General features: G+C 35.8%; 54 protein-coding genes, 1 tRNA gene, 1 pseudogene, 1 riboswitch and 1 other annotated feature (2 of these 58 running past the window's edge). Of the genes and pseudogenes, 43 read left to right on the top strand and 13 right to left on the bottom strand.

Annotated features, from left to right (window positions below):
- The 4 genes from pflA to RV04_RS03365 form a co-directional block, all read left to right on the top strand.
- Nucleotides 1-292 carry the final stretch of a pyruvate formate-lyase-activating protein gene (pflA, locus tag RV04_RS03380; RefSeq protein ID WP_071857061.1) on the top strand. Its footprint begins 488 nt before the window's first position, so the window shows 292 of its 780 coding nt (coding positions 489-780); its start codon lies off the left edge, out of view; its stop codon occupies nt 290-292.
- Nucleotides 293-380: 88 nt separating this feature from the next.
- The gene (locus tag RV04_RS03375) at nt 381-1,310 is read left to right on the top strand and encodes a manganese-dependent inorganic pyrophosphatase (protein WP_071857060.1); all 930 of its coding nucleotides are present in this window, start codon (nt 381-383) and stop codon (nt 1,308-1,310) included.
- A gap of 99 nt (nt 1,311-1,409) precedes the next feature.
- Nucleotides 1,410-2,210 (top strand): DUF1803 domain-containing protein, encoded by an 801-nt coding sequence (locus RV04_RS03370; protein ID WP_071857059.1) that lies wholly within the window; start codon nt 1,410-1,412, stop codon nt 2,208-2,210.
- 3 nt (nt 2,211-2,213) lie between these two features.
- A complete protein-coding gene (locus tag RV04_RS03365) occupies nt 2,214-3,083 on the top strand; it encodes an alpha/beta hydrolase (protein ID WP_071857058.1) in 870 nt (289 codons plus the stop codon).
- Here RV04_RS03365 and RV04_RS03360 read toward each other — a convergent pair.
- The gene (locus RV04_RS03360; protein WP_379952885.1) at nt 3,080-3,619 is read right to left on the bottom strand and encodes a DUF2179 domain-containing protein; all 540 of its coding nucleotides are present in this window, start codon (nt 3,617-3,619) and stop codon (nt 3,080-3,082) included. The genes RV04_RS03365 and RV04_RS03360 overlap by 4 nt on opposite strands.
- 406 nt (nt 3,620-4,025) lie before the next feature.
- Here RV04_RS03360 and glgB point away from each other — a divergent pair, with 406 nt between their 5' ends.
- From glgB to RV04_RS03315, 9 genes are all read left to right on the top strand, one after another.
- Entirely contained in the window at nt 4,026-5,927 is a 1,902-nt protein-coding gene (glgB, locus tag RV04_RS03355) for a 1,4-alpha-glucan branching protein GlgB (protein ID WP_071857057.1), read from the top strand.
- Nucleotides 5,928-5,965: 38 nt separating this feature from the next.
- A complete protein-coding gene (locus RV04_RS03350) occupies nt 5,966-7,111 on the top strand; it encodes a glucose-1-phosphate adenylyltransferase (RefSeq protein WP_071857056.1) in 1,146 nt (381 codons plus the stop codon).
- Nucleotides 7,098-8,246 (top strand): glucose-1-phosphate adenylyltransferase subunit GlgD, encoded by a 1,149-nt coding sequence (gene glgD, locus RV04_RS03345; protein ID WP_071857055.1) that lies wholly within the window; start codon nt 7,098-7,100, stop codon nt 8,244-8,246. Before RV04_RS03350 ends, glgD begins: the two co-directional genes overlap by 14 nt.
- Before the next feature lie 2 nt (nt 8,247-8,248).
- Nucleotides 8,249-9,676: a glycogen synthase GlgA gene (gene glgA / locus RV04_RS03340; protein ID WP_071857054.1), complete on the top strand. Its 1,428-nt coding sequence runs from the start codon at nt 8,249-8,251 to the stop codon at nt 9,674-9,676.
- Between the two features lie 93 nt (nt 9,677-9,769).
- A complete protein-coding gene (locus RV04_RS03335) occupies nt 9,770-12,208 on the top strand; it encodes a glycogen/starch/alpha-glucan phosphorylase (RefSeq protein WP_084405502.1) in 2,439 nt (812 codons plus the stop codon).
- Complete coding sequence (locus RV04_RS03330; protein ID WP_071857052.1) at nt 12,189-14,018, top strand: glycoside hydrolase family 13 protein; 1,830 nt, start codon at nt 12,189-12,191, stop codon at nt 14,016-14,018. Before RV04_RS03335 ends, RV04_RS03330 begins: the two co-directional genes overlap by 20 nt.
- 102 nt (nt 14,019-14,120) lie before the next feature.
- Nucleotides 14,121-14,720, top strand: a complete 600-nt coding sequence (locus tag RV04_RS03325; protein ID WP_071857051.1) for a hypothetical protein — start codon at nt 14,121-14,123, stop codon at nt 14,718-14,720.
- Between the two features lie 82 nt (nt 14,721-14,802).
- Nucleotides 14,803-14,988, top strand: a complete 186-nt coding sequence (locus RV04_RS03320) for a hypothetical protein (protein ID WP_071857050.1) — start codon at nt 14,803-14,805, stop codon at nt 14,986-14,988.
- 14 nt (nt 14,989-15,002) lie between these two features.
- Nucleotides 15,003-15,086: transfer RNA gene (locus RV04_RS03315), tRNA-Leu, on the top strand.
- Nucleotides 15,087-15,153: 67 nt separating this feature from the next.
- Here the strand turns inward: RV04_RS03315 and RV04_RS03310 are convergent.
- Entirely contained in the window at nt 15,154-15,339 is a 186-nt protein-coding gene (locus tag RV04_RS03310) for a hypothetical protein (protein ID WP_071857049.1), read from the bottom strand.
- A 314-nt stretch (nt 15,340-15,653) separates the two neighbouring features.
- On the opposite strand from RV04_RS03310, the gene RV04_RS03305 reads away from it, so the two are divergent.
- Together RV04_RS03305 and nagA are read left to right on the top strand one after the other, a co-directional pair.
- Nucleotides 15,654-16,478: a helix-turn-helix domain-containing protein gene (locus tag RV04_RS03305; RefSeq protein WP_071857048.1), complete on the top strand. Its 825-nt coding sequence runs from the start codon at nt 15,654-15,656 to the stop codon at nt 16,476-16,478.
- Nucleotides 16,479-16,556: 78 nt separating this feature from the next.
- Complete coding sequence (nagA, locus tag RV04_RS03300) at nt 16,557-17,702, top strand: N-acetylglucosamine-6-phosphate deacetylase (protein ID WP_071857047.1); 1,146 nt, start codon at nt 16,557-16,559, stop codon at nt 17,700-17,702.
- 108 nt (nt 17,703-17,810) lie between these two features.
- Here nagA and RV04_RS03295 read toward each other — a convergent pair whose 3' ends face one another.
- Together RV04_RS03295 and RV04_RS03290 are read right to left on the bottom strand one after the other, a co-directional pair.
- Entirely contained in the window at nt 17,811-18,404 is a 594-nt protein-coding gene (locus RV04_RS03295) for an FUSC family protein (RefSeq protein ID WP_071857046.1), read from the bottom strand.
- Between the two features lie 96 nt (nt 18,405-18,500).
- Nucleotides 18,501-19,478, bottom strand: coding sequence for a Gfo/Idh/MocA family protein (locus RV04_RS03290; RefSeq protein ID WP_379952859.1), 978 nt, complete (start codon nt 19,476-19,478; stop codon nt 18,501-18,503).
- 149 nt (nt 19,479-19,627) lie between these two features.
- Here RV04_RS03290 and RV04_RS03285 point away from each other — a divergent pair, with 149 nt between their 5' ends.
- The 5 genes from RV04_RS03285 (at nt 19,628) to RV04_RS03265 (ending at nt 23,192) form a co-directional block, all read left to right on the top strand.
- On the top strand, nt 19,628-20,161 hold the full coding sequence (locus tag RV04_RS03285; protein WP_071857044.1) for a hypothetical protein: 534 nt from the start codon (nt 19,628-19,630) through the stop codon (nt 20,159-20,161).
- A gap of 16 nt (nt 20,162-20,177) precedes the next feature.
- Nucleotides 20,178-20,966: a M15 family metallopeptidase gene (locus RV04_RS03280; RefSeq protein ID WP_071857043.1), complete on the top strand. Its 789-nt coding sequence runs from the start codon at nt 20,178-20,180 to the stop codon at nt 20,964-20,966.
- Between the two features lie 9 nt (nt 20,967-20,975).
- Nucleotides 20,976-21,587 carry a glycoside hydrolase family 73 protein gene (locus tag RV04_RS03275; RefSeq protein WP_071857042.1) on the top strand — a complete coding sequence of 204 codons (612 nt, stop codon included), beginning with the start codon at nt 20,976-20,978 and terminating at the stop codon, nt 21,585-21,587.
- 42 nt (nt 21,588-21,629) lie between these two features.
- Entirely contained in the window at nt 21,630-22,319 is a 690-nt protein-coding gene (locus RV04_RS03270) for a beta/alpha barrel domain-containing protein (RefSeq protein WP_071857041.1), read from the top strand.
- 93 nt (nt 22,320-22,412) lie between these two features.
- Entirely contained in the window at nt 22,413-23,192 is a 780-nt protein-coding gene (locus RV04_RS03265; RefSeq protein ID WP_245791032.1) for a C39 family peptidase, read from the top strand.
- A gap of 45 nt (nt 23,193-23,237) precedes the next feature.
- On the opposite strand, the gene RV04_RS03260 is transcribed toward RV04_RS03265, so the two are convergent.
- Together RV04_RS03260 and RV04_RS03255 are read right to left on the bottom strand one after the other, a co-directional pair.
- On the bottom strand, nt 23,238-23,969 hold the full coding sequence (locus RV04_RS03260) for an HAD family hydrolase (protein WP_084405500.1): 732 nt from the start codon (nt 23,967-23,969) through the stop codon (nt 23,238-23,240).
- 227 nt (nt 23,970-24,196) lie between these two features.
- A pseudogene (locus tag RV04_RS03255) lies at nt 24,197-25,050 on the bottom strand (LysR family transcriptional regulator).
- Nucleotides 25,051-25,168: 118 nt separating this feature from the next.
- On the opposite strand from RV04_RS03255, the gene RV04_RS03250 reads away from it, so the two are divergent.
- The 8 genes from RV04_RS03250 (at nt 25,169) to RV04_RS03215 (ending at nt 32,919) form a co-directional block, all read left to right on the top strand.
- A complete protein-coding gene (locus RV04_RS03250) occupies nt 25,169-26,080 on the top strand; it encodes an ACP S-malonyltransferase (protein WP_071857039.1) in 912 nt (303 codons plus the stop codon).
- A gap of 5 nt (nt 26,081-26,085) precedes the next feature.
- A complete protein-coding gene (gene mdcA, locus RV04_RS03245) occupies nt 26,086-27,732 on the top strand; it encodes a malonate decarboxylase subunit alpha (protein WP_071857038.1) in 1,647 nt (548 codons plus the stop codon).
- A 15-nt stretch (nt 27,733-27,747) separates the two neighbouring features.
- Nucleotides 27,748-28,047, top strand: a complete 300-nt coding sequence (locus RV04_RS03240) for a malonate decarboxylase subunit delta (RefSeq protein WP_071857037.1) — start codon at nt 27,748-27,750, stop codon at nt 28,045-28,047.
- Nucleotides 28,037-29,719, top strand: coding sequence for a biotin-independent malonate decarboxylase subunit beta (gene mdcD, locus RV04_RS03235; protein ID WP_071857036.1), 1,683 nt, complete (start codon nt 28,037-28,039; stop codon nt 29,717-29,719). The genes RV04_RS03240 and mdcD overlap by 11 nt, the downstream gene beginning before the upstream one ends.
- A gap of 3 nt (nt 29,720-29,722) precedes the next feature.
- A complete protein-coding gene (locus tag RV04_RS03230; protein WP_071857035.1) occupies nt 29,723-30,316 on the top strand; it encodes a malonate decarboxylase holo-ACP synthase in 594 nt (197 codons plus the stop codon).
- A gap of 25 nt (nt 30,317-30,341) precedes the next feature.
- Nucleotides 30,342-31,427, top strand: a complete 1,086-nt coding sequence (locus RV04_RS03225; RefSeq protein ID WP_071857034.1) for an acyltransferase family protein — start codon at nt 30,342-30,344, stop codon at nt 31,425-31,427.
- A gap of 17 nt (nt 31,428-31,444) precedes the next feature.
- Nucleotides 31,445-32,305 carry a triphosphoribosyl-dephospho-CoA synthase gene (locus tag RV04_RS03220; protein ID WP_071857033.1) on the top strand — a complete coding sequence of 287 codons (861 nt, stop codon included), beginning with the start codon at nt 31,445-31,447 and terminating at the stop codon, nt 32,303-32,305.
- A gap of 125 nt (nt 32,306-32,430) precedes the next feature.
- A complete protein-coding gene (locus RV04_RS03215; RefSeq protein ID WP_071857032.1) occupies nt 32,431-32,919 on the top strand; it encodes a pyridoxamine 5'-phosphate oxidase family protein in 489 nt (162 codons plus the stop codon).
- 40 nt (nt 32,920-32,959) lie between these two features.
- Here RV04_RS03215 and RV04_RS03210 read toward each other — a convergent pair whose 3' ends face one another.
- The 3 genes from RV04_RS03210 to RV04_RS03200 are packed head-to-tail and all read right to left on the bottom strand — an operon-like array spanning nt 32,960 to nt 35,322.
- On the bottom strand, nt 32,960-33,619 hold the full coding sequence (locus RV04_RS03210) for a DUF2238 domain-containing protein (RefSeq protein ID WP_071857031.1): 660 nt from the start codon (nt 33,617-33,619) through the stop codon (nt 32,960-32,962).
- Entirely contained in the window at nt 33,609-34,118 is a 510-nt protein-coding gene (locus RV04_RS03205) for a nucleoside 2-deoxyribosyltransferase (protein ID WP_071857030.1), read from the bottom strand. Before RV04_RS03205 ends, RV04_RS03210 begins: the two co-directional genes overlap by 11 nt.
- Complete coding sequence (locus RV04_RS03200) at nt 34,105-35,322, bottom strand: GNAT family N-acetyltransferase (protein ID WP_071857029.1); 1,218 nt, start codon at nt 35,320-35,322, stop codon at nt 34,105-34,107. Before RV04_RS03200 ends, RV04_RS03205 begins: the two co-directional genes overlap by 14 nt.
- 246 nt (nt 35,323-35,568) lie before the next feature.
- On the opposite strand from RV04_RS03200, the gene lepA reads away from it, so the two are divergent.
- Nucleotides 35,569-37,407 (top strand): translation elongation factor 4, encoded by a 1,839-nt coding sequence (gene lepA / locus RV04_RS03195; RefSeq protein ID WP_071857028.1) that lies wholly within the window; start codon nt 35,569-35,571, stop codon nt 37,405-37,407.
- 260 nt (nt 37,408-37,667) lie between these two features.
- Here the strand turns inward: lepA and RV04_RS03190 are convergent, their stop codons facing one another.
- Together RV04_RS03190 and RV04_RS03185 are read right to left on the bottom strand one after the other, a co-directional pair.
- Nucleotides 37,668-38,531 carry a patatin-like phospholipase family protein gene (locus tag RV04_RS03190; protein WP_071857027.1) on the bottom strand — a complete coding sequence of 288 codons (864 nt, stop codon included), beginning with the start codon at nt 38,529-38,531 and terminating at the stop codon, nt 37,668-37,670.
- Nucleotides 38,528-39,010 carry a MarR family winged helix-turn-helix transcriptional regulator gene (locus RV04_RS03185; protein ID WP_071857026.1) on the bottom strand — a complete coding sequence of 161 codons (483 nt, stop codon included), beginning with the start codon at nt 39,008-39,010 and terminating at the stop codon, nt 38,528-38,530. The genes RV04_RS03190 and RV04_RS03185 overlap by 4 nt, the downstream gene beginning before the upstream one ends.
- A 506-nt stretch (nt 39,011-39,516) precedes the next feature.
- Between RV04_RS03185 and RV04_RS03180 the strand changes: the two genes are divergently transcribed.
- The 5 genes from RV04_RS03180 (at nt 39,517) to RV04_RS03160 (ending at nt 46,503) form a co-directional block, all read left to right on the top strand.
- Complete coding sequence (locus tag RV04_RS03180; protein WP_071857025.1) at nt 39,517-40,350, top strand: helix-turn-helix transcriptional regulator; 834 nt, start codon at nt 39,517-39,519, stop codon at nt 40,348-40,350.
- 95 nt (nt 40,351-40,445) lie between these two features.
- Nucleotides 40,446-41,723, top strand: a complete 1,278-nt coding sequence (locus RV04_RS03175; RefSeq protein ID WP_071857024.1) for a PTS sugar transporter subunit IIC — start codon at nt 40,446-40,448, stop codon at nt 41,721-41,723.
- Nucleotides 41,723-43,942: a beta-glucosidase BglX gene (gene bglX / locus RV04_RS03170; RefSeq protein WP_071857023.1), complete on the top strand. Its 2,220-nt coding sequence runs from the start codon at nt 41,723-41,725 to the stop codon at nt 43,940-43,942. Before RV04_RS03175 ends, bglX begins: the two co-directional genes overlap by 1 nt.
- Before the next feature lie 343 nt (nt 43,943-44,285).
- Nucleotides 44,286-45,317 (top strand): FUSC family protein, encoded by a 1,032-nt coding sequence (locus RV04_RS03165; RefSeq protein WP_071857022.1) that lies wholly within the window; start codon nt 44,286-44,288, stop codon nt 45,315-45,317.
- Nucleotides 45,318-45,633: 316 nt separating this feature from the next.
- Nucleotides 45,634-46,503, top strand: coding sequence for a LysR family transcriptional regulator (locus RV04_RS03160; protein ID WP_071857021.1), 870 nt, complete (start codon nt 45,634-45,636; stop codon nt 46,501-46,503).
- Between the two features lie 83 nt (nt 46,504-46,586).
- Here the strand turns inward: RV04_RS03160 and RV04_RS03155 are convergent, their stop codons facing one another.
- Entirely contained in the window at nt 46,587-47,711 is a 1,125-nt protein-coding gene (locus RV04_RS03155; protein WP_071857020.1) for an LCP family protein, read from the bottom strand.
- Nucleotides 47,712-48,282: 571 nt separating this feature from the next.
- A riboswitch (M-box (ykoK) riboswitch) is annotated at nt 48,283-48,449 on the top strand.
- Nucleotides 48,450-48,505: 56 nt separating this feature from the next.
- Between RV04_RS03155 and RV04_RS03150 the strand changes: the two genes are divergently transcribed.
- From RV04_RS03150 to RV04_RS03130, 5 genes are all read left to right on the top strand, one after another.
- Nucleotides 48,506-50,263, top strand: coding sequence for an ABC transporter permease subunit (locus RV04_RS03150; protein WP_071857019.1), 1,758 nt, complete (start codon nt 48,506-48,508; stop codon nt 50,261-50,263).
- Between the two features lie 12 nt (nt 50,264-50,275).
- Nucleotides 50,276-51,055: an ABC transporter ATP-binding protein gene (locus RV04_RS03145; RefSeq protein ID WP_071857018.1), complete on the top strand. Its 780-nt coding sequence runs from the start codon at nt 50,276-50,278 to the stop codon at nt 51,053-51,055.
- Between the two features lie 94 nt (nt 51,056-51,149).
- Nucleotides 51,150-51,383, top strand: a binding site (T-box leader).
- A 72-nt stretch (nt 51,384-51,455) separates the two neighbouring features.
- On the top strand, nt 51,456-52,274 hold the full coding sequence (locus RV04_RS03140) for a MetQ/NlpA family ABC transporter substrate-binding protein (protein WP_071857017.1): 819 nt from the start codon (nt 51,456-51,458) through the stop codon (nt 52,272-52,274).
- A gap of 32 nt (nt 52,275-52,306) precedes the next feature.
- On the top strand, nt 52,307-52,816 hold the full coding sequence (gene msrA, locus RV04_RS03135) for a peptide-methionine (S)-S-oxide reductase MsrA (protein WP_071857016.1): 510 nt from the start codon (nt 52,307-52,309) through the stop codon (nt 52,814-52,816).
- 103 nt (nt 52,817-52,919) lie between these two features.
- The gene (locus tag RV04_RS03130; protein WP_071857015.1) at nt 52,920-53,099 is read left to right on the top strand and encodes a hypothetical protein; all 180 of its coding nucleotides are present in this window, start codon (nt 52,920-52,922) and stop codon (nt 53,097-53,099) included.
- Nucleotides 53,100-53,130: 31 nt separating this feature from the next.
- Here the strand turns inward: RV04_RS03130 and RV04_RS03125 are convergent, their stop codons facing one another.
- Nucleotides 53,131-53,787: a Crp/Fnr family transcriptional regulator gene (locus tag RV04_RS03125; protein WP_071857014.1), complete on the bottom strand. Its 657-nt coding sequence runs from the start codon at nt 53,785-53,787 to the stop codon at nt 53,131-53,133.
- A gap of 709 nt (nt 53,788-54,496) precedes the next feature.
- Here RV04_RS03125 and RV04_RS03120 point away from each other — a divergent pair.
- The 4 genes from RV04_RS03120 to RV04_RS03100 all read left to right on the top strand — a co-directional run.
- Nucleotides 54,497-55,528, top strand: a complete 1,032-nt coding sequence (locus RV04_RS03120; protein WP_071857013.1) for a sulfurtransferase — start codon at nt 54,497-54,499, stop codon at nt 55,526-55,528.
- Between the two features lie 371 nt (nt 55,529-55,899).
- On the top strand, nt 55,900-56,262 hold the full coding sequence (locus RV04_RS03110) for a 4Fe-4S dicluster domain-containing protein (RefSeq protein WP_071857011.1): 363 nt from the start codon (nt 55,900-55,902) through the stop codon (nt 56,260-56,262).
- Between the two features lies 1 nt (nt 56,263).
- On the top strand, nt 56,264-57,019 hold the full coding sequence (locus RV04_RS03105; RefSeq protein WP_071857010.1) for a heterodisulfide reductase-related iron-sulfur binding cluster: 756 nt from the start codon (nt 56,264-56,266) through the stop codon (nt 57,017-57,019).
- 10 nt (nt 57,020-57,029) lie between these two features.
- Nucleotides 57,030-57,671, top strand: partial view of an ABC transporter substrate-binding protein gene (locus RV04_RS03100; protein WP_071857009.1) — the 5' portion only. 606 nt of this gene lie beyond the right edge of the window; only the first 642 of its 1,248 coding nucleotides appear in the window; it begins with the start codon at nt 57,030-57,032; the stop codon falls past the right edge of the window.

Below are 57,671 nucleotides of genomic sequence, written 5' to 3'. Positions count from 1 at the left end.
ATTGGCGAAATATCTTTCTGATATCAATAAACCAGTTTGGATTCGCCACGTATTGGTACCTTTTAGAAGCGACTATGACGAATTTTTAATTCGATTAGATAAATTTATCAAATCCTTGAACAATGTTGATAAAGTAGAAATTTTGCCTTATCACACAATGGGGAAATATAAATGGGAAGAGATGGGGTTGAAGTATCCATTAGAAGGAATTGAACCTCCGACAGATGATCGCGTTGAAAATGCAAAAAAACTTTTGCATACGGAAGATTATAAAGGCTATTTAAAACGTTAAAACTTTAAGGAAAAGAGTAGCATCTGGTTGCTCTTTTCCTTTTTTTTGATATGATAAAGAAGAACTTATTTAAAGGAGCGAATCAACTATGGGAAAAGTTTTAGTTTTTGGACACCAAAATCCTGATACAGATGCGATCGGAGCGGCGATTGCTTTTGCTAATTTACAAAAAGAGCTAGGTGTAGACGCTGAAGCAGTTGCACTTGGTACACCTAATGAAGAAACACAATTTGCATTAGACCACTTTGGTTTGACAGCTCCCCGTGTAGTCACTGCTATTGCGGATGAAACAAATGATATCATGTTAGTGGATCACAATGAATTCCAACAAAGTGTCTCAGATATTGAAAAATTAAATATTCTAGCGGTAGTTGATCATCATCGGATCGCAAACTTCCAAACAGCAAATCCTTTATACTATCGTGCGGAACCAGTAGGTTGTACGTCAACGATCATCTTGAAACTGTATAAAGAAAATAATATCACTGTTCCTGCTAAAATTGCAGGTATGATGTTATCAGCAATCGTTTCTGATACACTATTATTCAAATCACCAACGTGTACCCAAGAAGATATCGATGCAGCAAATGAGTTGGCGACACTTGCAAGTGTTGATTTGAATAGTTATGGCTTAGATTTATTAAAAGCTGGAACGAATCTAGGGACAAAAACCGAAGCAGAATTATTGGATTTGGATGCAAAATCATTTCCAATGGCTGACAAAACAGTCCGAATCGCACAAGTAAATACAGTCGATTTAGACGAAGTGTTTGCTCGACAAGAAGCATTACGTGATGCAATGTTATCAGCAAACGTTGAAAATGGGTACGACTTATTCTTATTATTGGTAACAAATGTTTTAGATTCAGATTCTGAATTATTAGTTGCTGGTGAACCAAGAGATAAAGTAACAGAAGCTTTTGGTGTCCAATTGACAAATGACCGTGCATTCTTACCAGGTGTAGTATCACGTAAGAAACAAATCGTTCCTCAATTGACTGAAGCGTTTGGAAAATAATTTTTAGTTAATCAAAGTGGACTTTTTAAGTCCACTTTTTTCAATTATTGAAGCGATATAATAATTTTTTTATGTTACCTATTTGGAAAGGCGAAATACATGCAAATATATACAGAGAATAAAAAATTATCACAGGAATTAAAAAAGACAGAAGTTCAAGCGTTGTTAACCTACTTTTTGGATTTAGATGAACCAGTGATCTTACGAACGATTCGCCAAGAATTTCCTAAAAATCATCATCTGGATAAACAACTAGAGCTTTTAATTTCTAGTAAGATCATTTCAAGAGAAGATCGACGCTATCAATTAAATCAGACAGTTGTTCAAGCATATCCTACGACTCAAATGGTTATAGATTTTATGGAAAATCAATCAAAAAATTATTCGGATGACGAAGTATTAATTTGGTTAGCTGAAGGAATATTGTCAAATGCTATTTCTGATACGTTGTTTGTTGGATTTCCACTACCGTTTTGTACACGGTTAGAAAATCCACAGTTTGATATTGTGACAATCAATAAACGAGAAAGTTCAGCAAAAACATTACCTAATTATTTCGCTGAAATCGATCAACCCCAAAAATTTCCTGAATTAGCTCATTTGTTAGGCGATGTAAATCGTGAATTTTTTACCAATCAACTGACATTGATTATTGAACGGATCGCAAAAGGTAAAGCGCCAAGCCGGGCTTCGATTTTTTTAGAAAGTTTAGTGATCAGCGGTGTAATCACGAATGAACCGGAGTGGGGTATGAATATTCCAATCGTCGAACAGATAGCTGAAATAGAAATGCAAGAATTGGTAGATGAGAAAGTTGCTTTCTTTTTTGCGCATGAATTGACCGAAAAGTTGTTGGCTGAACGTGAAAGTTTTACTTATTTGATTAAAAAGAAGGCGTAGAAGATGCGAAGATTTATCAAAGGGTTGTTTTTGATCATCGTTTTTTTGGCGGCATGTGTAGGGATCTACTATACTCGTTTACGCTATTTTAGTCCGGGGACGTTAACTGAGCGCAAAGATATTCACTATTCAAATGTACCAACTGTTTTTATCCATGGTTATGAAGGAAGTTCTTTTTCTTTCGGTCCGCTTTTGGTGCGATTAGAAAAGGAAAATATAGCAAAACGTGAGATGACGATCGTTGTCCAGGCAGATGGTACGCTAAAAGTAGAGGGAAAATTAAAGAATACCAATGATAACCCAACTATTATGGTACTTTTTGCAAAAGACGTTACGGATGAAGTGACTCAAAGTGAGTGGATCGATAAAGTGATGCATTATCTGTATCAACAGCAAATCCGACATGTAAACTTGGTAAGTCATTCGATGGGGGGCGTTTCGACCTTGAGATATTTACTTGAATATGCAGATGATCAAACGCCGATCGCTGATCGGTTTGTTGCGATCGCTGCACCATTCAATGATTTGGAGATCGCAGAAGAAACGGATGAAGTGTTTGCTTCTGAATTAACAGCAGAGGGGCCTAGTGAAGAAACGCCGATCTATCAATATTTTGACCGTGCAATGAATCAATTGCCACCTAACCTAAAAGTCTTAGCTGTTGCTGGGGACTTAAAGGACGATACTCAAAGTGACGGCTCTGTTTCTATCTATAGTGCTTTTGCTTTGCGCAATCTGTTTCAAAAGCATGCCCATAGTTATCAAGAGCTGACGATCACTGGAAAAAGTGGCGGACACTCTGCAATTACTAAAAGTGCTAAATTACGCAATGAATTAATCCGATTTATGTGGAAAAAAACAGCTCGAAGCTAACCCTTCGAGCTGTTTTTTTGTCTTTTACGCACTTTTTTTGTCCAAAAGCCACCAGAAATATATTTTGGTTCATAAGAAATGATAAACGCACGCGGCTCAACTTCTTTAATCAAAGCATAAAGCGTTCGTTCCGTTTTTCTAGGAGATAAAATTTCTAATACCATTCGATCACCCTCGAGCCCTTCACCGTAAGACTGCGTTACACCATATCCCTTATCACGTAGAACACGAGGTAAGCTACCTTCTTTATTAGTATTCGTAGGTAGGATGACTGTTACCATGATATAACCTAAGGCCAATTTATCTTCGATTTTGATTCCGATACTAATTCCGATCGCATATCCTAATGCATAGGTAAAGAGGTTAATCGGGTTGTCTAAACGATTTAATACTAGCGAAAGCCCCAAAATATAAATCGTAATCTCGACCATACTTAAAATTGGAGCTAATACACGATAGCCTTTGATCGTTAGCATAAAACGGATCGTATTAAGTGTTACATATGCTAAGTTGATGAAAAAAATCATTGCCAACATTTTTAAATCAATCAACAAAATTCCTCCTAACGTATAAAATAGTAATTCAATAAAAATAGTTAATCTAAGCCTATCGATTATTTTAAAAAAAGGCAACTAGAACGAAAATACTAAATGAATAACACACATATTAATATGTTCTGATAATAATAATATTAGTTATTTATATAGTGACAATAAAATTATTTTTAATATAATATAATTTACGCTTCTATTTTAAATCTTATTATATTATAATGTTATAGAGAGCTTTTAATAATAATTGAAAAAGGATATAAATGGCTTGATTAATTGTTTTCAAGGTGTTTGTGTTGTTATAATAAAACAAAACGAATAAAATAAATTAGAGTTAGCACATTTTATTTTAATTTAAAGCGCTTGAATATTTTTGCAAAAGGTGGTTCTCATGAAAAAAAATATACAAAATGTAATTGAGATATCTAATGAAGCTAGTAAAATTTTTTTGTCAGGCGAGAACTTCTATGTTCAACAATTATTAGGAGCGCATAGAATAGCGGAAGGCTATATTTTTCGCGTCTGGGCACCAAATGCACAAAAGGTTTCCTTAGTCGGAGATTTTAATGATTGGCAAGGGATTCCAATGGAGAAAGATGAAACTAGTGGCATTTGGGAAGTTTATTGTGAACACGCAAAAGAAAAGGATCTCTATAAATTCAAAGTTCAACAAGCAGATGGACGTGAAGTCTATAAAATTGATCCCTTTGCAATTCGATTTGAAAAAAGACCGGGTGTTGCTGCGGAACTTTATGAATTTCCAGCCAAAAAATGGAAAGATGGCTTGTGGATTGGTCGAAACAAACGATCCAATAAATTTAAACGACCGATGAATATCTATGAGGTCCACGCTAGCTCGTGGAAGGAACACGAAAATGGAGAGCCGTATAGTTTTTCAGATTTAAAGGCAGAATTGATTCCATATTTAGTTGAGATGAACTATACCCATATTGAGTTCATGCCGTTAATGGAGCATCCATTAGGTCGATCTTGGGGCTATCAGTTGATTGGTTATTTTGCTTTGAGTTCTTATTACGGAACACCAGCCGAATTTCAAGATTTTGTGGAAGCTTGCCATTTAAATAATATCGGGGTCTTCGTCGATTGGGTCCCAGGGCATTATTGCATCAATGATGACACACTGCCCTATTATGATGGCACACCGCAATTTGAATATTCTGATCCAGATCGAGCAAAGAACAATCGTTGGGGATCAATCAATTTTGATCTTGGCAAACCACAAGTCCAAAGTTTCCTGATTTCTAGTGCGATGTTTTGGATCGAGATGTTCCATATTGATGGGATTCGTGTCGATGCAGTTTCTAATATGATCTATCGTGATTATGATGAAGGTCCGTGGACACCAAATCACGAAGGTGGAAATCGTAATCTTGAAGGCTTCTACTTTTTACAAAAATTAAATGCTGTAATTAAGCTTGCCCATCCGAACGTCTTGATGATCGCAGAAGAAAGCTCATCTGAAACACCGGTGACAGGCTTGATTGAAAATGGCTCATTAGGCTTTGATTTTAAATGGAACATGGGTTGGATGAATGATATTTTACGCTTTTATGAAATGGATCCTGTATTGCGAAAAGATCATTTTACGTTGCTTACGTTCTCTTTTATGTACATGATGCGAGAAAATTTTATTTTGCCACTTTCACATGATGAAGTTGTGCATGGTAAGAAGAGTTTGATGCATAAAATGTGGGGCGATCGTTATAAACAATTTGCTCAATTACGTAATCTATATACGTACCTCATCACACATCCTGGAAAAAAATTACTATTCATGGGAAGTGAGTGGGGGCAATTTTTAGAATGGAAATTCGATGAAGAGCTTGAATGGGGGGATTTAAATGATTCTTTAAACCATTCAATGCAAAAATTTACATCAGAGCTCAATTATTTTTATAAAGAACAAACTGCTCTTTGGGAACTTGAAGATTCAGCTGAAACTGTTGAGATTATCGATGCAGACAACACTTCAGAATCAGTCTTAACATTTATGCGTAAAGGAAAACGTAAAAAAGACTTTTTAATTGTTGCTTTAAATATGACACCAGTAGAACGTCGAGAGTTTACCATAGGTGTTCCTTATCCAGGAACATACAAAGAAGTTTGGAATACTGAAATGCAGGAATTTGGGGGAACTTGGACACAACATAATGATATTTGTCAAAGTGAATCCATTCAATTCAAAGAGTATGACCAGTTAATTAGAACGACTGTTCCTGCTTTAGGAGCCATTATTTTAAAACCAGAATCAATCAACATACGTAAGAAATAGAGAGGAGGTCGATGAAGGAATAGCCTTCATCAATTAAAATGAAAACAGAAATATTAGCAATGATTTTAGCCGGCGGGAAAGGTTCTCGACTGGGCAAACTGACACAAAAAATTGCAAAACCTGCTGTTCCTTTTGGCGGTCGTTATCGGATTATTGATTTTACTTTAAGCAATTGTATCAATTCAGGGATCAATAATGTAGGAGTTGTTACGCAATATCAGCCATTGGCACTGAATAATCATATTGGCAATGGCTCTAGTTGGGGTTTTGACGGATTAAATTCCGGGGTAACGATTTTACAACCTTATTCAAGTAATGATGGAAGTAAATGGTTCGAAGGAACTGCTCACGCCATTTATCAAAATATGGATTATATTGATCAAATGGATCCTGAATATGTCTTGGTTTTATCAGGTGACCATATTTATAAAATGGATTATGAAGCGATGTTGGAAGACCATCTCAAAAACGATGCTTCGTTAACAGTCGCTGTAATCGAAGTTCCAATCGAAGAAGCTTCACGTTTTGGAATTATGAATACCGATGAGCACGATCGTATCATTGAATTTGATGAAAAACCTGAACAGCCAAAAAGTAATTTAGCTTCAATGGGAATCTACATTTTTAACTGGGGTCGTCTACGGAGCATGCTTTTAAATAGTTACAAAAAAGATGATCAAATGTTGGACTTTGGGCAACATGTTATCCCCGCATATATCGAGAGCGGTGAAAATGTTTTTGCTTATCGCTTCGAAGGCTATTGGAAAGATGTCGGTACGATTGATTCACTTTGGGAAGCCAATATGGAATTTATTGATCCTAACCACAGTTTGAATATTCGTGACAAAGCTTGGCGCGTGTCTGCTAAAAATACTGTTTCACCGCCGCATTTCTTTACCGAAACAGCACAAGTAAAAGATTCGTTAGTTGTCGATGGTGTTTATGTGGCTGGAGAAGTTGAACATAGTATTTTATCTAGCGATGTTCAAATCAAAGAAGGTGCGAAGGTGGTTGATAGTGTTATCATGCCAGGCGCAACTATTGGAAAAAATGTTCAAATCAAGAAAGCGATTATTGGCGAAAATGCAATTATTGGTGACGGAGCCGTAGTTGAAGGAACTGATGAAATCGCTGTAGTGGGTTATTCAGAAGTGATTGGAGTGTTGAGAAGTGAGAGCGAATAAACTTTGTGCGATCTTAGGAAATGTATATGAATGTCCTGAATTATTACCATTGACTGAAAAAAGACCATGGGCAACGTTGCCTTTTGATTGTAAGTATCGATTGATCGATTTCAATTTGTCAAATACGATCAATGCTAATGTAAAATCTGTCTATATGCTTTTCAACCAAGGAAAAACAAAATCTGTTTTTGACCACATTGGCGGCGGCCGTGAGTGGCATTTAGATAGTGTTGATAGTCGCTACTTCATTCACTTTTATCAAGATTTCTTGCAAAGAAAAGCAGAAGGCCGTCCTTACTTTGAATCAGTAATTGATTATCTTAATAAATCGAAATCCGAATATACTGTCTTTATGGGCAATCGGATGTTATGCAATATCGATTTGGCGGCAGTATTAAAAATTCATGAGCAAAGTGATAACGAGTTGACGGTGGTCTATAAAAAAATGCCAAGAAATCAAATCTATCATCAAGATGAGATTTTAGAAGTTGATGAACGGGGTAATGTGACTGGCAATCATAATTCATTAGACGATCGCTCAGACAATGAATTGTTGAATCTTTCAATGAAGATCTTTATTTGTCGAACCGATCGTTTGATGACAGCCTTACAAGAAGGTCAAAACGCTGGAGCCCCTGTGGCATTATTGGACTTTTTCAATCAAATGATGGGACAAGTTAAAACACAAGCATACGAATACACTGGTTTTTTAAGTAATATTTTTGATATCAAATCTTATTACGATGCAAATATGGCCATGCTTGATCCGAAAAAATTTGCTTCACTATTGTATTCTAAACATAAAGTTTATACGAAGTTAAAAAATGAAGTGGCTACTTATTATTCAGCTACTTCGGATGTTAAAAATAGTCAATTTGCGACGGGTTGCTTAGTTGATGGAAAAGCACATAACTCATTATTTTCTCGGAGTGTTGTGATTGAAAATGGTGCAGAGATTGAAAGTTCAATCGTTATGGCTAACTGTAAAATTCAAGAAGATGCGATCGTTAAATATGCGATTCTAGATAAAAATGTCGTCGTTGAGCCAGGTGTTAAAATCATTGGTTCTGCCGAGCATCCTTTAGTGGTCAAGAAAAATACCCATGTATTGAGTGACGTTTACGGAGGCGAGTAAAAGTGAAGACATTATTTGTTGCAGCAGAATGCGCTCCTTTCTTTAAAACGGGTGGGTTAGGCGATGTTGCGGGCGCTTTGCCAAAAGCGTTGAAGGAAAAAGGAACTGATATCAAAGTTGTTTTGCCATATTTTACAAAAATCGCTGACCAATACAAGGAACAAATCCAAGATTTGTTTTCCTATGAGGTCAGCGTGGGTTGGCGAAAACAATATTGTGGCGTGAAGTATTTATCTTTAAAAGGGATTGATTACTACTTCTTAGACAACATGTATTATTTTGATCGTCCGGATTTATATGGGTATTATGATGATGGGGAACGCTTTGCTTTCTTCCAATTAGCAGTGATTGAGCTAATGGAAAAAATTGATTTCATTCCCGATGTAATGCATCTGAATGATTACCACACTTCCTTTATTCCGTTTTTATTAAAAGAAAAATATCGTTGGATAAAAGCCTTTGATTCAATTCACACAGTATTGACGATTCATAATATTGAATTTCAAGGTCAATATGATCAGGGAATATTAGGTGATTTATTCGGTGTGGGTAATGAGCGTTATGAAGATGGGACGATTCGCCTTAATGATTGTGTCAACTTCATGAAGGCTGGAATTCTTTATGCTGATCGTGTAACGACTGTTAGTCCTTCTTATGCGGAAGAAATTAAAACTCCGGAATTTGGTGCTGGACTAGATGTGATTCTTCGAATGGAGAGTGGCAAATTAAGTGGAATCGTAAACGGAATCGATTACGAAATGTTTGATCCTGCGACCGATCCAGCTCTTTTTGAAAATTATGATGTCACACATTTGGCAAAAAAAATTGAAAACAAAGTTCAGCTTCAAAAGCAATTAGGGCTGCCTGTAAGACCAGAGGTTCCACTAATCGGAATTGTCAGCCGCTTGACGTATCAAAAAGGATTTCATTTATTATTAGAAGAAATGGAAAACTTGATGCAATTCGATGTGCAGTTAGTAGTGATTGGAACCGGTGATCCCAACTTTGAAAATCAATTCCGTTATTTTGGTGAGCAGTATCCAGAAAAAACGAGTATCCAGATTGCGTTTGATGTGTGCTTAGCTCAAAAAGTTTATGCGGGAGTCGATATGTTCTTGATGCCGTCAGCATTTGAGCCTTGTGGACTATCACAAATGATTTCAATGCGTTATGGAACGTTACCGATCGTTCATGAGATCGGTGGATTAAAAGACACGGTTGAACCATATAATCCCATCACCAATCAAGGAACGGGATTTGGCTTTGATAATTTCCAGCCGTTTTATTTGATGAATGTATTAAAGCAAGCGATTGAGTTGCATCAAAATCAGCCGGCTATCTGGCAAAAACTAATGCAACAAGCAATGGCTAAAGACTTTAGTTGGAATGAATCTAGTCAACAATATTTAGCGCTGTATCAACAATTGTAAGGTTCTAATTGTCAGAATCTAGGGCTTTCAGCCGTGGGTTCTGACTTTTTTTAAAATAGATAGAACTAAAAACGTAGGTTGGAGATGAAAAAAATGAACAAAAAAGAATTTAAACAATGTTTCAGTCGTCGATTGGCTGAAAAATTTGCGATGGAAGTTTCAGATGCTTCGCCAAGCGAGCTATACCAAACGTTGGGTTCATTAATGACTTCAGCATACTCACAAGATTGGCGACAAACATGGCAAGATTATCGGGACGCCGAACAAAAACAGAGTTATTATTTTTCTATTGAATTTTTACCAGGAAAAATGTTAAAAAGTAATTTATTAAATATGGGCTGGCTAGAGACTGTTGAAGCAGGTCTTTTGGAATTAGGAATCCAACTAGATGATTTAGCTGAAATAGAGCCTGATATGGCGTTAGGAAATGGCGGTTTGGGTCGTTTAGCCTCATGTTTTATGGATTCGATTGCATCTACTGGATTACCTGGAAATGGAAATGGCATTCGTTATGAATATGGGTTATTCAAACAGCGTTTTGTTGATAATTATCAAGTTGAGTTGCCAGATGAATGGCTGCAAAAAGGTAATTTATGGGAAGTTAGAAAAGAAAGTAAAGCCGTCAATGTCCGTTTAGGTGGAAATGTTTATTTATCATCGGATGAGATGGGAAATTTAACACCACATTATCAAGATGGAATGGTCGTAAGAGCTGTTCCTTACGATACTGGAATGGTGGGCTATCAAAATAATATCGTCAATACTATGCGACTTTGGTCAGTGGAGATCCCAGCCGAGGAAGAAGGCAATTATCGAAGTGTCGAAGCTCGGCGGACAGTGGAAGATTTGACCTCCGTCTTATACCCAGATGATTCTAATGAAGCTGGAAGACGGTTACGTCTATCGCAAGAATATTTCTTTGTTTCGGCAGGTGTTCAAAGTATTCTTCGCTACTATAAAGAGTTGAAACAGCCGATCGATAAAATTAGTCAGTATGTGGCAATCCATATTAATGATACCCATCCGGCGATGTGTGTAGCTGAATTCATGCGTCTATTAATCGATGAAGAAAATGTTTCTTGGGAGCGCGCATGGAATTTAACACAAAAAGTAATGAGTTATACGAATCATACGATCATGGCAGAAGCACTAGAAAAGTGGTCGATTCCAATGATGAAAAGTGTTTGCCCGCGCATCTATCAAATCATTGAGGAGATCGATCGGCGTTTTGTTGCTGAAATGACCGGCGTTCAAAGTTTTGATTTGATCCAACGGACACGTATTATTCAAAATGACCAAGTTCATATGGCTCATTTAGCAATTATCGGCTCTCATTCAACTAATGGTGTAGCAAAATTACATTCTGACTTATTGAAATCAGTCGTTTTGCATGATTTTTATGAGTTGTATCCAGCGAGATTTAATAATAAAACAAATGGAATTGCGATGCGTCGCTGGACACAATTAGCCAATCCATCAATGAGTAAAGTTCTAGATGAAACGATCGGAAAAACTTGGCGTAAAACACCAGGTGATTTAAGATTGTTATTGAATTATGAAAATGACGATCAAGTATTAAACAACTTAGCCGCTGCTAAGTTGACCAATAAAAAACGTCTAGCTGCTTATATTCAAGAAAATTGTGGTGTAGAAGTAAATCCACATGCAATATTTGATGTTCAAATCAAGCGACTCCATGCGTACAAACGACAATTATTGAATCTATTGCACATCATCAAGCTCTATTTAGAGTTAAAAGAAAATCCTGATTTACCAATTGAACCTCGCGTCTTTATTTTTGGAGCCAAAGCAGCCCCCAGTTACCATTACGCCAAATCAATCATCAAGGTAATCAATGAAACTGCTAGTTTGATCAATAATGACGACTCCATCCATAATAAATTGAAAATCGTCTTTTTAGAAAACTATAATGTCAGTTTGGCTGAACGAATCATTCCAGCAGCAGATGTCAGTGAACAAATTTCTTTAGCCTCAAAAGAAGCTTCTGGAACTTCGAATATGAAATTGATGCTAAACGGAGCAGTAACGATTGCCACTTTAGATGGTGCAAATGTTGAGATTCGAGATGCTGTCGGTGACGACAATATCGCTATTTTTGGTTTAACAGAGGAAGAAGTTTATCAATACTATGAAAATAAAACGTATCACGCAGCTGCTATCTATGAACAAGATAACGTTGTGCGACGAGTTATAGATACATTGATCGATGGAACGATTCCTAATATCCATTCAGAAGGACAAGAGATCTTTGATTCTTTGATTAAGTATAATGATGAATATTTTGTTCTACGTGACTTTGAAGCCTATTGCATTGCTCAAATGAGTATTGATAAAGCCTATAAATATCAACGCCGTTGGCTCCAAATTAGTTTGCGGAATATAGCAAATGCGGGTCGTTTTTCTTCAGACCATACGGTACAGCGCTATGCTGAAGATATTTGGCAAATTGAACCAGTTTTCGCACATAAGGATGATCGAGGAGTGACGAAACATGAAGCATATTTACTTTAATCCCTGGCTCGAGCGATATAAGCAGCCATTCGGAGCAGTTCAGGAGCAAACGACAGTCAAAATTTGGCTGTCGGTACCTGAGCAAGAAACAACTAAAGCGTATTTAGTTGTTCATAAAGAAGGTAGTAGTGTCGGTCAAAAAGTATTTCCGATGAAAGTTGCCACCGAAGATCGTTTCTATTTTGAAACACCGATGGATCAAGGCTGGGGACTGTACTTTTATTATTTTAAAATCGTTCACCAATCAGCAGGTTGTGAAACGATTCAATTTTATGGTTTTGATGGCCAAGGTGGAGAAGGAAAAGTATATGGTTCAGAACATGATGTAGTCCCTTATCAATTAACGTGTTACCAAAAATCAGAAGTGGCACCTAAATGGTATCGCGAGGCAGTTTTTTATCAAATTTTTCCCGATCGTTTTGCGAATGGTAATCCAGCAAAACAAATCAATGAACCGAAAAAAAATTCATTTATTTATGCGACCGAGGAGGACGATCCCTTCTATATTCGGAATAAAGCAGATGAAATCGTACGTTGGGATTTTTATGGCGGTAATTTGAAAGGAATCAAAAATAAAATCCCTTATTTCAAAGAATTAGGGATCACAGCAATCTATTTGAATCCTATTTTTGAGGCTACTTCCAATCATCGCTATGATACCAATGATTATTTTAAAATCGATGGTATTTTAGGTAGTGAAGATGACTTTAGAGAATTAATAGAAGCGTTGCATGCTGAAAAAATCGCGGTAGTTCTAGATGGCGTCTTCTCGCATGTAGGAAAAGACAGCCGTTATTTCAATATTTCGGGACTTTACGGAGAAAGTACGGGAGCTGCTCGCGATCAAACGAGCGAGTACTATGATTGGTTTACCTTCAATCATTATCCAGATGATTACAAAGCTTGGTGGGGTGTCGCTGATTTACCAGAAGTTCGTAAAGAAAACCCCAAATACCAAGAATTTATTTATGGTGATTTAGATAGTGTGTTGACTAAATGGACATCTTTAGGTGTTGATGGTTGGCGTTTAGATGTTGCAGATGAATTGACGGATGAGTTTATTGCCGGAATCCGAAAAAACCTTTCAGCTTATCCGGATAAAATATTAATTGGTGAGGTTTGGGAAGATGCATCGAATAAAGTAGCCTATGATACACGTAGAAAATACGTCTTTGGCGATCATTTGCAAGGGGTCATGAACTATCCATTGCGCCAACAAATCTTGGATCTAATGAATGACGAACGCTCGTTAAAAGAAATCTGTGAAGAAATGATTCGCTACCAAGAAAATTATCCGTCAGACTTTTATTATAATCAGTTAAATAATATTGGGACCCATGACACCGAGCGGATTTTATCGATGGTAGGCAATTCAATGGAAGCATTGGACCAAGCTTGGGGTTTGATGTTTATGATGCCAGGAATCCCTTGTGTTTATTATGGAGATGAGGCAGGATTGACTGGTGGTAAAGATCCTGAAAATCGGAAAATTTTCCCATGGAAGACCATCGATCCAGGTATTTTTGAAAATTGTCAGAAGTGGATTCGCCGGCGTAAAGAGTATGACGTATTAAGCTACGGGGATTTTTTCCCATTTTATTCGGAGACACAAAAAATCTTTGGTGTGATTCGTTATACAGAAGATGCATATGCTATTTATGCAATCAATCAGTCCGATGAAGAACAGCAAATAAAAGTCAGTGAACTTTCAAGCCCGCGTGCCTTTCAAGGAGACTATGCCATTCTTGATAACATTTTTGAAGATGAAATCCTTGCGCCTAAAGGTAGTTTATTTGTATATAATGCGTAATTTTTTCTGATTAAGTTTTGAAATCGTCCATCGGAAATCGAAAGCATTTTCTCGGTTTTTGTGCTAAACTAAGTGATATCAGAGAACAATAAGGATGATTGGATGCAAACATACACTAGAGAAAAATGTCGTTTTCCGGCTTTTGATGATAATCAAGGAGTAAAATTAACTACTTCGAGTCAACGAGTTTTATTTGATGGAAATGATGACTTGATTACCACTCATCGATTAGAAGCGAAAGATGTTTTTGGCCGTGAACTTCCAAAACCTAAACGCAGTCGACGAGTCGTGCTAGATGATGAACCACAAAGAGGGCTACATCAGCATAAAGCGAATCTACCGATGTATCATAGCGAGCGGACTGAAGCGAAAAAAGTAAAATTATTTGAAGAACACAAGCCGAAAGAAGGAACCAAAACGACTTTCAGTGCAAATCCTGGGCGAAGTGCCACACCATTCGCACCTACTTTTGTTCCTTCTTCTTTGATTCCGGATCAAGACCCGAATGCTATCTCACCACGTGAGTTGATGCAACGAATGGAGAAACAACGGAATTCGTATATTTTATTTGCTTCAGAAAAGAAAGAAGAAAAACCTGCGATCGAGAGAAAACATTCTCGGCAACGTTTAGATCGTTCATTGCGTGGAATTATGGAAGAAGATAATTCAAAAATAGAAAATAGTAAGTATTTTCAAGAATAGTTAGTAATCAATCGTTTAAGGATGCCTGAGTCGATTGGGCATCCTTGACTATTGTTTTAATGATAAGAGGAGTTAAACAGTCATGAATCCATTTGAAGAAAAAATCAGCCAGTTGCGAGATCATAAAATTGAAAAAATTGAAGTGACGAGAGAAGAATTTTTTTCATTTCGAGAAATTTGGAGCAAACAAGAAGATAAAAAATTCTTTCGTGGCATCGCAGGCTTAAATGGCGATATCGTCTATGTTTACGATACAACGATTGTCTAAATAGTTTATATAAAGCGGCGGTGTTGGAATTGGTAGACAAGCATGATTGAGGGTCATGTGGGAGAGCTCTCGTGTGGGTTCGAGTCCCATTCGCCGTATAAAAAAGGACAACCTTTTAAAAGGTTGTCCTTTTTTATACATCCTTGCGTTACAGTTAGATCAAGACTAAGGTAGGACTTTTAAAATGATCGCAATAACACCAGTAAAGAGTAATCCTAAACCACAAAATAATTCTAAATAATAATTGTCGTGCGTCTTTTTCCATTGAAAAAATGTCCAGACAATCAGTCCGATGCCATATATGATCAATAAAGATCCTAGAACAATTCTGATACTATAATATTGATACATAGGATTCCTCCATAGGTTAATGTCGGATAATTTTTAAGAAACGATCAAAATGATATTCTTCAATAAATTAATTATAAATGGAAGAAAGTTTTTTTAAAAGAAATAGCCCACGAAATTAAATAATTGATAAATATTTAATTCTAATTATACGGGTGAAAGATTGTTAGTTTCCAATTAAATTTAAGATGATTTAAGAACGCTCAAATTTATTCAATCGTTTTCGTTATTTCGATTGCAAGAGTTGCTTGTCAAACAATCATCGGATAAAATTAAGATATTAAAATGTGAATATGCATATTTTGGAGGATGTAATCATGGAAGCGATCGGTCAAGTCTTGAAAGAGTTCAGAAAAGAACACGGCATGACACAAAAAGATCTTTCACAAGGAATTTGTTCTCAAAGTGTGTTGAGTCGGATCGAGAATAATGAAGAAATTCCCAATATTTTTGTGATTCAACAGCTTTGTCATCGTTTAGGAATTACGATCGATCAATTGATGGTAGATTTTTTGCCGGAAGAAATGTTTTTACGAAAATATTTCAATAAAATGTTTATGTATTTAAGAATGACCAAGTATCTTGAAATTCGAGCGACGCTTGAGTATTTAGAAGAACGACAAATGACGCATTTAGACAAAGACCGACAACAAATGTATTTTTTTAAAGGGGTTTGTTCTTATTTTATTGATGAAGACCCTGAAACGGCCTTAGAGCAAATTGTCGACGGCTTGGGTATTTGTGTGTCTAAGAAATATCATGGTTACTTTGATAGTCGCATCTTGCTGCTTAGTTTTGCTGGAAAAATGTCCTTTGTTTTGGGACGCTTTACGGATGCACAAAATTATTATAGTCAAAGTTATGAGATTTTCCGTTCAATGATGGCAGATTATTCCGAACGTAGTGAATTAAGCAATCTATTTGTTAATTACGGAACTTTTTTGGTCAATCAAGAGCGTTTAGACTTGGCTGAGAAAGTGATCGATATGGGAATCAAATGGAATCGACAACAGTGTAGCTATTACAAATTAAGAGAATTGATTGAGTTGAAAATCAGAATGTTGGAAGCGCGTGAAGAACTGCATTCTGTGATCAGTTATAGAAAAATGTTAAGAGCACTAGAAAAAATTAAAGATTTATAGAAATGGTCTACACCATTCTTGACTTATTTTTAAATCAGGAGTAACTTTAAAGCATTAAGAATAAAGGGAGAGCTCAAAATGAAAACATTTATTTATGCTGATAAGTTCTTTTTAAACTCTGGAGTTAAAGGAGCCGGCTATCTAGATGTCACAGACGGCATTTTTGGAACATACACGAAAGAAAAACCTGAAAGTGCAGAAATCATCGATCAATCGGGTAAATGGATTGCTCCTGGTTTAGTTGACACTCATATTCACGGCTATAAAAACCATGATGTAATGGATAACGATGCTGAAGGTATCAAAGCAATGTCAGAAGGATTATTATCATGTGGCGTAACTAGCTTTTTACCAACGACTTTGACGTCATCAAAAGAGCGCTTGAAGGACGTAGCCGAAACGATCGGAAAGGTTTATCAAGAAGTTGATGGAGCAAAAATTCAAGGTATCTATTTTGAAGGACCATTCTTTACTGAAGAACATAAAGGAGCGCAAAATCCTAGTTATTTCGGCGATCCTAATTTAGCTACATTCCATGAATGGCAAGAAGCTTCAGGTGGTTTAATCAAAAAAATCGCATTAGCACCTGAACGTAAAGGTGTAAAAGAATTTGTTAAAGCAGTGACCGATGAAGGCGTTGTTGTTTCATTGGGACATTCAAACGCAACGTTAGAAGAAGCTCAAGAAGCAGTAGAAGCTGGAGCAAGCGTCTTTGTTCATGCGTATAACGGTATGCGTGGCTTAAATCACCGCGAACCAGGAATGGTTGGTGCATTATTGTCATTACAACACGTCTTTTCTGAATTGATTTGCGATGGTCACCATGTACATCCACAAGCGGCAGAAATTTTGATGGAAAAAGCGGGACATGATCACGTAGCTTTGATCACTGACTGTATGATGGCCGGTGGAATGCCTGATGGTAACTATAATTTAGGCGAATTCCCAGTCGTTGTAAAAGACGGTACAGCACGTTTGGAATCGGGTAATTTAGCAGGAAGCATCTTAAAATTAAAAGAAGCAATCAAAAATGTGGTTGACTGGGGATTAGCGACACCAGAACAAGCAATTATGATGGCATCTTACGTACCTGCAGTTAGCTGTAAAATCGAAGACACATGCGGTTCGATCACAACTGGTCGCGCAGCTGATTTTATCGTTTTAGACCCTACAATGGATCTAGTCGCAACTTATCTTGATGGTGTAGAACGTTATCATGTTTAATTGAACGATCTTTCGAACTCGACCTTTTTAGGTCGAGTTCTTTTTTGCCTATAATCAGCTATAGTCGGTCAATGCTATCGAGTAGCAAACAAAAATCAAGGATCAAGCTCACTTATGAGCTTGATCCTTGATTTGTTTACGTACAGTGTACAAATTTTTGTTTAACTCTGCTTCCTTTTTTTTCAGTTCAACTAGGTCTTCTTTGAGCTCTTTTTCTTTTTCATCTGTTTGTGGCGTGATAACACCATTCAGCGAGATCGCAATAATCGTTCCGATAAAAGTGTCTAACACACGATTTAAAGCGAAAAGAGCAGATTCTCCTTGTGGGATGCTTAAAGCAATCAACAGCATCGTGGCAATTGCTGAAATGATTCCAGAATTATTATTTAGTCCGTCAGATAAAACAATAACTAAAATAACAAATAATGGCAGAATCAATAGTTCGACAAAGAATTCATTGTTAAAAAAGGCTTGGATATAGTAGTATATCATGGCTAATAGTCCACCTAATGAATTGCCTAATACTCTAGAACGACCAAAAGAAATACTGGTTGTCAGATCTTGTCTTAATGAAAAAACAGTAGCCAAAGCAGCAATCAAGGGAGAACCACGATCTGTAATATGGAATAATAAAATGCAGAGCATGACAGCAAGTGCCGTTTTGATTGTACGCATTCCTAAACGGAAACGACCAATTTGCATAGTAATCCTCCTTTTATTGTCCTTATATTAAATAGTTTAGCCGAAAATTGACAAAAAAACAAAAGGCATCGCCTAAACGATTCCTTTTGTTTAATTTTATACTTGTGATTGCCATTTTTGCTGCATTTGATCCAAAATATCAATGACATCTTTAGTAAAGAAAAGAGATTGATTTGTTTTTTCGCCATTGATTATAGCGACTATATTTTCAATTTCGTAATTCATCGCATTTCCGGTAAAACCAGATTGGATTGTTTCTTTTGTCCCATCATTAAAAAATAGTTCTGCTTGGTCTGCACGAGGATAATTATCAATCGTTAGATAGCCATTTTCAAAAGCGACGATTCCCTTTTTAGGCATTTTTGCTTGGAAACTCAAGCTGATTGTCGCTAATTCATCTTTTGAATTACGTAAAATGGAAATCGATTGCTCATCGACCCCTGTTGAAAAAGGAACCATGGTAGAGGCTACGACTGTTGGCTGCTCTGTTAAAAACCAGCGAGCAAAAGAAACGGCGTAGGTTCCGATATCAAGCAACGCACCCCCGGCAAGTTCAGGATTGAAAAACCGATTGCTCGGATCTGGATCTTTATAACTGCCGAAAGGTGCTTGGATCATTTTTAATTTTCCTAAGCGATCAGATGCTATCAATGAATGTAATTCATGGTATAATGGCATATTGAAGATGGTCATTGCTTCAGCAAGAATCAATTGTTTTTGTTCAGCTAATTTCATCGCTGACTGTAATTCAGCTAAATTCATCGTAATGGCCTTTTCGCAAAGAACATGTTTGCCTGCTGCTAAAGCTTGCATGATATGGGTACTATGCTGTCGATTAGGAACCGCAATATAAATAATTGAGATGTTATCATCTGCTAATAATTCCTCATAACTACCATAAGCTTTAGGGATGTTATATTGTTGGGCAAAAGTTTGAGCTTTTTCTAATGAGCGTGAAGCACAGGCACTTAGGCTACTGGTTTCTTGCTCAAAATTTGCCGCAAATTGATGGGCAATTTCACCTAATCCGATAATGCCCCATTGTAATTTAGACATGGTGCTCCTCCTAGTCATACGCCAAAATTTCGTTTTTACTGATATACTTAATAGAATACGAGGCGCTTTCATTAAGTATGCAGTAATTATTAAATTATTTCAATCGATTTGATATAGTACTGTATTTTTTCAGAATATTAGCTAAAATAATAGAGGAGGGATTCTTCGTGAATCAAATTTATTTAGATTTAGTACTCAGTGCAATTTTTGAACAATTTCATTCAGAACAAGATTTTTATCAAGCTTATTTAGGAATCAGTCAAAACCAATGGCAACAATGGAAAGATGGACAAAACAATCTATCGCCAGAAGCCAATCAAAAAGTAAAAAATTTATTTAGTGATTATGAGTGGATGTTGAGCCAAAAAGTTATTCGTCAAACATTACTTTTCCCTGAAAAGCGTCGAATCGCAGTGGCTGAATACCGGGAAATGAAGACAATCGTTGCTCAACGTTGGATCGCTAGTGGGTTGGCACAAGTAGAAATGATTCCATTTAAAAATAAAAATGAAGAAGAAAATAGCGATTTTATCAACCTTCGGGTTACGATCGATTATGACGCGTGGGGGTATAGCGATATTCTAACCTTCCGTTTGCCCGCCCATGTCCAAAATCAAATTGCAAGTTCTCATACTCAAACGGCATTGTTAGATTGGGTCAATGAGAATTTGACAGAAACATATACGTCTTTAGACGATTGACGAAAGGATTTTTTAATTGAAAAAAACAGTAGGGCTGATTTCAGTGATCGTTATGTTTGGTTTGACGGGTTATTCACTCTTTCACGGCTCACAATCAAAGTCTGAGGTAAAGAAAACAACTGCGACAACATACTCATTTGAAAAGAAAACAGCTGCAAGTACGAGCAAGAAAACGGCTGCACAAAAAGCATTACCCGATGCTAAAACAACTGATTGGAACCTTGTTTTAGTGGGACCCAAAAATAAAATCGAAAATGAAGTCGCAGAAAGCCAATTGGCTACATTATCTGACAATAGTCATCAAGTAGATAGCCGAATCGTTAGTGACTATGAAGCACTATCAGAAGCTGCGACAAAAGCGGGCTATCCATTAGTGATTGTTTCAGCTTTCCGTTCAGTCGAAGCGCAAAAAAAAGTATTTGATAATAACGTTAATAGTTTAATCAGTGGCAGTGGAATGACCGAGGCAGATGCGACGACTAAAACAAAAGAAACGATCACTGAGCCTGGCTATAGCGAACATCATACCGGTTTAGCAATGGACATCGTTGATCAGGATTGGTACAACTCATATACTACACAAGTGTTAGATGCTTCCTATGGGGATCAGCCAGGAGCGAAATGGATTGCAGAAAATGCTCCGAAATATGGATTTATTATTCGCTACCCTAAAGATCGTCAAGATATTACAGGCATTACTTATGAACCCTGGCATATTCGTTATGTCGGTAAAGAAAATGCGGAATATATCACTAAAAATAATTTGACACTAGAAGAATTTTTGCAACAGCTATCAGATAAATAAGGAGTTGCTATGCCAAAAAAAATCTTTAAAAAACGAAAGTCTCAAGTTTCTTTGCCTCTAATTTTTGGAGGTCTTTTATTACTTGGGATCGCTTTCGTTTTTTCTTTACATTTATTATCTAATTCAACCACTAGAAGTGATGACCAAACAGAAAAGCTAACACATCAAGAATTTATTGATAAGTTAGCTCCACATGCAAAAGAGCTGCAACAAGGCTATGGCATCTTGCCTAGTATTATTTTGGGGCAAGCCATCTTGGAATCAAATTGGGGACAGTCGCAACTAGCAAGCCAATATAACAATCTTTTTGGTATTAAAGCATCTGAAAATCAGAATAAGGTCAGTCTAGAAACAAAAGAATACGTCAATGAACAATGGATCACGATTCAAGGGGACTTTAGAGTCTATAGTTCTTGGGACGAATCATTAGATGATCATACGATGCTTTTTGTGAATGGAACGAATTGGAATCCACAATTATATGCGGATGTTCTAACAGCTGCAAATTACCAAGCAGCAGCACAAGCTTTACAGACAGCAGGTTATGCTACTGATCCTGACTATGCAAGTAAAATTATCGAGGTTATCAAAACGTATAATTTGGAGCAGTACGACCATTAGTAGTAAAATTGACTTAACAAAAATTTGTTAGGGGCTGGTTGTATGACAGATTCAAAAATACCTGAAATCATGACAGAATTAAGAAAAGATATTGTACGTGTTCCAAAACCAATCAAAAAGGCATCTGGAATCGTCATCTTTGGGAAAAAAATTCGTTCGATTATTTTTACGACGGATATTGCTATTATCCGTAATACCGATGCAGATGCCGTAATTGCAGTCTATCCATTTACACCACATCCAGCGATTACTAAAGGAATTATTGAAGCAGCAGATATTCCTGTCTTTTCTGGAGTTGCAGGCGGCTTAACTCAAGGTCCTCGCTCTGCTTATATGGGAATGTTCGCGGAAGCTCAAGGAAGTATTGGTGTCGTTGTGAATGGGCCAACACCTGTAGAAACGATTCAAGCGATTTATGATGTGGTAGATATCCCCGTGGTTGCAACAGTGACATCAAAATATTCTAAAATCGAAGAAAAATTATCGGCGGGAGTCGATATTATCAACATCAGTGCTGGAAAAGATACTGTGGAAACAGTAAAATATTTTCGTGAGCGATATCCAGAATTACCAATCATTGCTACAGGTGGACCAGATGATGAAACAATTGAAGCTACAATTGCAGCAGGAGCGAATGCAATAACATATACGCCACCTTCTAATGGTGTTTTATTTAGTCGTAAAATGGAGAAATACCGGGAAATGGAGTACAAGGAAGACCAAGAAGAATAAAGAAAAACGAGAATCGGATGCTGATTCTCGTTTTTTACTATATTAAGTTATAGTTAAGCTTCACTTGCAATACTTACAGTGTTGAATAGTGAGGTGAGTAAGATCAAACATTTAATGAATTGGTTGATTTTTCTAATTGTACCAACAGGAATTTGTTTTCTTTTATTTTTTTTCAATGATCGAAAGACCGTTGAAGTAACAAAAGAAACAGAAGGTACAAGCGTTGAATTATTGGCAGAACAGAAGGAAGAAAAAGAAGCTGGAGCAACGATTATCGATGTTCCTTTAGAAAACCAAAATGAGGGAAATCCTCCTTTAGAAAATGGTTGTGAGATTACGGCACTTTCTATGTTACTGAATTACTATGGCTATGAAACGAATAAAAATAAATTAGCAGAGCAGTTAAATTATGTTCCGCTGTATGAAGATGAGAGCCAAGACATCCATGGCAATCCGCATGACGGGTTTGTCGGAAATATTTATGGTGGGTATGATGCAATGGGTGTGGCTGTTGAACCAATTGCTGCAGTTGCGGAGGACTATGTAGAAGGAAACCACTCAGTCGTATCTAGTTCGTCGACCGACTTTTCTGAATTGGCGGCTATTGTTCAAGCAGGTACTCCTGTTTGGGTTGTTACGACGGTCGATTTTCAAGTACCTACAGCAAATGATTTTCAAACTTGGCAAACAACTAGTGGTGAAGTTACCGTATCCCCTTTGTGTCATGCTGTAGTAGTGACCGGTGTAGACAGTCAACATGTCTATGTCAATGATCCTTATGGCTATAAGAATCGAATCGTTGATCGCTCAGAATTTGAAGAAATTTTTCAAGCGATGGGGAATGAGTCACTATATATTGAAACAAATGACTAAAGACGTGCGGCAAAATCGCCGCACGTCTTTTTTTATAAAATCATTTTAGGCAAAGATATGTTGGAAAGTAGGTAATAGTTGTTCAAATGAGGTCAATTCAATATCATGGATTTGAGAAGTTCCTTCAGGTAATTGTCGATTGCGATGGTTTAACCAAAGGGCATGCCAACCAGCTCGAGTGGAACCAAGAACATCATTTTTGAAATTATCGCCTACATATAAGGCCTTTTCAGGATTTAAAGCAAATTGTTTTTTGCCTAATTCAAAAATCTCAACATCGGGTTTTTCATAACCGGTTGCTTGAGAAATAATGATGTTGTCCTCATCGACCCAGTTAAGTAAACCTAACTGTAAGATTTTTTTGTATTGATGATCAGTAGGACCATTGGTGATAATACTAATTGGTACTTGTTTTTCTTTTAAAAAGTCCAAAGTTTTTTCAACTTCTTGATGCATCGAAATCGAATTTAGTTCGTCTTCATAAACACTTTGGAAATGCAAGGATTCTTCATCAGTGATTGATGGATAATTTAAATCTTGCAATGATTGATTGATGCGATGTGCACGCATGTATTCTAATGTCCATTCTTGTGTAATAACTTTGTTAAAATTATTGTCACTATGGACACGGAAACGAGTATATAACGGAAGCATATCAGCTTCACTCACTAGAGGAAATAGTTTTTGGATCGCTTTGCGAAATGGTTCTTGTTGATCGTAGATAGTATCATCGATATCAAATACGACAGTTTCAATCAAATTAGACACGCCTTTCATTTTCAGCAAATTTTCAACTAATTACATTAGGTATTCTAGTATAAAAAAAAGAACAAAAAAAGCAGAAATCGTTGATTAGAAAAGGTTTTTGCTACTAAAAAAGAGAAATCGCAAGCTATCAGTTTTCAGTTCATGTGACTGAAAAAAAGAATTCTTTTTGAATTTTAATTTAACAATCAAAAAAGCACCCGTTAGTCATTTTTACTAGCGAGTGCTTTTTTATTTAGTTAAGGGATAAAAAATTCCTTCAATGTTTTAGCAATCATTTTTGCCATCGGATTTTCTTCAGTGAAACTAGAAGCCAAATAAATCGTCCGTGAAAGTGAAAGCTTTTCTATTTTTCGTAGAACGAAGGGGGCTTTTTTTTCATAACCCCAAGTTATTTTTGGAAAAAAGGTCATTCCTAATCCTTGGTTGATCATTGAACGTAATGTAGCGGGATCATCGGTCGTTGCTCCGATTTTCAAGGCAATTTTTTGTGTTTCAAAAGCTGCATCAAGTGTCCGACGTAAAGGTGAATTTGTGGCAAGCATCAAAAAAGAATGTGTTTGAATATCTGAAATTTCAATCACTTCTTTTGTAGCTAATGGTTGATTTTTAGGAATAGCCAAGAGAATTTCTTCAGTAAAGATAGGTAAATTCGTTAAACCAACTTTAGGTTCAGAAGTAATATAAAACACTTTTTCCTGTGCTTTTTCAGTTGCACCATGTTGTTGGATGGAAAGCTGGATTTCAGGATGTTTTTCACTGAAAGATTTCACTAAATTAGGAATCGAGACTGAAGCGACTTCAGAATAAATAGTAATCGCTGGCAGAATTTCTTCATTAAGAGCTTGAATCGCAGCTAGTCCTCGATCAAATTGAGCGAGTGTTTGAAGTACATAAGGATAAAAACTTTCAGCATACATTGTTAATTCGATGTGACGGCCGGTATGGTAAAACAAAGGCACACCTAATTCTTGCTCTAAATGCTTCATCGCACGACTAAGCGCAGGCTGTGAAATGTATAGTTCTTGCGCGGACTGAGTAATGTTTTTAGACTCTGCTACTTTTTAAAATAGCGTAAATGGTCAAGATTCATAAGACCCTCCTTAATCCATACCTTTTTGTTATGGATCGTTCTGAAATTGGCATTTTTTATTATAGCAAACTTTGGCTAATATAACACACGTAAGAGAAATTGCTTAAGGAGGCTTATCATGAGTACTGGATTCTTATATCCCGGACAAGGCAGTCAAACGAGTGAGATGTTGCAAGATGTCCCTATGAGTTATTTTGATACCTTAGAAAAAGTCACAGGATATCGTTTAAAAGATGCAACGAATATCGAACAAGATACTGTTTATATCCAATTAGCATTACTTCTTAAAGCTGCCTATTATACTGATCAACTGAAAGCATCAGGTATTAAGCCTGATGTAGTTGCTGGTCATTCCATTGGGGCCTTTTGTGCGGCAGTAGCGAGTGGATGTTTAAGCTTTGAAGATGCTGCGAAACTCGTTTATCACCGCGCTGATTTAATGAAAAAGGCTTACCCAAAAGATTATGCAATGGGTGTGATTGTTGGATTAACTAGAAGCGAAGCCGAAACAGTCGTCGCTGAAAGTTTTGATCCAGCTTTTCCAGTGTATTTATCAAATGAAAATTGTCCAATGCAACATACAATTTCTGGTCATATTCATGGATTAAAACAAACATTGGCACTTGCTAAAACATATCACGCACAAACTGCGAAATTATTAGCTGTTCCAGTTCCTTCTCATTGTACCTTGATGGATGCGACAGTGGAACAATTCGCTCCGATTATGGATTCAGTCACTCTTGATGCAACGATATGTCCGTATCTAAAAAACATCGATGGCCGAATTACAACGGATCCAGCTGAAATTCGTAAAGATCTTTTGCATAATATCGCACATCCAGTGCAATGGAATAAGATGATGGATGTAGCTCAAGAAGTAGGAATGGATCTGGCTCTAGAATTTCCTCCCGGTAATACCCTCACAAAATTGATCCATGTCAAGTTCGGGGAAAACAAATCGATCCGAACGATCAATATCGATCAACATGGCATTGATGACACTTTATTCTTATATCAAAAATGGAGATGACAAGAATGGAAAAACCAGCAAGAAATTGGGCGAGCAAACGCGAAAAAAAAGCTCAAAAAATGAAAAAAATTGAACATTTGCTTGATGGAAAATATGTTCCGACAGAAGCCATTATCGAAGTCTTGGAAACATTGATCCAACCCGGCGATAAAGTTGTACTTGAAGGAGATAATCAAAAACAAGCCAGCTTTCTTTCTACAAGTTTAGAACAAGTAAATTCAGACAAAGTAAATCAATTACACATGATCATGTCAAGTATCTCTCGTCCTGAACACTTAACTATTTTTGAAAAAGGGATCGCTGCAAAAATTGATTTTTCTTATGCCGGTGCTCAAAGTACTCGTGTTGCTCAAATGATTGAAGACGGCACAATGAAATTAGGCGATATCCACACATATTTAGAATTATATGGTCGCTTATTCATTGATTTAGTTCCAAACGTTGTCTTAGTTGCGGCTGATAAAGCTGACCGCCAAGGAAATCTTTATACCGGTTTCAATACGGAAGAAACACCAACAATCGTTGAAGCTGCTGCGTTTAAAGATGGTATCGTGATTGTTCAAGTCAATGAAATCGTTGATGAATTACCTCGTGTAGATATTCCAAGCGATTGGATCGATGTTGTTGTATTAGCAGATCAACCGTATCAATTAGAAGCATTATTCACGCGTGATCCACAAAATATCACAGAATTACAAATTTTAATGGCTATGATGGCATTAAAAGGAATCTATGCTGAACATGAAGTACAATCATTGAATCATGGGATTGGTTTCAATACAGCAGCAATTGAATTATTATTACCAACTTATGGTGAAACACTAGGAATCAAAGGGAAAGTTGCTAAAAACTGGGTGTTAAATCCACATCCAACAATGATTCCAGCAATCGAATCTGGTTGGGTTGAAAGTATCCACAGTTTTGGTGGCGAAGTCGGTATGGAAAAATATATTGCCGCTCGTCCAGATGTTTTCTTTGTTGGTAAAGATGGTTCAATGCGTAGCAACCGGACATTATCACAAGTTGCTGGTCAATATGCAGTCGATATGTTTATTGGTTCAACTTTACAATTAGACTATGAAGGAAATTCTTCAACCGTAACCAAAGGACGTTTATCTGGTTTTGGTGGTGCACCAAACATGGGTCATAATCCTGGCGGACGTCGTCACTCAACTCCTGCTTGGCAATCATTACGTGATGAAAGTGATCCATTAGGAAAAGGCCAAAAATTAGTTGTACAAATGGTTGAAACATATGGTTCAAATAAAAAACCTGTATTCGTAGAAAATCTTGATGCACTTGAAGTTCAAAAACAAGCAGGACTAGCAAATGCACCCGTTATGATTTATAGCGAAGATACAACGCATATCGTCACTGAAGAAGGGATTGCTTATCTTTACAAAGCAACTTCAAAAGAACAAAAACAAGCAGCAATTGCTGCCATCGGTGGGGTAACACCAATAGGAATGACAAGTACAAAAGAATCATTAGATGAATTACGTAAAGCTGGAATCGTTAAATTACCAGAAGATCTTGGAATTAAACGTAGCGATGCTAAACGTTCATTACTAGCAGCTCAAACAGTGGATGATTTGATTGAATGGTCAGATGGTTTATACGAACCCCCAATGAAATTCAGAACTTGGTCTTAAAGGAGAGAAGAACAGATGGAACAATTATCATACAGTTATAAAACAACAAAACCAATTGACAAAAAAATTCATGTTGGTGTGGTAGGTTCAGGTGATTTGGAAATTTTACTTTTCCCAACAGAAAAATCTGAAACTTCAGTCCGTGTATGTACCGGTAGTGATGGTTTTGGTGATGTTTGGCAAAATGTATTGACTAGATTCTTTGATCGTTATCCAATTACAGCTGATATCGTAATCAACGATTTTGGTGCTACTCCTGGAGTTGTCTATCTTCGATTAACACAAGCAATGGAGGAACTTTCAGATGAAAAATAGTTTTGTAGAATTAAATGCACGCGAACGTGTTCATGCATTATTAGATGCTAAAACAGGGCATGAATTGATTGATCCGTTTGATCAAATGATCGCTCCCAATCTAGTTGCTCAAAACATCGTTCCACAAAGTGATGACGGTATCGTTGTCAGCCGTGGAGCAATCGACGGAAAAAATGTGATCGTGATTGCAATGGAAGGTAAATTCCAAGGTGGCGGTATCGGTGAAGTATCCGGTGCTAAAATTATTTCAGCTTTAACATTAGCATTGAAAGAAAATGAAGCCGGAAACGAGATCTATCCAGTGATCGTATTAGATACTGGTGGCGTTCGTTTACAAGAAGCCAACTACGGTCTTTTGTCAATTTCTGAAATCGGTAATTTGATCGTAGCATTGAAAAAATATGTTCCAGTGATCGGATTGGTTCCAGGACGTGTGGGTTCTTTTGGTGGGATGTCAATTACTTCAGCGCTTATGAGTCATTTGATCGCAACTAAAAAAGCACGGATTGGCTTGAACGGTCCAGAAGTAATCGAAGTTGAAGCTGGAGTTCGTGAATTTGATTCTAGCGATAAAGACTTGATCTGGAATACGATTGGTGCGCGTCAACGTTTCGAAGCAAACGTCGTTGATGAATTAGTTACGGATAGTGTTGAAACAATCCGTCAAGCTGTGATCGCAGCGATTGTAGAGAAAAAAGATAGCCATCGTAGCGAAAGTGCTGACTTCTATTTATCATTATTGGCAAAACTTGATTTATCAAAACCAATGACAATTGAAGAATATAATAAAGCTTTAGCTGCTCACAAAGTGGAAGCAGTAAAAGAAATTGAAGTAACAGAAGGCAAGGAAGATGCATCTACTAGTGTTGGTTATCAATGGTTTGCAGCATTAACTGGTTTAACGCATCCAATTTCTACCAGTGCGACTGTCTACTCAGCTCCTTCAGAAGTATTTGTTGAAAATGCTGTTGTAACTGCTATCGTACCTAATGGTAACAATCCAATGTATCGAGTACGTAATGGTGAAGTAGGTTTAGTCGAAGGCTTCGAAATGGGTCATTTACTAGAAGCTATTTATCAAGAAGATAAGAACAAAGCAGTAAAACGTCCAGTTATCGCTGTGATTGATGTACCAAGTCAAGCATACGGATATAATGAAGAATTGATTGGTATCCACATCGCTTTAGCGAATAGTGCGGCTGCTTATGCAAAACTTCGTCAAGCTGGTCATCCTGTTATTGGTTTTATTGCTGGAAATGCTATTTCAGGAGCTTTCTTAGCTCATGGGTTACAATCAAGTCGATTAGTTGCTTTGAATAGTAACGATATCATGATCCAAGCAATGTCTAAAGAAAGTGCTAGCCGGATTACAAAACGTTCGATTGCAGACATTGAAGCTGCCGCAGAAAAAGTTCCAAGTATTGCTTATGATGTTCAAAACTATAATAAATTAGGTGCACTGTTTACTTTCTTAGAAACAATCACCGATCAAAGTACATCTGCTGAACACGTTTCTGAAGTAGTTGCAGCTATCAATGCAGCGATTACAGATGTTCGTAATACGAACGACACGATGTTAACAAATCGTTACACCAATTCGATTGCTGTAAATGGTGGTCGTGTGGAAACGAATAAAGTTTTTGATCGCATGAATAAAGAATGGAATGATTAATCAATGATTTGTGCTCACGATATTGTCTTGTTAGATAAAAAGGTATTGAAAAATATTGAACTTCCTGGCTGGTTTGCAGAAACAGATCGATTGTATGCGACTGTCCGTCGAGGGATCCCTCATGATGCTGGCTCAATTTTAGTTGGTTTAAGAGGGAAAGAACGACAACAGCGATTTGGTTTCGAAGCTACTTTAAATAAAGTTGAAGAAGTTATCCATCCATGGGAGCTAGTAACTAAAAATAGCTTTCGTCAAGCTGAGGTTGCGGCTTATCCGGTCTATCATCAATACCGTGAGGCACAATTATTATTGAAAAATTATCATTGGGGTGTCGGCGGCAGTCTAGGATTTGAGTTAGCTACGCAACGAGCAACGATCAAATCAAGTAGTGATCTTGATCTACTGTTGTACGCTGATTCTGCCGCGGAGCTACCAATGAAAGAAATTGAAGAGAATATGGCTTTTTTTGAAAAGTTAGATACTCAAATTATCAGTCAAAAGGGTGGGTTTGCCTTAAAAGAGTATTTAAGCCAGCCATCAAAGAAAATTTTACTTAAAACAAATAAAGGACCAAAACTCACTACTGAGATTTGGTAAATATTAGGAAAAGTGAGCGGAAACAATGTTTGAGAATAAGGAAATCAAGATCAATATCAGCGACTTTCAAAAAGTATTCGCTGTAACAGCTGTAATGTTGCAAACGATTTTGAGCTTTGCGTTAGCAAATACTCATAATGAAACAACAGCTGCGTGTATTGGCACATTATATGTAATGGTCAAATATACCGCCCTTCTATTTATTTTTGCAATTGTTTATAACATGGTTAAGACAAGTCAACATCTTTCTTACTTTGAATTTTTAAAGGAAAAGTTTTTTGAGTTAGTCGTTCCTTATGTTTTATGGACATCTGTCTACCTATGGCTTTTCCCAGCTGTTCAACAAGGAAATCCTTATACAAATACAGCTACATTTTTATTGAAATATATCACTGGTGATGGTGCGCCACATCTATGGTATACAGTGATGATGCTACAAATTCAATTATTGATGCCCTTCTTTGTATGGTTAGGGTATAAAGTATTTACGAATAAAAAGGCTGTTTGGCCGGTATTGATTATTGCAACAGCTATCTATGTAGCTTGGTATATTTTCTATGATACGCAAGTTTTTGCTGGCGCTCACCATGAAAGCTGGTACTTACTAGATCGTTTTGTTGTTAGCTTTATGATTTATGGTATCTACGGTTGTGCGGCTTTGAATTATCATGAAGCTATTTATAATATACTATACAAAGTACGTTATGCATTATTACCAATTGGGCTTGTAGTAGCACTTGTTTCTGCGAATCACTTATTGAACTTTGCTGGCGATTTAACATTTGCTCATGCTCCATATTTAAATACTATTCAAAGCTTATATAGCGTAATCGTTATTTTTGGTGTGTTTATGTTTGGTTCAACAATGATAAAAAACAATGCGCCGCAATTACGTGCATTCAAATGGTTATCCACTTACGCTTATCGTACGTATTTAGCTAATGTCTTTGTCTTCCAAGTATTACTACTGTGCTTCAAAGATTTATTGTTAAGATTACCAACTGGAATCATGATCATCGTAGCATACTTAGCTACAGCAAGCTGTGCCTTTTTATTAAGCTATTTATTGCATGTTATATGGCAAGCAATCAAAGGGACAATCACTAAATAAAAAAGAAGGAATATCTGATGGAAGAACAAACAATTGCTGTCAAATGTCACGAATTCGCTTTGTTAGTCGAACAAGCTTTAATAGATGAAGTAGAATTATCGCCAAAACCAGGATTGGTTGATGCTCTTAATACAGGTACTCACACAGACATGAATCATGAACTATTTCTGATTTCTGCCAAAACATTGACACCTTTTTTTGAAGAAATGGCTCTTGCTTCTTGGAATCATTCGATGACACAAGCAATAAGAGAAAAAATTGGTGACATTGGCCGGCGTGCCGAAACAGCGATGTTTCGCGCAACGGGTGGGGTGAATACCCATAAAGGGGCCATTTGGGCAATGGGGCTTTTTATTACTGCGGTCAGCAGTCAATATAGTCTCACTCAGCAATTGTTTTTACCTAAGATATTTTCTGATATTCAAGTATTAGTAGCTTTTCCAGATCGCTTTGTTAAAAAAAATCTTCCGCTTTCTCATGGAGAAAAGGTAAAGAAAAAATATGGGAATGGGGGAGCTTTTGCAGAAGCCGCTGCAGGTTTTCCGCATGTTCAACTCGCGCTCTCTGATTATTTTAATCGTCCGCAAGGAGATTTGATTGAAAAAAGATTACATATGCTTTTAGCTATTATTGCTTCTTTGGATGATACCTGTATTTTGTACCGAAGCAACCAAGCCGTTTTGGCTCAAGTACAAGTGTTAGCCAAACAAGCAAATGAAAAATCTTTGCCTAATAAAAGTTTCGAGCAACTTCATACATACTGTCAAACACAGGCTGTTTCTCCAGGCGGAAGTGCTGATCTATTAGCGGCTAGTTTCTTTTTATTATCATTAGAACATTTAACGAATAAAACAGTTTTAGTTGCAACCGCAAAATAATCTAAAGAAGCTAAAACAAAAGTAGAAAATACTTTTGTTTTAGCTTCTTTTTTCTTATAGAGTAGTTTTATTATTTGAAGTATTCAGGGTATACTTGAACATAATTAATTATGAAAGGAACAATCATGCGAAGAAAAAAAAGAGAAGTAACAGATTTTGCAACGATCAAAACATTTGTTGAACAGACACAAGTTGTACGTATGGCACTCAATGGTTCGGATTATCCCTATGTCGTCCCAGTAAATTTCGGATATCAATGGAAACAGGAACAATTGATTTTATTCATTCATGGAGCAGCAGAAGGAAAGAAAATCACAATGCTTCAACAAGATCCAAAAGTTGCTGTTGAAATGGATGGTCACCATGAATTGATTCAAGGAAATATGAACGCCGCAACCTATTCGTATGCCTATCAAAGTCTGATTGGTTTTGGGCAAGCCGAATTAATAGAAGATGCTGCTGAAAAACGAGCAGCCCTTCATCGATTAATGGCACACGCCGCAAAAGGAAAATCGTTTGACGAGATTCCTGAAGCGATGTTAAAACGAACAGGAATCATAAAAATAACTCTCGATTCTTATACGATGAAAGAAAATAAACATCCAAATAAATAAAAAGAGTCAAAACCGAGTTAAAATTGGTTTTGACTTTTTTTTATTTAATTTTTTTCAAACGATATTCTTCAAAATAAGCTGCATTTCCTCGACTTTGGACGCTAGCGTAGATTCCCATCAGTAAAGCACCAATCGTGTTAGTCAGCAAATCGCCCATGGTATCCATGAGTGCAGCACGGCCAACAAGCAAAGTCCCTGCTGAAGTGGCATAACGTTGTAAATTCATATCAGCAATCGTATCGCAAAGGAATTCCCAGAATTCCCAAAAAACGCCACAGACACCAGCAAAAGCAAAGCCAAATAATAAGAACAGCCAAGGAGAAGTTTTACTAATATCGGCATCTTTCATTAAAAAACCAATCAGACCGTAGCCTAAGGCGGTTAAAACCATTGGACTAACAGAATGTAAAATCTTATCCCAAAATGAAATGATTGAGATCATGTGTAATGAAGTACCTAAAAAGACAGAGATGATCAAAAAGAACCAGTAAAAATAAATGATTTTTTCAGGTAATACGATTTTAAAAACTTTTTCAATGATTTCTGGAAGAAAAATCAGCGCAATACCAGCTAGACATTCGATCACAAAAATAAAGCCTTGTTTCGTTGAATATTTTGCAATGATCACTTCATAAATATTGTAGAGTAAACAAATGAGTCCAAAAATGACCAAAGCCATCCGGTATTTTTTATAGGTCATTCAACTCACCACTTTCTAAAAATGATTTAATTTGTTCTAACAAGGCCGTTTCGTTAGTTACGATCAAGCCGTTTAATTTGATCAAGCCAACTGTATACAAATTCAAATAATGAAATTGATTTTCAGCAGGTGTTTGTAAGGCAGAAATTTTTTGTTGGTTGTCAGCACCTTGTTGCCGAGAATCGGTATACAAACCGATGACGGGAATTCCTTTGGCGTAGGCTACGCCAATTTCAGAGGCAACCCCTGCATCGATTGTTAAACCGTCTAATAAGGCGATCATTAAATCGCTCTTTAAGACTTCTTCTGTGTCTGCTAAGGCAATCATTTTGCTATCAGCATAAGCACTTTTGTCATTGATGCCTGCATTTTCTTGTGGCACATAAATAGTCAAATTCTGCGCTATTTCTCGAATTTTTTCTGCTAAATACCGATTATAAAGTAAATCACTTCGAGAAAATAAGGGTGCAGCAAAATAAATATGTTTAGAAATAGTCACTAAAATACGCCTCCATATCGGGAATAATTGTTTCTAGTAATTCAATCGCTTCTTTATCCGCATCTAAACGTTCGATTCGTGCGAGATAAGCGGCTCGTCGATAGTTCATCAACATGCAAGTCAATGTTTGAATAGTTAAGGCAATACGTTTTCCTTTGGGTTGATCGGAAACAGATAAATTGCCAGATGAATCCCATTCTAATGCAAAAATACCATTGTTCCATGTTGCCACTGGATCTGCTATCACAAAATAAAAAGGTTCGGCTGTTTTAGCAAATGGGTATTCTAGTAAAAATTCTTTTACATCTACGATGCGAGCCATAAAGAAAGGAGCGATTGTTTCATGAATCTCACTGTCTTCTAATAGGAAAGAGAGCGGTTCGTTTTTGAAAATGTCGCCTTTGACCCAATACACCATCGAAAAATGGGCACTGATAAAATTCCATAAGCCGTTACGAGCTTCTTGATTCAAATAAAACATTTCTTTGATATGAAAAACTTCCTCAGAAATCCAATAAAACAAAACACCAGTTGGTTTCTTCTCTGCGTCATAATAGATAGCAGCGATTCGTTCTTCTTCATTTTCAAATCGCCAATATTCTTCCCAATTTAATTCTTTACGAATCATCGCTCCATGGTTTTTTAAGGCAAATTCATGATAGACCTGATAAACATCGGGGTCATCGACTTCTTTTCGTTCAACGATACCTGGCAAATCAACTTGTTTTGGTAATTGCGTATCTTTGATTTTAAAACTCAATTTATCAGACATGATTTCCCAGCCTTTACGGCGGTAATACGGGATGCTATAAGGATAGAGATAGGAAATCCACTGCTGATCGTTGCGCATCTCTTGCAGAGCTTTCTCAATCAATTCTTTCATTAATCCATGATTGGCATATTCTGGATAAGTCCCGACACCGGTAATTCCACCCATTTGAAACACTTTTCCATGAATGTTTACTTCACATGGATAGATGGCAATCTGGGAGATTAAGTTATCTTCATTGAACCAACCAAATACTTTCGATTGTTCTAATACAGGCTTTTTTGCTCGGACCATTTCCCGTTTATTTTCGTAACCACTATTTTCGATATCACTTTCAGTTACTTGAAAGACGTAACTCAATAACTCATCGTATTGAGCCAAATGTTCTTCACCGACAGGCTTCAAGACTAATCTTTTCTTAAAGTCGCTTTCCATTTTTTCATCTCCTATTTTTTGTAGTACATACTATCAATCACTAGAATTGAGTTTAAAAGAGAATGTTTATTAAAAGTAGCTTATAAAGGGCACTGAATAAACAATCGCTTTGATTTACAATTTTAGTATAGCAAAAGGAATCGTATATTTCTCTTATCAGCATTGGGAAATAAGGGAAAAGACTTTTTTTCTCTCTGAAACGTTGGTATAATTGAAAGTGCTGATTAAAAGAAATGAGGAACTTTAATGAATATAGAAGATATGAAGAAACGCCAAGAGATGATCCGTAATTTCTCGATCATCGCGCATATTGACCACGGAAAGTCGACATTGGCTGACCGAATTTTAGAACAGACTAATACTGTAAGTTCCCGCGAAATGCAGGCCCAACTTTTAGACTCGATGGATTTAGAACGTGAACGGGGAATTACGATCAAATTAAATGCTGTTGAGTTAAATTACACAGCTAAAAATGGAAAAACATATATTTTTCATTTGATCGATACACCAGGACATGTCGATTTCACCTATGAAGTTTCTAGAAGTTTAGCAGCCTGTGAAGGAGCCGTTTTAGTTGTCGATGCAGCTCAAGGGATTGAAGCTCAAACGTTAGCCAACGTTTATCTAGCTTTAGATAATGATTTGGAAATTTTACCAGTTATCAATAAGATCGATTTGCCAGCTGCCGATCCGGAACGTGTACGAAAAGAAATCGAAGATGTTATCGGTATCGATGCAGAAGAAGCTGTTTTAGCCAGCGCAAAAGCAGGTATCGGAATCGAAGATATCTTAGAGCAAATTGTAACAAATGTGCCAGCACCTAAGGGTGATTTAGATGCACCTTTGAAAGCATTGATTTTCGATTCCATTTATGACAGTTACCGGGGCGTCGTTTTAAATGTTCGAATCACAGATGGGGTTGTTCGCCCAGGTGATAAAATCCAAATGATGAGTAATGGTAAAACTTTTGATGTGACGGAAGTCGGCGTATTTTCTCCCAAAACAGTCCAACGTGATTTCTTGATGGCTGGAGATGTTGGCTATATCACTGCCAGTATTAAATCTGTACAAGATACACGAGTGGGGGATACGGTAACATTAGCGAATAATCCTGCTGAAAAAGCATTAGAAGGATATCGTAAAATGAACCCAATGGTCTTTTGTGGTCTTTATCCAATTGATACTTCTCGTTACAATGACTTACGAGAAGCTTTAGAAAAATTACAATTGAACGATGCAGCTTTGCAGTTTGAACCAGAAACTTCTCAAGCACTAGGTTTTGGTTTCCGTTGTGGATTTTTAGGATTGTTGCATATGGATGTCGTTCAAGAACGTTTAGAACGTGAATTCAATCTTGAATTGATCACGACAGCACCATCGGTTATTTATCATGTGAATTTAACGGATGGAAGTCAATTGGTTGTAGATAATCCTTCAGATTTTCCAGATCCATCAAAAATTCAAAATGTAGAAGAACCTTTCGTAAAAGCCAATATTATGGTGCCAAATGAATATGTTGGAGCGGTTATGGAATTATCTCAACGCAAACGTGGCGAATTTATTACGATGGATTATCTAGATGATTATCGCGTAAATGTGGTTTATAATATTCCGTTGTCAGAAATTGTTTTTGACTTTTTCGATAAATTAAAATCAAGCACGAAAGGGTATGCCTCTTTAGATTATGAAATGGCTGATTATCGTGAAAGCCGATTAGTGAAAATGGATATTCTATTGAATGCAGAAAAGGTTGACGCCTTAAGCTTTATCGTTCACCGTGAATTTGCTCAAGAACGTGGCCGCGCCATTGTTGACAAATTAAAAACATTGATTCCACGCCAACAATTTGAAGTGCCGATTCAAGCAACTATCGGGACGAAGATCGTTGCGCGGACGGACATCAAAGCATTACGAAAAAATGTTTTGGCAAAATGTTATGGTGGGGATATCTCACGTAAACGTAAATTGTTAGAAAAACAAAAAGAGGGTAAGAAACGAATGAAACAAATCGGTTCAGTAGAAGTCCCTCAGGAAGCGTTCATGGCTGTCTTGAAAATGGATGAGGATGAACCTAAGAAAAAATAAAATTTAATTTAGTGAATTTTTTAAGTAATAAATAATGATGTTTCGTTTCTTTGAAGCTGTTTTTCTTAATCATTCTAATTCTTATTAAATGAAAAAAGCATTCTCTAGGAGAATGCTTTTTTATTTACCTATTAATTTGATAGCGGCTATTTTTTTAATTATGTGTAAAAATGAATAGAAAAACTTTTATACAGAGAGATTTTGATAATGAACGTGATTAGTCATAAGCATAGTATGTTTAAAGTATAAAAGCTGAATAATTATTTCCATAATTTACTAATAGTTTCTGCATCTTTTTGACCTTGAATATATCCAGCATTTGCTACAGAGGGTCTGATTTTAGCTTCTACAGTATTAAAATGGAATGCTTTCAATATAGCCATAACCTCCGTTGACGGTAAAATTAATTTTGTTTCACAACCATTATTTTCTAAGTTAGTTAATAAACTCTCTAATTTATATGGCACTGCAACGGGTAAGCCGGTAGAAAGAACAAGCATTTTGGTTGCATCGGTGACTACATCTGGATTTTCCATTGAATAGGAGCCTCCATCGAAATAGTGCTTTCCGTTAATTTCGACGGGAGGCCAGACTCCTTGTAACGCACTGCTTGCTTGCAAAGCATCAAGTATACTTACACCAGAGTCTTGTGTAAACACCGCACGTTCAGCGGTTTCGATGTTTGTTGCAACAATTCTTAACTTACTATTCCAACTTGGCCTATCAGAACCTAAGCGTTCTTTGATCATCAATTGTCTTTCTTCATTCGAAAGGAAGGCAGCTGTTTCCTTGGAAATCTTTCCGTGCGCTTCAATCCATTCTTTTGCTGAACTAGCTGTACGTTCGATTTCATTAAATTTATTAAATAATTCATCCATTTCTATATCTGAAATAGGAGTGATTTCGGTAAAAGTTTTATCTATTTGTTCTTTCCAAATAGTATTCCAATCTTTATTTGAAGTCATAATGGCACTGACTTGTGAACCAGCAGAAGTTCCAACAAAAATGTCAGCCTTCCTGACAGGAACACCAGCTTCCTCAAGGCCACGTAAATAGCCTAATTCCCAGGCAATACCAAAATGGCCACCACCGCCTAAGACAATTGCTTTTTTCTCTTTTTTCATAATTTAATTCCTCGGTTCTTTTTTTCTGCTTGATAAATTTCATTTGCGTTGTTTGTAATTTGCTTTAAAACTTTAAAAGCAATTTTTTTCTCTTCAGGATCAATTCCTTGTGATAGCAGAATTTCGCGTTCAGCCATCATTTGGCTAATTTCAGGCTGAATTTTTTTTCCTTTAACAGTCAAAATAACACGATAAGCTCGTCCATCTTGCAAATCACGTTCTTTATTCACATAACCTACATCAATCAGTCCTTTAATGGCTCGATGCACGCTAGCTTTATCGATACTCAAGTCATCAGTAATTTGTTCTTGCGTTTGATGATCTTCAATGTAAAGGGAAATCAAACATAATAATTGAATATAATTGATTCCAAAAACGATTAAACGTTTTGAAAAGTAAACATATCCTCTCCGATAAATTTCTGATGAAAGCTTTCCAATAAATTGGGTGCCTTGGTATTCATATCGTTGATCATTCATTTTTCCACTTCCTAACAGGGAATAATATAAAACAATTTAGTTGTTAAGTCAACTAAATTAGAGATAGAAATTATTTTATAAAAATTAATTTTCTAGTTCTTTCCAATAAATAACTCTTTTTGTATACTTTTATAGAAGTAGATTTGTATGTTTATGAACTTATCTTTAGAATGAAAAACACAAGAACTATCAAAAACAAATGAGATTCAACGTCACTATCCCTAGCGTGTTTGTTGTTGTACTTAAAAAATTTTTTGGTGTAAAAAACGATAAAGTATATAAGAAAAAATAATAAACTAGATTAATTTGATAAAAAGTATGGAATAGTTGCAGTGGTTAATAAGTATTTGTCATGTTAGTCAATATATTTAGCATAGAGTTAATCATATGATTATTATGGATTAGTTGCTAGATTTGTTTTATAAGTGTTCAATTTGAAATTTAGGAAAATAATGTACCTTATCATAAATAAAAATAGTAAATAAGAAGGAGATATACTAATAAATATGAGATATGAAAAAATTTCACCGACAGATAATTATCCCTATAAAATTTTCTCATTCCACTCAAAATCATCAGATCGTTTAATTCCACCACATTGGCATGAAAGTTTAGAATTACTTTTTTGTTTTTCAGGAGAATTAGAAGTTCTTTTTTCAGAACATACCTATCATTTAAATTCAAAAGAGTTTATTATAATTAATTCAAATTATGTTCATTCAACAAAAAGTCCTGCTTCCTCTGAGTGTTTAGTTATCCAATTTCCATTAGACTACCTACAAAGAATTACTGGAGAAAAGTATCTAAAAAATTTTCTTTTTGAGACGATTCCAGCTAAACGATATCCGGAAATTATTATTCATCTAAATTTTATTTATCACTATTTTTCATCCCAAATTTTGGGGGATAATTTACAGGTAAGGGCTAAAATCTATGAATTATTAGCGATTCTTTGTACCGACAATATATTTTCTAGTACAAATATTCATGAAATAAAATCTTTTAAATATTTAGAAATAATGGAACAGGTCAATCAATATATTCAAGACCATTACACACAACATTTGATGATTGAGGAAGTGGCGCAGATGTTTAATTATAACCCTTCATACTTTTCACGCTTTTACAAAAAATTTATGGGAATTACTTTTACTGAGTATCTTAACTCTATTCGGTTAGATGGTGCCTATAAAGAAATGCGAGATACCGACAAGACTATTCTAGAAATTGGTTTGAATAATGGCTTTGCTACAAATAAAACATTTTACAATGTTTTTCGAAGCGAATTTGGAATGTCGCCCAATAAATTCAGAAAACAATTCTTGAAAAAAAGTAATTAAATTTCCACTTTTTTGTAAAAAAATGGAACGATTTATATTGATTAAACTCATATAATGAAAGCGTTATAAATATTTATTAAGGAGGAGGAACAGTAGTGAAAGAAAAAATCACAAATCTATTTGATAAAATGAATCCATGGTTTGATAAGTTAGGAAGCAATCCTTATTTACAGGCGATATCTGGAGCAATGATGGCAACTTTAGGGCCACTATTCATTGGTTCGATGTCGGTCCTTTTTGTTGTTTTAATGGGGATGGTACCAGCGCTGGCAAAATTAGATAAATTAACGGATTTACTTACCAAAGTAAATACAATGACTTTGGGAGCATTGGCTATTTATATTGCTGTTTTAATTTCGTACCATTTAGTCAGAAAATTGGATGAAAATGAAGATCCTATTTCCGCTTCAGTTATTTCTTTGTTAAGTTTTTTAATTATTACTCCATTAGGTAAAATGGCAGATGATTCCATGGGAATTCCTACAAATTGGTTAGGAGCACAAGGTGTATTTTCTGCGCTAATTGTTGGTATCGTGAGCGCTCGGTTATATTTAGCGATTAAGCATCGTGGTTGGACTATCAAAATGCCCGCAGGAGTACCTCCAATGGTAACGAAAACTTTTGAAGCATTGATTCCAACTATTTTAATTGGTATCTTATTTGCTATTATTGACTTTTTATTTAGTTTGACATCATTCGGTAATATGCATCAATTTGTCTATAGCATTATTCAAGAACCCTTAAAAGGTATAGGTGGCTCAATTATAGCCATGATTTTATTGAGTCTATTGCAACAAATTTTATGGTTTTTTGGGATTCATGGAACGAATGTGATTATGCCATTAGTTACCCCGTTATGGTTAGCAATGGATGTTGAAAATCTAAATGCAGTTCAAGCCGGTTTAACTCCGCCAAATATTGTTGGTCTAGCTTTTTTTAATGTCATTACTTGGAGTGGCATGGGACTTGGCTTAGTGCTGTTAATGTTACGAGCTAAAAGTAAACAGTACCGTCAAGTGGGAAAGATATCGATTGTTCCAGCGGTATTTGGTATTACTGAACCAGTTATTTTTGGTACGCCACTAGTATTGAATTTTGACTTGGCTTTTCCTTTTATTACCAATAATACGATTGCACTGATTATTGCTTATGTACTAACCAAGCTCGGAATTGTGGCTAAATTTATTGGTGTTCAGGCAATATTTGGCTTACCTATAGGATTTCATGCTGCTGTGGAAGGCAGTATATCTATCATTTTATTGCAGTTATTTATTCAATTAATATTATCGCCAATACTTTGGTATCCTTGGTTCAAGCGTTTAGACCTACGTACTTTTAAAGAAGAGCAAGTCGCAGAAGGAGTTAATGACTAATGGAAGAAAATAAATTAAGACAATTGCTAGATTCATTGACTTGGAAAGAAAAAGTAGGACAACTTGTTCAATTATCGGGTGATTTTTTTCATAGTGAAGAATTAACGGTAGGGCCTAAAAAAAAATTAGGAATCACTCAAGAAATAATTGATGTTGTTGGATCAGTGTTGAACGTTACAGGAGCAGAAACTACAAGAGACATCCAAGAAAAATATTTAATGAATAGTAGGCATAAAATTCCGTTATTATTTATGGCTGATATTATTTATGGCTATCGCACAATTTTTCCAATTCCTTTGGGACTGGGAGCTACATGGAATCCAAAATTAATTAAGGAAGCATACGAAATTATTGCAAAGGAGTCACGATCTGCTGGAGCCCATGTGACATACGCTCCTATGGTTGATCTGGTTCGTGATGCTAGGTGGGGACGCTGTTTAGAATCCACCGGAGAAGATCCTCAGTTAAATGCTCATTTTGCTGAGGCTATGGTTCGAGGTTTGCAAAAAGAGCAGAATGGTCATTTAGAAGGAATTGCTTCTTGTGTTAAACATTTTGCTGCTTATGGTGCTGCTGAAGCAGGGCGTGAATATAATACAGTGGATATGAGTGAGCGTCGCTTGAGACAAGACTATTTAAGTGGCTATAAGTCGGCTGTGGATGCCGGGGCAAAATTAGTGATGACTTCATTTAATACTTATGACGGGATTCCTGTAACAGGAAATGAATTTTTATTAAAGGATATCTTACGAGAGGAGTGGGGATTTGAAGGTGTAATCATTTCTGATTATGCAGCTGTTCAAGAATTAATTGCTCATGGTGTAGCTAAAGATGAACGTGAAGCAACACTATTAGCAATGAATGCTACGAATGATATCGATATGAAGACAGGTTGTTATGCAAATGAGCTAGAGCCTTTGATTAATAAAGGGGAAATAGATCCTAAATTAGTAAACGATGCCGTGTGGCGTGTACTTAAACTAAAAAACGCATTAGGCTTGTTCGAAGACCCATATAGAGGAAGTACTGTTATTCAAGAAAAAGAAAACTTATTAACTGAAGAAAATAGAAATTTAGCAAGAAAAGTTGCCCAAGAGTCTTTAGTATTGCTAAAAAATGCAGATAATTTATTGCCCTTAAAACCTAATCATCAAAAAATTTTATTAGTGGGTCCTTATGGTGATGAACAAGATTTAATTGGACTGTGGGCTGTGCACGGAAAAAGCGAGGATGTTGTTTCAATTAAATCTGCACTTGAAAAAATCCTTAAACAGGATAATTTTTCTTTTGAACAAGGATGCGGACTTTTATCTGACTATCAATTTTTAGGTGAATTTGGAGCTACAAAAGAACAAATTGGTTCATTAAAAATGACCGAAACAGAAAAAAAAATAGCACTAAAACAAGCTGTTGAAGCAGGAAAAAAAGCAGATATTATTATTTATGCAATGGGAGAACATACCATGCAAAGCGGTGAAGCTGGCAGCCGCACTGATATTTCTTTACCTAAAAACCAACAAGAATTTATTGAGCAGATGGTTGAACTAGGCAAAAAGAATATTTTAATTTCTATAAGTGGCCGTCCACTTACTCTTACAAAAGAAGTTGAGCAGATGGATGCCATTATCCAAGCTTGGTTTCCAGGCACAGAGGGCGGTAATGCTTTGGTTGATATCTTATTTGGTAAAGTCAATCCTTCAGGAAGATTAAGTATGAGTTTTCCTGAAAACGTAGGCCAATTACCAATGTATTATAATGAATTTAAAACTGGTAGACCGCTTAACAGCAGTACTCATAGAGGAAGATTTGTTACAAAATATCTGGATAGTCCAAATGCACCGCTTTTTCCATTTGGATTTGGTCTAAGTTATGGAACCGTGGATTATGACGAATTAAAATTGAGCTCTGAAAGAATGACTACTGATTTAGAAATATCAATCAGGCTAAAAAATCAATCGCCTTATGAATGCTTAGAAACTGTTCAATTATATATTCAGGATGTAACCGGATCTGTAGTAAGGCCAACTAAAGAGTTAAAAAAATATCAAAAAGTGAATTTACTACCTAAAGAAGAAAAAATAATTACATTTTCTTTGGACAGAAGTGATTTGTATTATTATATGAAAGATATGCGTTTTAACACTGAAACTGGAGATTTTCTAGTATTTGTTGGTAAAAATTCAAACGACACAATCCAAGCATCTTTTGAATTAATTTAAATTTTGAGGCAAGCCCGTGAACTCTTACGGGCTTTTTTATGTTAAACCAAGCAATTTTAAACCAACGATTATTGCATGCGCTACTAATAGAAAATCAATCCATTTTATAATTTTTATTTTCAAAAGCTTGAGTATGTATTTAGATGTATGACTTCTATTAAAGTTATAAAAAAATTCAACTAATGTAATTAAGCAAAAAAGACTATCATTTCTTTAGATACTAGTTGTTTTTTAGAATAAATTTGATAATTCATTAAGAGATACGTATACTAAATAAGGATCTAGTGAGGGCATCTTTTTTTTATAAGTATTTTTAGCATTAATTTTTGAGAGGAAGTTATACATGAAAGATATGCGAAAAATTTTACGTCCTTTGGGTTCTGGATTAGCAATGGGTGTGCCATTAGTATTGGGTATATTGCTAAAAGATCCACGTATAAGTTCTGTGGGCGCTATGGGAGCCTTTTCTTATTTAGCATTCCAACATATATCGATAGCGTATAATTTAAAAGCGATTTTGATTCACGGCTTTACATTGTTACTAGCCTTTATTTTAGGTGCATTGACTGCTTTGGTGCCTTGGAGCGCTCCATTTATTATTGGCTGTTTATCTTATTCAGCTTTTTTATTTTCTAAAATATATCGACTTCCCAAACCAGATTATTTCTTCGTTTTGATGTTATATGCCACAGGGTTCAATTTTCATGCCGATACGGTAGGGATGATTATGCATCAAAGTTCTTATTTGCTTTATGGGTTAGCTGGATCGGTATTTTCTGGACTATTGGTGTCATTGATAGAACGGTTGCCACTATCTACTGAAACGACAAGATTTCAAAAATTATCATTTCAAGATAAATATTATTTAGCATTGTATCAACAACCAGAAATGGTGTTAAAGGCACTCCATTTTTCAATCATTTTATTTATCGCGACTTACATTGCTTATTTGTTAAAAGATAGTAATGGTTATTGGATCTTGATTTCAGCAGCTGCTGTTTTAGCAGGCGAGCATATGGAAAAAATCAAAAATCGGACGATCGGTCGGGTAGTTGGCGGTATCATCGGACTACTTTTAGGATTTTTATTAATGTCGTTACACCTGTCGTTACCAATTCTAGCAGTCGTTTTGATATTACTGAATTTTTTGACTGAGTTATGTATGCCGATCAATTACACTGTGGCGAACTTTTTCACTAATCCACAAGTCTTACTTTTAATGACAATTGGTAGTAGTTTTACCCCGTTGCAATTGATTCCATTACGTTTTTCCGGTGCATTGATTGGTAGCTTATTGGCAATGCTTTTGATTTTTGTGATGGACTGGTCGCTTAAACAAATGGAACAAATGATGATCCACTTTAAAGAAGAATAAAACAAGCTGTCAATTAAATTTGACAGCTTATTTCTTATCTAGAGGTGAAGTCTAATAATTGAATTCCATTGATATCGATTGTTGAAAAAAAGCAAAACCGTCAGTCATTTTATGAGCAAATACTTGTAATTTCAGTATTGTTTTTTGTATTGTAAACACGTTCAAGTATGCCAGATATTAAGTAAATAGTTCATATTAAACAAAAAAAAGTTTAATAGATGATAAAGAATCAATGTTATTTTTAAAAATTACTTGCACTCCAAAATTCATAAGAGCACTATTAGGTTAGCCTAAAAAAGAATATGGATGTGAGAAAATGTCAATTGAAAAATTGGAATATTTTTATATGATCGCTCGGTACAATAGTATCTCTAAAGCATCTACTGAATTGTATATTAGTATTTCTTCTTTGAGCTCAGCACTAAAAAGTCTTGAAAATGAATTAGGGTACGCTCTTTTTATCAGAAATGGGAAAAAATTAGTTCTCAGTGAGGATGGAGAACGAATTCTTCCCTGTGTAAAAAGAATTATTGAAGAAGCGAATAAAATAAATATTCCGCTCTACCAAAAAATAGCACAGCCATCTATCAAAGTTGGCGTCAGTGATTCCGCCCTTATATTCGAAGCAGATAGGCATCATTGTTTAGATGAGACGTTCAATTTACAATTTATTAATGCAGCACCCTTAGAATTATTAACACAGTTGAAGGAGAAACAAATTGATTTAGTTATTACTAATTGTTTAGTAGAAGATCCTGCACTTGAAAGAAGTTCTTTGATTCAGCTGACGCCATTAGTAGCAATGCATAGTTCTTTTTTGCATCATGGAAAAGAGATATCACCCGTAAGTTTAGAAAAATTACCTTTTATTGTTTTGACCGATCATATTGGACATCATATCTTAACAAAAAGAGTAGTAGAGTATTTAGATATCAAACCAGACTACCTATTTTGTCATGATAGTTTAGGGATTAATAAATGGTTAAATGAAAAGAAAGGCGTTTTTATCATTCGTTCAATTGAAAAGGACCTTTTTTTAAACAAAGAGATCAAATTTATTTCGCTTTCAAAAGCTTTAGGAATAGATTATTACCTATATAAAAATAAAAGTAATAGTCAAATGTTAAAGATAGATGAGAGTGAGCGATATTTAAAGAATCTATTTACTAAGAAGGGGAATAAATAGTCGTTAATGCTTATTTTAAACAGACTAAAAAACATGATCAATCTTCCATTAGATTGGTCATGTTTTTTTGCTAGGATTCATACTTATTCTACAAAGCCATTTTTTGTTTTTACGGTTGGTAGTTTACCGGTAGTTGTATTACCGGGACTACCAATATAGGTATTTCCATTGATTGAAGTCGATTCCTTATTTTCTGAATCTTCATCTTGTACAGAATAATCACTTTGATAGAGGTAGTCACCATTTGTATGAAATTCAAACGTCGTTTTATCGCGTGCATCTTTTTTCTCTAGGTCAAGACTAACTCTTAATTCATGGCTGACATATTCAATGCTGTCTGGATAAAGTTCTACCATACTACGGCCTTCATTACTAAACGTCCGCCAATCAAAAGTTAGGCGCTGTTTTTGATAGTTTTCGTAATTAAGACCATTTTCTATCAAATCCATTAATTGATCAGAGGTGATGTCCGTCTGGATATTATTATCAAAAGAATCGATTATTTTGGGTAGATTCTTTAAAGAAGCTTTTGTTTTTAGTTGATTACCAACAGATTGAATGATTTCTTGTTGACGGAACCCACGCATAATATCGTTATCACTATGTCTTTCACGAGCATAAGAGAGAGCTTTAGTTCCATCTATATGCTGTTTACCAGCATCAAAATGAATAGCACCGGGCCCATCTTTAGTAACTCCATCAAATGAATGTTGAACGTCGACATCAATTCCGCCAATGGCATCAATAAAATTAATAAATGAAAGAAAATTAAAGACACAATAATGATCAATTGGAATATTTAGTAATTTTTCAACGGTATTAACCGATGCAGATGGTCCATTAAAGGTATAAGCGGCCTCGATTCGCTGATGGCCAGTATAACTTTTAGCAACAATGGGAACAAAGCTATCTCGAGGTAAGCTACAAAAAGTTATTTTTTTGGTCTTATTGTTAAGAGTAATGAGCATCATAGCATCTGTGCGTGTTGTTCCGAGTTTACGCTCAATAGTATTATCTAAACCCATGATTAAAAATGATTCACAATCTTTTGAATTGGTTGCTTTGTACTCATTACTAATGGGATGGTAGCCATCGTTTAAAGTAGTTTTTAAATGCTCACTTGCAAAAACAAAATAAGTGGAGACGCCAATAATGATCATCAGTATAAAAGACAAAGCCAGTAAAATAGTTTTTTGTCTACGTTTCATATTAAAAATCCTTTCATGAATAATTTTCAATAAAGAGAGTTTTTTTGTTTACAGCAAGAACAAGCTCTTTTTATCGCTTAGTTTTAATAGAAAAATGACCTAACTACGTAGGTTGATGTGTGGTAACAGTATTATTGGTAGAAAACTGTCCGAGAACAAGCTTTTTACTTGCTTAAAATTGAAACATAATAACGATTTAGAACTTTAAAATACAATTATTTATAACATATCTATTCGTCGATTTCATTTTTAAATGCTAATTTATAAGTGTAATAATATTACGAATAAAACGGAAATGTTTAATAAAATAACTATAAAGCTTTGGATATTTCGTCTAAAAATGAATTTATGGAATGAATGATTGGAATCTCCCTCAAACACAAATTATTAAGATTGTTTAGTCCTATTCCGAAATTATAGAAATGTACTCATTGAATTAATGTTAAAGCTTGATTTAATAGTAAAACAAAGATCTTTTTAATTAAAAATAATGATTTCTCCGTACGTAGATCTTCAGTTTTTATTGACAGAAAGGGTTTGTTATTTATGATGGGGGAGTAGCAAAAAAAATAAATAATCATATTAGGTGAGGTTACTCTGAAGAACATAGGTTATCGCTCGGATATGTCGAGAGACAGTAACGAGTAAAGCAGGACTGGTCGAATTAAGGCTTTTCCAAGATAACTAGAATTAATTCTTACGTCTCAGAAAGCCAAAGCTCAATTAGCGTGATTACCATTACAATACTATTTGAGTAATGCCGCCCTTAATATGTAAACTAAGGAGGCTTTTTTATGTTACAAACTGTTGAAATCAATCACAAAAGAGAAAGATTTAAATCATTGCTAGGAAATATGGTATTAATAGCAATGATCGGATTATTTACTTTTATCCTGATCGCTTCTGTGCTCGGGATGAATCAAAATATTTCTGTATTACCATCTCAAAATTCGTTAAGTAAAGTCAGAACTACAAGAGATTTTTTATCAATTACTAATCTTGCTTATTTTTCGATGCGTACGATGTTTCGAATGATTGTAGGAATGTTTTGGTCATTTATATTTTCGTTTGTTTTTGGTGTTTTGGCCGTTCGGTTTAAAACAGCTCGTCGAATAATTTTACCATTAGTAAATTTCTTAGAATCCGTTCCTTTACTTGGTTTTTTAACATTTACAACGGCATTTTTGTTAGGCTTGTTTCCCAATAGTGTTATGGGAGCAGAAGCTGTGGCAGTCTTTGCCGTTTTTACAGGACAAGCATGGAACATCATGTTGACTCTTTATCAAACAATGGAAGTCGTGCCTACAGATTTAGCTGAGGTGACTACGCAATTTAAATACAGTGCGTGGGAAAAATTTTGGCGTTTAGAATTTGTCTATTCAATTCCTGGTTTACTTTGGAATGTAGTAATCTCTCAAACCGCTGCTTGGTTTGCATTAGTTGCCAGTGAACAAGCAACTGTAGCACTTCCTAAAGATACAACTCTAATGCTCCCAGGTATTGGTTCGTATATCCAAATTGCTTTAAATCGTGCCGATTTTATTTCTTGCCTGTGGGCAGTTTTAGCACTTTTAGTAAATGTAGGATTACTGAATTTCTTGGTTTTTCAACCACTAATCAAAGCTAGTTATTATTTTCGTTATGATACGGGGAATAGTAGTGATAATCCACCCAAGTCGATTATTTACAACTTGATTGAGCCAGCCAGTTTAGGACATTGGCTTTTAGTAAAATTTGAAATCTTTAAAAATTTTTGGCTTTATAAATTGCCAAAGATTTGGTATCTTTTCAAATTTGATCAGCTCTTTCATTTTTTAGGGAAATTGAAAAATTTTTTTGCAACCCTTTGGTACATTGTGCTTTTAATTGTTGGAGTGATTTGTACAATCAAATTGTATTATTTTTTACCTCATAGTGATTTTGGAATGATTCCTAAATTGACTTTTTACACGACGCTACGTGTATTTTTAGCAATGGTTGTTTCAGGACTTATCTTTACACCGTTAGCAGTTTGGGTAGCGAGTAGCAAAAGGAGATTGAATTATATACAGCCGCTTGGCCAAATTTTAGGATCGGTTCCATCCAGTGTATACACACCATTTATTATTATTTTTATCAGCTTAGGTTATCAGCAGATGGAGTGGTGGATTTTACCGTTGATCATGGTTGGTTGTCAATGGTATTACTTTTTCAACGTGATTGGAGGATATCTAGCTATACCGGATGAGATTAGAGATGTCACAAAAATATTTCCACTTTCAAGATTTCAATGGTGGACAAAATATTTACTTCCTTCAATTCTGCCTTATATTGTGACCGCAATTATCAATGCGGCCGGCGCAGCTTGGAATGCAGATATTGCAGCAGAAAGCATTCAATGGGGAAAAAATAAGATTGAAGTCGTTGGACTAGGCCAATATATCTCAACAAATGATGGTATAAAAGATAAATCAGCTTTAGGGACACTGGCGATGTGCGCTATAGTAGGCCTTTGCATTGCTTTCGTTTGGCAGCCGCTCTACAAATATGCACGGGAAAGATTTCATTATTAGGAGGAAATTTTTGTGGAAAATACAGAATTGTTAAAAGTTGAAGCAGTAAGTAAAAATTTTGAACTAGAAGATCGGCCAGCTGGCTTAAAAATACTTGATGACGTCAATTTTAGTGTGAAATCAAATGAATTCGTTAGTATTATTGGTCAATCGGGTGCTGGAAAGTCAACACTATTGAGAAGTATTGCAGGGCTTTTAAAGCCTACAACTGGACGAATTGTTTTTGAAAACAAATTACTTGAAGCACCAGATACAAACATTAGTATGGTATTTCAAAATTTCGCATTATTTCCATGGTTGACAGTTGAAAAAAATATTGAATTTGGATTAGATAATAACCGAAATCTATCTCGTGATCAGATCAAACGGCGCATTTGTAATCTTGTTGAAATGATTGGTTTAACAGGATACGAAAAAGCATATCCTAGAGAACTTTCTGGTGGAATGAAACAACGCGTGGGTTTTGCTAGAGCATTAGCAACCGAACCAAGTCTGCTTCTATTAGATGAACCTTTTTCTGCCTTAGATGTTGTAACAGCTAAACAATTATCAGAAGATTTGATAAAAATATGGCTAGGCAATCAAATTGCTACCAAGTCGATTATCATGATTACTCATGACGTACAACAAGCGGTTCAATTATCCGATCGTATTATTTTAATGGATTCAAACCCAGGTCGAATTGGTAGAATCTATCAGATTGATATTCCTAGGGAAAAAAGATCAATCCAAACAATCGTAGGTGCTGTGGAAGAAATTACCCAAGAACTTGTGGAGAGGATTCAAATTTGATTAAAAAGACGGCTGAATTTATTTCAGTCGTCTTTTTAATTGAGTTTTTATATTGCAATTAGAAAAGATTTGTATTATGATAACCTAAATTAATAATGAAACATTGAAGAGAAGAGTAATTGATCACGAGACGATTAAAGAGACCCTTGGTAGGTGAAAAGAGGGATCGAGGAAAATCAATGAAGATGAACTCTGAGTATTTGGTTTTGTTCACGCAAACTAAACGGGAAGCGACCGTTATATCGCCGGGTATAATTTGTACCGGTGAGGTATTGTTTGGAAGAACAATGCGAATAAGGGTGGTAACGCGAAAATATTCGTCCCTTTATCTATCAGATGACTGATAGGTAAAGGGATGGATATTTTTTTTATTTATCAAACTAATCTAGGAGTGTTCAAAATGAAAAAAATTGGTTTTTTATTGGTATTAGTGAGTTGTCTAGCATTGTTTGCGGCTTGCGGAACAAACTCGGCAGCAACAAAAAATGATAAAATAAAGATTGGTGCGTCACCGACGCCTCATGCAGCAATTTTGGAACACATCAAGCCAGAATTGAAAAAGAAAGGGATCGATCTTGAAATCGTTAAATTCGATGACTATGTATTACCTAATAAGGCACTAGAAAATGGCGATATCGATGCGAATTATTTTTCAACCGTTCCGTACTTTAATTTACAGAAAAAAGAAAATAATTACGACTTTGCAAATGTTGGAGCGATTCATTTAGAACCCATGGGTATTTATTCACACAAAATTAAAAAAGTCAGTGATATACCAGCTGGAGCAAAAGTTATCGTGTCAAATGTACCTTCTGAATGGGGTCGAATCCTAAACATCTTTGAAAAAAATAACTTGATCAAAATTAAAGAGGGTGTTCAAATTGATAAAGCAACATTTGATGATATTACTGAAAATCCTAAACATTTAGTTTTTGATCACAGCGTGGATCCAACTTTGTTAACATCAGCTTATGAAAATAACGAAGGGGATTTGGTAGCTATCAATTCTAACTTTGCCTATGAAAAAGGTCTAAATCCGGTCAAAGACTCATTGATGATCGAATCGGATGATTCACCTTATGTTAATATCGTAGCCACAAAAACAAGTGATAAAAATAATAAAGATATAAAAAAAATTGTCGAAGTGCTACACGAACCAGCAGTTCAAAAATGGATTGAGAAAAAATGGGGCGGTTCAGTAGTACCAGTGGATAAATAAGAAAAAAATTATATAAGAAAGAGTGATTTTTAATGGAAAGAGCAGTATTTGCAGGTGGCTGTTTTTGGTGTATGGTCAAACCTTTTGATAGTTTACCAGGAATTGAATCAGTGATTTCGGGATATACAGGAGGAGAGGTAGAAAACCCGACTTATTTAGAAGTAAAAAGTGGATCAACGGGACATACAGAAGCCGTGGAAATCATTTATGATCCATCAGTGATTTCATATGATGAATTGGTCGAAATTTATTGGCAGCAAACCGATCCAACAGATGCATTCGGTCAGTTTGAAGATCGGGGCAGTAGCTATCGACCAGTGATTTATTTCTTTGATGAAACACAAAAAGAAATTGCGGAAGCAAGTCGTGAAGCATTGCAAAATAGTGGCCGTTTTACTGAAAAAATTGTTACACATATCGAACCAGCTACGACTTTTTATCCAGCAGAAGACGAGCATCAAGAATATTATCAACGAAATCCTGAGAATTATACTAAAAATGCTGAACGCAGAAAAAAATTCATCAAAGAATTTTGGGAATAAAAAGAAATGATCAAAGAAAATTTCATTATTGTTTCAAAAGTAGGACATATGTCCTACTGATTTTTCTCCTAAGTTGCTAGAATGCAATTGGGAGGTGCTTAAGATGATCATTTTTATTTTGATGGTTCTGATGGTAGTGACTCTAATTGCGATTCGACATAAAAAACTGCAAGAAGCAGATTTGGTTTATTGGGAACGAATTAATGAGTACGAAGAACAACGAAAAGAAGAAATTTTGCGTCATGCAATTGAAAAAGAGCGATTATTATTAGCTCAACACTAAAAAACGCTTGTCCGGTAGTTGGACAGCGTTTTTATTTTTCAGCTTCTGAAGAATGCCGCATCAATTGTTTGCGATCGATGATTTTAAACCCTTTATGATCTCTGGCTAAGATACCTTCATCGCAAAGACGATTCAGTAATCGGAATAGATGGCGGTAACTTACACCGATCGTAGCAGCAACATCGGTAAGATTATCAAAGAAATAATTTTTATAGGCTCCATGAATAATATAAGAACATAGCCGTTCTTCTCCTGAGTAAAGAGCATTTGAAGAATAGCTATGGGCACTGCTGATCAAGTTTTCCGATAAATCTTTAGCCAGCTGGGTAATGAACGTAAGATTGCTGAACATTGAATCTTGATTGTTTTCGAAGGGAACCATAATACATTCAAAGGATGACAAAGCAATAACAGATGCAATTGCATGATTGGTATTCGACATCAATTCGACATTTCCAATCAAGCCGTTTGATAAATAGTAAGTTAAAACCAGATCTTTTCCATTCGGGGCTTGTGTGCAAACTTTTGCTTTGCCTGAGACAACTATCATAATATATTTATAAATCGTACCTTGAGCAAATACTGTATCACCTGAATTAAAAAAGCAAATCCGACAATTTGTTTGGTGATCTAACAGGCCATAATGATCTAATAGTTCAAGATGATGAGGTTCTAGTTTTTCAAACATATCAGGCTCCTTAAATTATTTCTTCTATTTAAATATAGTTTACTATTCTTTGAACAGGTAGTCACCAGCTGAACCTTTGTATAAAACTATTTTAAAGTATGAAATTATAGAAGTCTAACCATCTAAACCTTACGATTATAAAGACTTTAAAGCCAGATGATGGTAGAAAATTGAACAGATTACAAAGTGGAATTTAAAAAGAATAATATTGAAGTTGACAAATGCTCAAAAGAACTGCTTGGCATTTGTCTTTTTTTGAATAAAAAGAGACAAAATTAGTAGTTATTTTTGGCATACCAGATTACGTTAAATTTTATCAAAAACTTGATAATTGAATTTTATTCACAAAAAGAATTTTTGTTTTTTTAAACTTAAAATGTGCTTGATAATCTAAATAGGTTTCGTTATACTCGGTAAAGAAAAGAACTCGGTTTCAAATAAAGATGTAGGAGGTGCTCACGTGTATAAAACTGATCAAAAATGACTGTGAAACCCATTTTTACTTAGAGTTTCTAAGCAGGTGAGACAATTTAACATTCCTCCAAGTCCTTTATTTGTGACGTGAAAAATGTGCGGACATTTAATAAATTGACATTTTTTTGAGGAACATACTCTTATTTGGTATGTTTTTTTGTTGTATCTAAAAGTCGTTTTTATCACTAAAGAAACCGTTTCAAGTGAAAATATAAACTTAAGTGGGAGTGTAAAAATGAAGAAAATTGTAGCGGTAGTAAGTTGTTTATTATTGACCATTTTAATTGTAGGTACCAAAACAAATGAGGTACACGCAGCTAAAAAAACGAGTAAAATTCAACGCTTGGTTGATAGCAAAGATATTAAGTCAGATGATTTTTTTGTGGATGCAAAGTGGCTGAAAAAACAAATGAAAGATGATGACAAAACTGTTGTGATCGAAGCTTCTTATGGCGAAGGAAAAGATTACAAAAAAGCACACATTCCTGGAGCTTTACATGTTGATACGATGGAAATTGAAAGTGAAGAAAATAACTGGAATATTTTGGATGCAGAAACATGTAAAGAGGTTTTCCTAAAACGTGGCGTTACCAAAACAACGCCGGTTGTCATTTATTCAAATGATATCAATGCCGCTTCACGGGTGGCTTTTGTAGCTTATTGGTTAGGCGTTAATCAAGTGAAAATTTTAGATGGCGGATTTGCTGCTTGGGAAAAAGCAGATTATAAAGTTGAAAAAGGAACTGAAAAAGGAACGACAGCAAAAGATTTTGGCGCAGCTGTTCCCGGTAGACCAGAAAGTTTGATTTCAACTTCAGCTGATTTATTAGCAGCAAAAGAAAAAAATCCTGATTTAGTACTTGCAAGTATTCGTTCATGGAAAGAATTTACAGGTAAAACTAGTGGCTATGACTATATTGAAAATGCAGGTGAACCTGAAGGGGCAGTTTATGCTAAATCTAGTAAAACAAGTGCTGATGTAGCTCAATTGATGAATACTGATGGTACAGTCAAAGACCCAACAAAGATTTTTGCAGCTTGGGAGAAATGGGGCATTACACCAGATAAAGAAGTTGCTTTTTATTGTGGAACTGGTTGGAGAGCGGCAACGGCCTTCTTTATTACTAAACAAGAAGGATGGAAAGATGTCCGTCTGTTTGACGGTGGCTGGTACGACTGGGATAAGGCTCACCAAAAAGATCCAGCTAAATATCCTGTTCAAATCGGGGATCCTAGAGATAAAGACAAAGTCGAAATTTTGAACTAATGAAAATTTTACGCATTATCTTGCACTTACTTCAAATCGGGTTGCTCTACGGTATTTATCTAGTTCGAGAGCTTTATGCGAATCATTTAGGCTTTATGCGAAATGTTTCTTTTTATTCACAAAAATTTGAAAACAGCATGATCGGTAGCAAAGTTAATTTGCTACCGCTTGTGTTTCTTGTGCTAGCACTTTTACTAATAATAAAAAAAGTGAATCTAGAAAGAATCCTACTATTATTCTTTAGTCTTTTTTTTCTAGGATGGCTATTCTTATTTAAATTACAAACAATGCCTATTTATTATTTAGTTTGTGGAATACTTTGCCTGATTGCTCTTATACAAATAATCATAGCAACAAAAAGGAGTTAAAACATGGATTACTCGCATGAGACGCTCAAATTGGCTGAAATGATTGCCGAAACGTGTACTAGCTGTAAACGTTGTATGAAGGATTGTCTCTTTTTACAACACTATTGCGATGATCCTAAAGAGTTGTTTCAACGTTTCTTATCAGAAGAAGGATTGGAACCAATCGTTCCCTATTCGTGTATGTTATGTGGTCGATGTACTGTTGTATGTCCGCTGCAATTAGAATTAGGCGCTGCTTTTTTATCGATTCGTCGAGACCTGATAAAAGATGGTCTTCCTTTGAAACAATTAAAAAGTGTGGAATTGCATCAAAAACTTTCAACGAGCAAATTGTTTACTGCAGTGAATGATGGGGAGAGAAAATAGGATGAAGTATGGATTTATGGCAGGCTGTGCACTTAGTTCAAGCAGTCCAGGAAAAGTCAAAAATAGTATTGATTATCTAAAGACATGCTACCCAAATTTGGCAGTAATCCAAGGCTGTTGTGGGAAGCCAACTAGAATGATTGGACAAGAAGACTTGTTTCAACAACGTTTTAGTCAGTTGACCAAGCAAGTCAAACAAGCTGGAATTGATGAATTGATTGTGGCTTGTCAAGGTTGTATTAAAACAATGACGATCCAAGACCAATTTCCGACAGTTTCTTTATGGGTAAAAATGGTAGAATGTGGTTTGCCTAAAGAAGTAATAGGCAAGGCTGCAGACAGCGATGTTGTTTTTTCTGTTCAAGATTCTTGCCCGACAAAAGAGGTAACAGAAATCCATCAAGCAGTTCGTTCTATTCTCGAACAATTGGGCTATCAGGTAGCCAAGAATCGATTAAGCGGAAAAAACACTTTGTGTTGCGGAATGGGTGGAATGTGTGGCGTAGCAAATCCGACTTTAGCAAAAGAATTTTCAAAAAAACGAGTAGCCGATTTTGGCACAAGTCATATCGTTACTTATTGTGCGAGTTGCACTTCAGCAATGATACTTGGAGGAGGTCAAGCGTGGCATTTGTTAGATTTGATTTTTGGCCCAGTTGTTTATGAGCAAGATCAAAGTGCCCCTCATCCGCTAGCAAATCCTCTTAAGGCATGGGGAAATCGATATCAATCCAAAAAAATCGTAACTAGGAGCTAGGTGTAAAAAATTGAAAAAGTTAAAAAAAATTATAGTTAGTATTTTAGCAATTGGTTTATTCCTTTCTTTAGCAGCATGCAAAACTACAAAGTCTAAAGAAACAAAAACGACAGATTCTATTAGTACTTTTGCTCAAGCTGAGAAAGAAGGAAAAGGACAAACAGTTACCTTTTATGGCTATGGTGGAGACGAAAAAGCCAACGCGTGGGTGGACGAAGTGGTTGCTCCAGCGATGAAAGAAAAATATGATATTAGCGTAAAACGTGTCCCAATGGATATTGATCAAATCTTAAATAAACTAACGACTGAAAAAGAAGCGGGTGCTAAAAATGGAGATATTGATGTTATCTGGATTAACGGCGAAAATTTTTATACCGCTAAACAAGCCAATTTGTTATACGGACCAATTACAAGTAAGGTAGAAAGTTTTGAAAAACTAATGGACGTGGATGGGCATAATTCTAACTATGATTTTGGGGTAAAAATCGATGGTTACGAGGTCCCTTATGGCAGTGCTCAACTTGTTTTTGCAGGAAATAAAGAACGATTCAAAGCAGATTTTCCAACAGATACAAAAACATTATTAGCCTATGCTAAAGCTAACCCAGGCAAAATCACTTATACGGCGCCACCAGAATTTACTGGTAGTGCA

It is taken from the genome of Enterococcus hermanniensis (genome assembly GCF_001885945.1).
In the GTDB taxonomy this organism is placed as follows: domain Bacteria; phylum Bacillota; class Bacilli; order Lactobacillales; family Enterococcaceae; genus Enterococcus_A; species Enterococcus_A hermanniensis.
Note: the sequence above shows the minus strand (reverse complement) of the source record. Positions and strands in the feature narration are given on the sequence as shown.

Coding starts and splice junctions, on each gene's coding strand:
- RV04_RS03375 (WP_071857060.1), top strand. CDS start 381: ATGGGAAAAGTTTTAGTTTTTGGACACCAAAATCCTGATACAGATGCG.
- RV04_RS03370 (WP_071857059.1), top strand. CDS start 1,410: ATGCAAATATATACAGAGAATAAAAAATTATCACAGGAATTAAAAAAG.
- RV04_RS03365 (WP_071857058.1), top strand. CDS start 2,214: ATGCGAAGATTTATCAAAGGGTTGTTTTTGATCATCGTTTTTTTGGCG.
- RV04_RS03360 (WP_379952885.1), bottom strand. CDS start 3,619: ATGTTGGCAATGATTTTTTTCATCAACTTAGCATATGTAACACTTAAT.
- glgB (WP_071857057.1), top strand. CDS start 4,026: ATGAAAAAAAATATACAAAATGTAATTGAGATATCTAATGAAGCTAGT.
- RV04_RS03350 (WP_071857056.1), top strand. CDS start 5,966: ATGAAAACAGAAATATTAGCAATGATTTTAGCCGGCGGGAAAGGTTCT.
- RV04_RS03335 (WP_084405502.1), top strand. CDS start 9,770: ATGAACAAAAAAGAATTTAAACAATGTTTCAGTCGTCGATTGGCTGAA.
- RV04_RS03330 (WP_071857052.1), top strand. CDS start 12,189: ATGAAGCATATTTACTTTAATCCCTGGCTCGAGCGATATAAGCAGCCA.
- RV04_RS03325 (WP_071857051.1), top strand. CDS start 14,121: ATGCAAACATACACTAGAGAAAAATGTCGTTTTCCGGCTTTTGATGAT.
- RV04_RS03320 (WP_071857050.1), top strand. CDS start 14,803: ATGAATCCATTTGAAGAAAAAATCAGCCAGTTGCGAGATCATAAAATT.
- RV04_RS03310 (WP_071857049.1), bottom strand. CDS start 15,339: ATGTATCAATATTATAGTATCAGAATTGTTCTAGGATCTTTATTGATC.
- RV04_RS03305 (WP_071857048.1), top strand. CDS start 15,654: ATGGAAGCGATCGGTCAAGTCTTGAAAGAGTTCAGAAAAGAACACGGC.
- nagA (WP_071857047.1), top strand. CDS start 16,557: ATGAAAACATTTATTTATGCTGATAAGTTCTTTTTAAACTCTGGAGTT.
- RV04_RS03295 (WP_071857046.1), bottom strand. CDS start 18,404: ATGCAAATTGGTCGTTTCCGTTTAGGAATGCGTACAATCAAAACGGCA.
- RV04_RS03290 (WP_379952859.1), bottom strand. CDS start 19,478: ATGACTAGGAGGAGCACCATGTCTAAATTACAATGGGGCATTATCGGA.
- RV04_RS03275 (WP_071857042.1), top strand. CDS start 20,976: ATGCCAAAAAAAATCTTTAAAAAACGAAAGTCTCAAGTTTCTTTGCCT.
- RV04_RS03270 (WP_071857041.1), top strand. CDS start 21,630: ATGACAGATTCAAAAATACCTGAAATCATGACAGAATTAAGAAAAGAT.
- RV04_RS03260 (WP_084405500.1), bottom strand. CDS start 23,969: ATGAAAGGCGTGTCTAATTTGATTGAAACTGTCGTATTTGATATCGAT.
- RV04_RS03250 (WP_071857039.1), top strand. CDS start 25,169: ATGAGTACTGGATTCTTATATCCCGGACAAGGCAGTCAAACGAGTGAG.
- mdcA (WP_071857038.1), top strand. CDS start 26,086: ATGGAAAAACCAGCAAGAAATTGGGCGAGCAAACGCGAAAAAAAAGCT.
- RV04_RS03240 (WP_071857037.1), top strand. CDS start 27,748: ATGGAACAATTATCATACAGTTATAAAACAACAAAACCAATTGACAAA.
- mdcD (WP_071857036.1), top strand. CDS start 28,037: ATGAAAAATAGTTTTGTAGAATTAAATGCACGCGAACGTGTTCATGCA.
- RV04_RS03230 (WP_071857035.1), top strand. CDS start 29,723: ATGATTTGTGCTCACGATATTGTCTTGTTAGATAAAAAGGTATTGAAA.
- RV04_RS03225 (WP_071857034.1), top strand. CDS start 30,342: ATGTTTGAGAATAAGGAAATCAAGATCAATATCAGCGACTTTCAAAAA.
- RV04_RS03220 (WP_071857033.1), top strand. CDS start 31,445: ATGGAAGAACAAACAATTGCTGTCAAATGTCACGAATTCGCTTTGTTA.
- RV04_RS03215 (WP_071857032.1), top strand. CDS start 32,431: ATGCGAAGAAAAAAAAGAGAAGTAACAGATTTTGCAACGATCAAAACA.
- RV04_RS03210 (WP_071857031.1), bottom strand. CDS start 33,619: ATGACCTATAAAAAATACCGGATGGCTTTGGTCATTTTTGGACTCATT.
- RV04_RS03200 (WP_071857029.1), bottom strand. CDS start 35,322: ATGGAAAGCGACTTTAAGAAAAGATTAGTCTTGAAGCCTGTCGGTGAA.
- lepA (WP_071857028.1), top strand. CDS start 35,569: ATGAATATAGAAGATATGAAGAAACGCCAAGAGATGATCCGTAATTTC.
- RV04_RS03190 (WP_071857027.1), bottom strand. CDS start 38,531: ATGAAAAAAGAGAAAAAAGCAATTGTCTTAGGCGGTGGTGGCCATTTT.
- RV04_RS03185 (WP_071857026.1), bottom strand. CDS start 39,010: ATGAATGATCAACGATATGAATACCAAGGCACCCAATTTATTGGAAAG.
- RV04_RS03180 (WP_071857025.1), top strand. CDS start 39,517: ATGAGATATGAAAAAATTTCACCGACAGATAATTATCCCTATAAAATT.
- bglX (WP_071857023.1), top strand. CDS start 41,723: ATGGAAGAAAATAAATTAAGACAATTGCTAGATTCATTGACTTGGAAA.
- RV04_RS03165 (WP_071857022.1), top strand. CDS start 44,286: ATGAAAGATATGCGAAAAATTTTACGTCCTTTGGGTTCTGGATTAGCA.
- RV04_RS03160 (WP_071857021.1), top strand. CDS start 45,634: ATGTCAATTGAAAAATTGGAATATTTTTATATGATCGCTCGGTACAAT.
- RV04_RS03155 (WP_071857020.1), bottom strand. CDS start 47,711: ATGAAACGTAGACAAAAAACTATTTTACTGGCTTTGTCTTTTATACTG.
- RV04_RS03150 (WP_071857019.1), top strand. CDS start 48,506: ATGTTACAAACTGTTGAAATCAATCACAAAAGAGAAAGATTTAAATCA.
- RV04_RS03140 (WP_071857017.1), top strand. CDS start 51,456: ATGAAAAAAATTGGTTTTTTATTGGTATTAGTGAGTTGTCTAGCATTG.
- msrA (WP_071857016.1), top strand. CDS start 52,307: ATGGAAAGAGCAGTATTTGCAGGTGGCTGTTTTTGGTGTATGGTCAAA.
- RV04_RS03130 (WP_071857015.1), top strand. CDS start 52,920: ATGATCATTTTTATTTTGATGGTTCTGATGGTAGTGACTCTAATTGCG.
- RV04_RS03125 (WP_071857014.1), bottom strand. CDS start 53,787: ATGTTTGAAAAACTAGAACCTCATCATCTTGAACTATTAGATCATTAT.
- RV04_RS03120 (WP_071857013.1), top strand. CDS start 54,497: ATGAAGAAAATTGTAGCGGTAGTAAGTTGTTTATTATTGACCATTTTA.
- RV04_RS03110 (WP_071857011.1), top strand. CDS start 55,900: ATGGATTACTCGCATGAGACGCTCAAATTGGCTGAAATGATTGCCGAA.
- RV04_RS03105 (WP_071857010.1), top strand. CDS start 56,264: ATGAAGTATGGATTTATGGCAGGCTGTGCACTTAGTTCAAGCAGTCCA.